General features: G+C 56.3%; 50 protein-coding genes, 2 tRNA genes, 1 riboswitch and 1 other annotated feature (1 of these 54 cut by a window edge). Of the genes, 18 read left to right on the top strand and 34 right to left on the bottom strand.

Annotation, left to right across the window (positions count from 1 at the left end; translation table 11 throughout):
- Positions 1-66 carry the end of a Thivi_2564 family membrane protein gene (locus tag QZ869_RS10160; RefSeq protein WP_003502827.1) on the top strand. It extends 102 nt beyond the left edge of the window, so 66 of the gene's 168 nt are visible here — the last part of the coding sequence; its start codon lies beyond the left edge, outside the window; its stop codon occupies positions 64-66.
- A gap of 186 nt (positions 67-252) precedes the next feature.
- On the opposite strand, the gene QZ869_RS10155 is transcribed toward QZ869_RS10160, so the two are convergent.
- From QZ869_RS10155 to pcsA, 5 genes are all read right to left on the bottom strand, one after another.
- Positions 253-1,326: a BMP family ABC transporter substrate-binding protein gene (locus QZ869_RS10155; RefSeq protein ID WP_296104331.1), complete on the bottom strand. Its 1,074-nt coding sequence runs from the start codon at positions 1,324-1,326 to the stop codon at positions 253-255.
- Between the two features lie 38 nt (positions 1,327-1,364).
- Positions 1,365-2,285 (bottom strand): ABC transporter permease, encoded by a 921-nt coding sequence (locus tag QZ869_RS10150; protein ID WP_296036690.1) that lies wholly within the window; start codon positions 2,283-2,285, stop codon positions 1,365-1,367.
- Entirely contained in the window at positions 2,285-3,373 is a 1,089-nt protein-coding gene (locus QZ869_RS10145) for an ABC transporter permease (RefSeq protein ID WP_296104329.1), read from the bottom strand. Before QZ869_RS10145 ends, QZ869_RS10150 begins: the two co-directional genes overlap by 1 nt.
- A complete protein-coding gene (locus QZ869_RS10140) occupies positions 3,363-4,940 on the bottom strand; it encodes an ABC transporter ATP-binding protein (RefSeq protein WP_296104640.1) in 1,578 nt (525 codons plus the stop codon). Before QZ869_RS10140 ends, QZ869_RS10145 begins: the two co-directional genes overlap by 11 nt.
- A gap of 180 nt (positions 4,941-5,120) precedes the next feature.
- Complete coding sequence (pcsA, locus tag QZ869_RS10135) at positions 5,121-5,852, bottom strand: phosphatidylcholine synthase (RefSeq protein WP_296018372.1); 732 nt, start codon at positions 5,850-5,852, stop codon at positions 5,121-5,123.
- 206 nt (positions 5,853-6,058) lie between these two features.
- Here pcsA and QZ869_RS10130 point away from each other — a divergent pair, with 206 nt between their 5' ends.
- The gene (locus tag QZ869_RS10130) at positions 6,059-7,273 is read left to right on the top strand and encodes a UbiH/UbiF family hydroxylase (protein WP_296104325.1); all 1,215 of its coding nucleotides are present in this window, start codon (positions 6,059-6,061) and stop codon (positions 7,271-7,273) included.
- Here the strand turns inward: QZ869_RS10130 and QZ869_RS10125 are convergent.
- Together QZ869_RS10125 and QZ869_RS10120 are read right to left on the bottom strand one after the other, a co-directional pair.
- Entirely contained in the window at positions 7,251-8,195 is a 945-nt protein-coding gene (locus tag QZ869_RS10125) for an AEC family transporter (RefSeq protein ID WP_296104322.1), read from the bottom strand. The genes QZ869_RS10130 and QZ869_RS10125 overlap by 23 nt on opposite strands.
- 35 nt (positions 8,196-8,230) lie before the next feature.
- Positions 8,231-8,977 (bottom strand): cytochrome c biogenesis CcdA family protein, encoded by a 747-nt coding sequence (locus QZ869_RS10120; protein WP_296036703.1) that lies wholly within the window; start codon positions 8,975-8,977, stop codon positions 8,231-8,233.
- A 182-nt stretch (positions 8,978-9,159) separates the two neighbouring features.
- Here QZ869_RS10120 and QZ869_RS10115 point away from each other — a divergent pair.
- Positions 9,160-9,235, top strand: a tRNA-Lys gene (locus QZ869_RS10115).
- 520 nt (positions 9,236-9,755) lie between these two features.
- Here QZ869_RS10115 and QZ869_RS10110 read toward each other — a convergent pair.
- From QZ869_RS10110 to QZ869_RS10100, 3 genes are all read right to left on the bottom strand, one after another.
- Positions 9,756-11,066 (bottom strand): homoserine dehydrogenase, encoded by a 1,311-nt coding sequence (locus tag QZ869_RS10110; protein WP_296104320.1) that lies wholly within the window; start codon positions 11,064-11,066, stop codon positions 9,756-9,758.
- Positions 11,067-11,131: 65 nt separating this feature from the next.
- Positions 11,132-12,352: an LL-diaminopimelate aminotransferase gene (locus tag QZ869_RS10105; RefSeq protein ID WP_296104319.1), complete on the bottom strand. Its 1,221-nt coding sequence runs from the start codon at positions 12,350-12,352 to the stop codon at positions 11,132-11,134.
- Positions 12,353-12,628: 276 nt separating this feature from the next.
- Positions 12,629-13,588 (bottom strand): nucleoside hydrolase, encoded by a 960-nt coding sequence (locus QZ869_RS10100; protein WP_296077307.1) that lies wholly within the window; start codon positions 13,586-13,588, stop codon positions 12,629-12,631.
- Positions 13,589-13,763: 175 nt separating this feature from the next.
- Between QZ869_RS10100 and QZ869_RS10095 the strand changes: the two genes are divergently transcribed.
- Positions 13,764-14,567 (top strand): TSUP family transporter, encoded by an 804-nt coding sequence (locus QZ869_RS10095; RefSeq protein WP_296104318.1) that lies wholly within the window; start codon positions 13,764-13,766, stop codon positions 14,565-14,567.
- A 20-nt stretch (positions 14,568-14,587) separates the two neighbouring features.
- Here QZ869_RS10095 and QZ869_RS10090 read toward each other — a convergent pair whose 3' ends face one another.
- The 9 genes from QZ869_RS10090 to hemN all read right to left on the bottom strand — a co-directional run bounded on the left by QZ869_RS10090 (position 14,588) and on the right by hemN (position 23,710).
- The gene (locus QZ869_RS10090; RefSeq protein ID WP_296018385.1) at positions 14,588-15,325 is read right to left on the bottom strand and encodes a PAS domain-containing protein; all 738 of its coding nucleotides are present in this window, start codon (positions 15,323-15,325) and stop codon (positions 14,588-14,590) included.
- 175 nt (positions 15,326-15,500) lie between these two features.
- On the bottom strand, positions 15,501-16,193 hold the full coding sequence (locus tag QZ869_RS10085) for a hypothetical protein (protein WP_296104316.1): 693 nt from the start codon (positions 16,191-16,193) through the stop codon (positions 15,501-15,503).
- A 297-nt stretch (positions 16,194-16,490) separates the two neighbouring features.
- The gene (locus QZ869_RS10080) at positions 16,491-17,420 is read right to left on the bottom strand and encodes a lipid A biosynthesis lauroyl acyltransferase (RefSeq protein ID WP_296018391.1); all 930 of its coding nucleotides are present in this window, start codon (positions 17,418-17,420) and stop codon (positions 16,491-16,493) included.
- Positions 17,421-17,423: 3 nt separating this feature from the next.
- Complete coding sequence (locus tag QZ869_RS10075; RefSeq protein ID WP_296018392.1) at positions 17,424-18,452, bottom strand: zinc-binding dehydrogenase; 1,029 nt, start codon at positions 18,450-18,452, stop codon at positions 17,424-17,426.
- 142 nt (positions 18,453-18,594) lie between these two features.
- Complete coding sequence (locus QZ869_RS10070) at positions 18,595-19,881, bottom strand: beta-ketoacyl-ACP synthase (protein ID WP_296036711.1); 1,287 nt, start codon at positions 19,879-19,881, stop codon at positions 18,595-18,597.
- Positions 19,882-19,893: 12 nt separating this feature from the next.
- A complete protein-coding gene (locus tag QZ869_RS10065) occupies positions 19,894-21,090 on the bottom strand; it encodes a beta-ketoacyl-ACP synthase (RefSeq protein ID WP_296104313.1) in 1,197 nt (398 codons plus the stop codon).
- Positions 21,091-21,271: 181 nt separating this feature from the next.
- Positions 21,272-21,751 carry a 3-hydroxyacyl-ACP dehydratase FabZ family protein gene (locus QZ869_RS10060; protein WP_296018399.1) on the bottom strand — a complete coding sequence of 160 codons (480 nt, stop codon included), beginning with the start codon at positions 21,749-21,751 and terminating at the stop codon, positions 21,272-21,274.
- 198 nt (positions 21,752-21,949) lie between these two features.
- A complete protein-coding gene (locus tag QZ869_RS10055; protein ID WP_027675812.1) occupies positions 21,950-22,228 on the bottom strand; it encodes an acyl carrier protein in 279 nt (92 codons plus the stop codon).
- A gap of 132 nt (positions 22,229-22,360) precedes the next feature.
- Positions 22,361-23,710, bottom strand: a complete 1,350-nt coding sequence (gene hemN / locus QZ869_RS10050) for an oxygen-independent coproporphyrinogen III oxidase (protein ID WP_296018403.1) — start codon at positions 23,708-23,710, stop codon at positions 22,361-22,363.
- Positions 23,711-23,905: 195 nt separating this feature from the next.
- Between hemN and fnrN the strand changes: the two genes are divergently transcribed.
- Both fnrN and QZ869_RS10040 read left to right on the top strand, forming a co-directional pair.
- Positions 23,906-24,631 carry a transcriptional regulator FnrN gene (gene fnrN / locus QZ869_RS10045; RefSeq protein WP_296018404.1) on the top strand — a complete coding sequence of 242 codons (726 nt, stop codon included), beginning with the start codon at positions 23,906-23,908 and terminating at the stop codon, positions 24,629-24,631.
- Between the two features lie 351 nt (positions 24,632-24,982).
- Positions 24,983-25,038, top strand: a sequence feature (sul1 is cis-regulatory element that is thought to sense ions involved in sulfur or methionine metabolism; They are found in Alphaproteobacteria).
- A 75-nt stretch (positions 25,039-25,113) separates the two neighbouring features.
- The gene (locus QZ869_RS10040; RefSeq protein ID WP_296018407.1) at positions 25,114-26,601 is read left to right on the top strand and encodes a SulP family inorganic anion transporter; all 1,488 of its coding nucleotides are present in this window, start codon (positions 25,114-25,116) and stop codon (positions 26,599-26,601) included.
- 76 nt (positions 26,602-26,677) lie between these two features.
- Here QZ869_RS10040 and QZ869_RS10035 read toward each other — a convergent pair whose 3' ends face one another.
- Positions 26,678-27,073: a hypothetical protein gene (locus tag QZ869_RS10035; RefSeq protein ID WP_296018409.1), complete on the bottom strand. Its 396-nt coding sequence runs from the start codon at positions 27,071-27,073 to the stop codon at positions 26,678-26,680.
- Positions 27,074-27,200: 127 nt separating this feature from the next.
- Here QZ869_RS10035 and QZ869_RS10030 point away from each other — a divergent pair, with 127 nt between their 5' ends.
- From QZ869_RS10030 to QZ869_RS10005, 6 genes are all read left to right on the top strand, one after another.
- Positions 27,201-29,057 carry a class I poly(R)-hydroxyalkanoic acid synthase gene (locus tag QZ869_RS10030; protein ID WP_296018411.1) on the top strand — a complete coding sequence of 619 codons (1,857 nt, stop codon included), beginning with the start codon at positions 27,201-27,203 and terminating at the stop codon, positions 29,055-29,057.
- 27 nt (positions 29,058-29,084) lie between these two features.
- Positions 29,085-29,804, top strand: coding sequence for a DNA/RNA nuclease SfsA (sfsA, locus tag QZ869_RS10025; protein WP_296104308.1), 720 nt, complete (start codon positions 29,085-29,087; stop codon positions 29,802-29,804).
- 32 nt (positions 29,805-29,836) lie between these two features.
- Positions 29,837-30,667, top strand: coding sequence for a type I methionyl aminopeptidase (map, locus tag QZ869_RS10020; protein ID WP_296018415.1), 831 nt, complete (start codon positions 29,837-29,839; stop codon positions 30,665-30,667).
- Between the two features lie 17 nt (positions 30,668-30,684).
- The gene (gene radC / locus QZ869_RS10015) at positions 30,685-31,509 is read left to right on the top strand and encodes a DNA repair protein RadC (protein ID WP_296104306.1); all 825 of its coding nucleotides are present in this window, start codon (positions 30,685-30,687) and stop codon (positions 31,507-31,509) included.
- A gap of 279 nt (positions 31,510-31,788) precedes the next feature.
- Positions 31,789-32,211 (top strand): TadE/TadG family type IV pilus assembly protein, encoded by a 423-nt coding sequence (locus QZ869_RS10010; RefSeq protein WP_296018420.1) that lies wholly within the window; start codon positions 31,789-31,791, stop codon positions 32,209-32,211.
- Position 32,212: 1 nt separating this feature from the next.
- A complete protein-coding gene (locus QZ869_RS10005) occupies positions 32,213-33,943 on the top strand; it encodes a TadG family pilus assembly protein (protein ID WP_296100534.1) in 1,731 nt (576 codons plus the stop codon).
- Positions 33,944-34,010: 67 nt separating this feature from the next.
- On the opposite strand, the gene QZ869_RS10000 is transcribed toward QZ869_RS10005, so the two are convergent.
- Positions 34,011-35,387, bottom strand: coding sequence for a class II 3-deoxy-7-phosphoheptulonate synthase (locus tag QZ869_RS10000; RefSeq protein ID WP_062425427.1), 1,377 nt, complete (start codon positions 35,385-35,387; stop codon positions 34,011-34,013).
- A 499-nt stretch (positions 35,388-35,886) separates the two neighbouring features.
- Here QZ869_RS10000 and QZ869_RS09995 point away from each other — a divergent pair, with 499 nt between their 5' ends.
- Positions 35,887-36,795, top strand: a complete 909-nt coding sequence (locus QZ869_RS09995; RefSeq protein WP_296076608.1) for a LysR family transcriptional regulator — start codon at positions 35,887-35,889, stop codon at positions 36,793-36,795.
- On the opposite strand, the gene gor is transcribed toward QZ869_RS09995, so the two are convergent.
- From gor to rpiA, 3 genes are all read right to left on the bottom strand, one after another.
- Positions 36,773-38,161 (bottom strand): glutathione-disulfide reductase, encoded by a 1,389-nt coding sequence (gene gor, locus QZ869_RS09990; protein WP_296104303.1) that lies wholly within the window; start codon positions 38,159-38,161, stop codon positions 36,773-36,775. The genes QZ869_RS09995 and gor overlap by 23 nt on opposite strands.
- A 214-nt stretch (positions 38,162-38,375) precedes the next feature.
- The gene (locus QZ869_RS09985) at positions 38,376-38,975 is read right to left on the bottom strand and encodes a DUF2059 domain-containing protein (RefSeq protein WP_296019087.1); all 600 of its coding nucleotides are present in this window, start codon (positions 38,973-38,975) and stop codon (positions 38,376-38,378) included.
- Between the two features lie 17 nt (positions 38,976-38,992).
- On the bottom strand, positions 38,993-39,691 hold the full coding sequence (gene rpiA, locus QZ869_RS09980; protein ID WP_296076606.1) for a ribose-5-phosphate isomerase RpiA: 699 nt from the start codon (positions 39,689-39,691) through the stop codon (positions 38,993-38,995).
- Between the two features lie 338 nt (positions 39,692-40,029).
- Between rpiA and gph the strand changes: the two genes are divergently transcribed.
- Complete coding sequence (gph, locus tag QZ869_RS09975; protein ID WP_296104301.1) at positions 40,030-40,719, top strand: phosphoglycolate phosphatase; 690 nt, start codon at positions 40,030-40,032, stop codon at positions 40,717-40,719.
- A 202-nt stretch (positions 40,720-40,921) separates the two neighbouring features.
- Here gph and rpsD read toward each other — a convergent pair whose 3' ends face one another.
- The gene (gene rpsD / locus QZ869_RS09970) at positions 40,922-41,539 is read right to left on the bottom strand and encodes a 30S ribosomal protein S4 (protein WP_296019094.1); all 618 of its coding nucleotides are present in this window, start codon (positions 41,537-41,539) and stop codon (positions 40,922-40,924) included.
- A gap of 437 nt (positions 41,540-41,976) precedes the next feature.
- On the opposite strand from rpsD, the gene QZ869_RS09965 reads away from it, so the two are divergent.
- The gene (locus QZ869_RS09965) at positions 41,977-42,966 is read left to right on the top strand and encodes a TerC family protein (protein ID WP_296104298.1); all 990 of its coding nucleotides are present in this window, start codon (positions 41,977-41,979) and stop codon (positions 42,964-42,966) included.
- 117 nt (positions 42,967-43,083) lie between these two features.
- Here the strand turns inward: QZ869_RS09965 and QZ869_RS09960 are convergent, their stop codons facing one another.
- The 6 genes from QZ869_RS09960 to QZ869_RS09935 all read right to left on the bottom strand — a co-directional run bounded on the left by QZ869_RS09960 (position 43,084) and on the right by QZ869_RS09935 (position 49,953).
- Positions 43,084-44,601, bottom strand: a complete 1,518-nt coding sequence (locus QZ869_RS09960) for an ATP-binding protein (RefSeq protein ID WP_296019098.1) — start codon at positions 44,599-44,601, stop codon at positions 43,084-43,086.
- Positions 44,602-44,738: 137 nt separating this feature from the next.
- Entirely contained in the window at positions 44,739-45,626 is an 888-nt protein-coding gene (locus tag QZ869_RS09955) for an EamA family transporter (RefSeq protein ID WP_296036748.1), read from the bottom strand.
- A 40-nt stretch (positions 45,627-45,666) separates the two neighbouring features.
- Complete coding sequence (locus QZ869_RS09950) at positions 45,667-46,302, bottom strand: LysE family translocator (RefSeq protein ID WP_296104296.1); 636 nt, start codon at positions 46,300-46,302, stop codon at positions 45,667-45,669.
- 107 nt (positions 46,303-46,409) lie between these two features.
- On the bottom strand, positions 46,410-47,096 hold the full coding sequence (bluB, locus tag QZ869_RS09945) for a 5,6-dimethylbenzimidazole synthase (RefSeq protein WP_296104294.1): 687 nt from the start codon (positions 47,094-47,096) through the stop codon (positions 46,410-46,412).
- 94 nt (positions 47,097-47,190) lie between these two features.
- Positions 47,191-47,372: riboswitch (cobalamin riboswitch) on the bottom strand.
- A 32-nt stretch (positions 47,373-47,404) separates the two neighbouring features.
- Positions 47,405-48,235 carry a TolB family protein gene (locus QZ869_RS09940; protein ID WP_296104292.1) on the bottom strand — a complete coding sequence of 277 codons (831 nt, stop codon included), beginning with the start codon at positions 48,233-48,235 and terminating at the stop codon, positions 47,405-47,407.
- A gap of 38 nt (positions 48,236-48,273) precedes the next feature.
- Positions 48,274-49,953 (bottom strand): NAD+ synthase, encoded by a 1,680-nt coding sequence (locus QZ869_RS09935; protein WP_296084110.1) that lies wholly within the window; start codon positions 49,951-49,953, stop codon positions 48,274-48,276.
- A 284-nt stretch (positions 49,954-50,237) separates the two neighbouring features.
- Between QZ869_RS09935 and QZ869_RS09930 the strand changes: the two genes are divergently transcribed.
- From QZ869_RS09930 to sthA, 3 genes are all read left to right on the top strand, one after another.
- Positions 50,238-52,133 (top strand): LTA synthase family protein, encoded by a 1,896-nt coding sequence (locus QZ869_RS09930; protein ID WP_367115329.1) that lies wholly within the window; start codon positions 50,238-50,240, stop codon positions 52,131-52,133.
- 80 nt (positions 52,134-52,213) lie between these two features.
- The gene (locus QZ869_RS09925; RefSeq protein ID WP_296014757.1) at positions 52,214-52,759 is read left to right on the top strand and encodes a DUF1003 domain-containing protein; all 546 of its coding nucleotides are present in this window, start codon (positions 52,214-52,216) and stop codon (positions 52,757-52,759) included.
- Between the two features lie 235 nt (positions 52,760-52,994).
- On the top strand, positions 52,995-54,413 hold the full coding sequence (sthA, locus tag QZ869_RS09920) for a Si-specific NAD(P)(+) transhydrogenase (RefSeq protein WP_296084118.1): 1,419 nt from the start codon (positions 52,995-52,997) through the stop codon (positions 54,411-54,413).
- A gap of 161 nt (positions 54,414-54,574) precedes the next feature.
- Here sthA and QZ869_RS09915 read toward each other — a convergent pair whose 3' ends face one another.
- The 3 genes from QZ869_RS09915 to QZ869_RS09905 all read right to left on the bottom strand — a co-directional run bounded on the left by QZ869_RS09915 (position 54,575) and on the right by QZ869_RS09905 (position 57,510).
- Positions 54,575-55,228, bottom strand: coding sequence for a hypothetical protein (locus tag QZ869_RS09915; protein WP_296014762.1), 654 nt, complete (start codon positions 55,226-55,228; stop codon positions 54,575-54,577).
- A 532-nt stretch (positions 55,229-55,760) separates the two neighbouring features.
- Positions 55,761-57,236 carry a trigger factor gene (tig, locus tag QZ869_RS09910; protein ID WP_296014767.1) on the bottom strand — a complete coding sequence of 492 codons (1,476 nt, stop codon included), beginning with the start codon at positions 57,234-57,236 and terminating at the stop codon, positions 55,761-55,763.
- Positions 57,237-57,425: 189 nt separating this feature from the next.
- Positions 57,426-57,510 (bottom strand) — tRNA-Leu (locus QZ869_RS09905).
- Positions 57,511-57,671 lie beyond the last annotated feature (161 nt).

Genomic DNA, 57,671 nt, shown 5'->3' with positions numbered 1-57,671 from the left:
ATCGCTCAGGTCATCGTGATCATCATCGGCATTATCTCGCTGCTGAAGTATCTCGCAGTCTTCTGATAACCGCCCTGTCTGACGCAACGCTTCAAGCGTGCGACACGGATCTGGAAAAGCCCGTCGTTCCATAGGCGGGCTTTTGCTTTTTTGGAAGGACGGGACGCTTGCTTTTGAGCGAAGTCGTGACTGCCTCATAGAAAAGGGCGCGCGAGTGAACCGCACGCCCTTTCCCAATCTAAGGCTTTAGACTTACTTCGGCAGCGTGTCGTCCACGCCTTCGACGTAGAAGTTCAGACCGAGCAGAACGCCGTCCTCAGCCTTCTCGCCAGCCTTCAACCACTCCGTACCATCCTGCTTCTTCACCGGACCGGTGAATGGATGCAGCTCGCCGGACTTGATCTTGGCTTCGGTTTCCTCGGCCATCTTCTTCACGTCATCCGGCATGTTTGTGTAAGGCGCCATCGTCAAGATGCCATCCTTCAGACCGTCCCAGACCGACTCGGACTTCCAGGTCCCATCGAGGAGCGCCTGTGTGCGCTTGATGTAGTAAGCGCCCCATGTATCCACGATCGCCGTAAGCTGGGTGTTAGGACCAGCCTTGATCATGTCAGATGCCTGACCGAAAGCCTTGATGCCGCGTTCTGCAGCTACCTGCATCGGTGCCGTGGTGTCCGTGTGCTGCGTCAGGATATCAACGCCCTGGTCGATCAAAGCCTTCGCCGCATCGGCTTCCTTGCCGGGGTCGAACCAGGTGTTTGCCCAGACGACCTTGACCTTGAAGTCGGGATTGACGGAGCGCGCACCCAGCAGGAAGGCGTCGATGCCCATCACAACTTCAGGAATCGGGAAGGAAGCAATGTAGCCCGCGACGCCCTTCTGCGACATCTTTGCAGCGATCTGGCCCTGAATATAACGGCCTTCGTAGAAGCGGGAGTTGTAGGTCGCGAGATTTGCTGCGGTCTTGAAGCCGGTTGCGTGTTCGAACTTCACCTTCGGGAATTTCTGGGCAACCTTGACGGTGGCATCCATGAAACCGAACGACGTGGTGAAGATAACCTCGCAGCCGGAACGAGCCATACGCTCGATTGCGCGCTCTGCATCCGGGCCCTCCGGAACGCTTTCGAGGAACGGCGTTTCGATCTTGTCGCCGAAATGCTTCTGCAGCTCCTGACGGCCGATATCATGCGCCTGCGTCCAGCCACCATCCGTGCGTGTACCGACATAGACGAAGCAGACCTTCTTGGCGTCGGCCGCTCGCGCGGCAGGCACGACGCCGATGATTGCCGCTGCGGACGCGGCCAGTGCGATAATGAGTCTTTTCATTTTTACCCCTGCTTGGTTTGGCATGACATTCGGATTTCTTAGCGATCCGGCACGAACGGTTTACCGAGCGATGCCGGTGTATTGATCAGCGTGGTGCGCCGATTATGGGAGATGATGATGAGCACGACAATAGTTGCTACATAAGGAAGCGCTGAAAGAAGTTGCGACGGTACACCGATACCGAAGGCCTGAGCGTGCAACTGGCCGATCGTGACCGCGCCGAACAGGTAGCCACCTGCCAAGACCCGCCACGGCCGCCACGATGCGAAGACGACAAGCGCCAGCGCAATCCACCCACGTCCGGCGGACATGTTCTCAACCCATTGCGGCGTGTAGACGAGCGAGAGCTGAGCACCAGCAAGACCCGCACACGCACCACCGAACATCACTGCGAGATAGCGCGTGCGGATGACGTTGATGCCGAGCGCATGGGCTGAAGAATGGCTGTCACCAATCGCCCGGATTTTCAGGCCGGTGCGGCTTTTGAACAGAAACCAGCTAATTCCGAAGACGAGTGCAAGCGACAGGTAGAAGATTAAATCCTGCCGGAAGAAAATCGGACCGATGAACGGAATGTCCGAAAGCACCGGAAAAACAATGTTAGGCAATTTGACCCCGGGAACACCAACGAAGCTTTCACCCAGCATGCCGGACACACCGAGCCCAAGAATGGTGAGCGCGAGGCCGGTTGCTACCTGGTTGGTGACAAGGGTCAGCGTCAGGAAGCCGAAGAGTAGCGAGAAAAGCGCTCCGGCGGCGATGCCAGCGAGAATACCGATATAGGGAGAGCCACTCATATGGGCTGCGGCGAAAGCACAGACCGCGCCGATGACAATCATGCCTTCGACGCCGAGGTTGAGGACGCCGGCACGCTCTGTAACGAGCTCGCCAAGCGCTGCGATAACCAAAGGCGTGGCCGCGGTAATAACCGTCAAAAGGATCGCCTGAAACATATCCATCATGCGGCTCCTTCACGGGCAGAGTTGCGCGCCCAGCGAATGCGAACTTTGTAAAGGATCAGCGTATCGCAGGACAGGACAAAGAAGAGCAGTAGCCCCTGGAATACGCGCACCACCTTGTCCGAGATCTGCAGCGACATCTGAACCGCCTCGCCGCCGAGATAGGTCAGCGAAAGAACGATACCGGAGGCGATGATGCCGAGCGGGTTCAAGCGCCCAAGAAAGGCGACGATGATGGCTGTGAAGCCGTAGCCCGGCGAAATGGAGGGTTGGAGGTGACCGATGGAACCGGAGACTTCCGATATGCCGGCAAGGCCTGCGAGTCCGCCGGAGAGAAGCAGCGAGAACCACACCATGCCGCGCGAGGAAAAGCCGGCAAAGCGCCCTGCCCGCGCCGACTGGCCAAGCACGGTAACCTCGAAACCCTTCAGCATGTAGCGCATCATAAACCAGAGCGCGACGGCCGCCACCAGCGCGAAGACGACACCCCAATGAGCGCGGCCGGAGTCCAGCAGTTCAGGTAGGACGGCGCTTTCGTTGAAAGGCTTTGTCTGTGGAAAATTGTAACCCTGTGGATCACGCCACGCACCACGCACCAGCCAGTCGAGAAAGAGCTGCGCGACATAGACCAGCATCAGGCTGGTCAGAATCTCATTGGTATTGAACCATGTCTTCAACAATGCCGGAATGCCAGCATAAAGAGCGCCACCTGCGGCTCCCATGATGAGCATCAGCGGCAGGATCATGGGCGACTGCCATTCAGGGTTCAGCACCGGCAGTATGGAGCCCGTGATCGCGCCGATTGTGAACTGCCCTTCGGCACCGATATTCCAGTTGTTTGAGCGGTAACAGATGGCAAGCCCGACGGCGATCAGGATCAAAGGTGCGGCCTTGACTGCCAGCTCATGCAGTGACCAGACTTCCAGCAAAGGCTCGATGAAGAAGCTGTAGAGCGCTCCGACAGGCTCTTTGCCGAGGGCGGCGAAAATGATGGCACCCACGACAAGCGTCAACACCAGTGCCAGCAGCGGAGACAGGATTGCAAAGACCTTGGAGACCCCTGCGCGTTTTTCAAGTTCAATGCGCATGAACGACCTGCTCCGTATGCCCTGCCTGCTCCATATTGCCTGCATGGACGCCGCCCATCAACAGACCGATTTTTTCGCGCGTCATGTCTTTTGCCGGGTAGGCATCGGATAGATGCCCATCAGAGATGACCGCAATGCTGGAGGCAACCTCGAAAATCTCGTCTAGATCCTGGCTGATGACAATGACCGCCGAGCCAGCTTTCGCCATATCCACCAAGGCCTGGCGAATGCGGCTGGCCGCACCTGCATCTACGCCCCATGTCGGCTGGTTGACGACGAGCACCGATGGCTGTCGATCAAGTTCGCGACCGACGATGAATTTCTGCAAGTTACCGCCAGAGAGCGAGCCAGCTAGAGGATCGTCCCCGCTTTTGCGCACATCCATTTTTTCGGAAATACGCTTGGCGGCGTTTTTGATTACCGAATGACGCACTACACTCAGGAAGCCGCCGCTCAGGAACGCCTTTCTATCGGAGCGACAGCGCGCCAGCAAAAGGTTATCGGACAGGCTCATATTGGGAACGGCAGCATGGCCGTGACGCTCTTCGGGAACGAAGCCAGCGCCAAGAAGACGGCGTCCACTGATGCCCATGCGACCAACCGGTTTGCCACGCAAAAAAATCGTATCGTCTTTAGCGACAGGATATTCGCCGGACAGGGCATCGAACAATTCGCCCTGCCCGTTGCCTGCGATCCCGGCAATTGCCAGGACCTCGCCCGCGCGGACCTTCATGGCGATGTTCTTCAGGGAGACGGCAAAGGGCGTACGGGCAGGAACGGACAGACCAATGATCTCAACCGCGACGTCACCGATGGTGCATTCATCGTCACGCTGAATGCCGGCGACATCGGAGCCCACCATCATCCGCGCCAGGGAGGCCGGAGTTTCCTGACGCGGGTCGCAAGCGCCTGTCACCTTGCCATGACGCAGAACCGTTGCGCGGTCGCAAATGCGCTGCACCTCTTCCAGACGATGGCTGATGTACAGCACCGAGCGTCCTTCGGCTTTCAGCTTCTCCAGCGTCTCAAACAGGCGGTCTGCCTCCTGCGGTGTCAAAACCGAGGTCGGCTCATCGAGAATGATGAGACGTGGGTTCTGCAACAAAGCGCGGACGATCTCGATACGCTGGCGCTCACCCACGGAAAGATCGGCCACATGCGCGTAAGGATCGAGCGGCAGGCCATAGGCCTTGGAAAGCGCTTCAGCTTCCCGGGCAATTTCCTTCAGCGAAATCTTAGGGTCGAGCGACAGCGCGATATTTTCGGCAACGGTCAGGGCTTCAAACAGCGAGAAGTGCTGGAACACCATGCCGATGCCAAGCTTGCGTGCGTCACCCGGCGATCCGATTCTAACGGAATTTCCATTCCAGACAATGTCGCCACTCGTCGGCTCCAGTACACCAAAGAGCATCTTGACCAGCGTTGATTTTCCGGCGCCATTTTCGCCGAGAAGAGCGTGTATTTCACCCGGCGCAATGTCTAGATCGATCGCATTGCATGCGGCAAATGTTCCAAACAGCTTGGTCAGCTGGCGCACGGACAAAAGAGGCATAGCCCCGGACGTCACCGATACCGTCACCTGTTCCCCTTTTCACCGGCCGCCGCACTTCTTCGAGCGCTTAACGACGAGATCGATACCTTTGCACTAAAATTGGGCACTGCCCTTTATTGGTACTAAATACCTTTTTTGGATCGCTATACAACTGAAAAAGACAGTCCGGTCCATGCTTTTAAACGACTGATTTTATCAGCGCGTCTTTGCGCCGAGCGAGGGTAGAAATTGCATGATCCCACCGATGCAGTAGAGGTAGATACCCGTCAGCACAACGCCAGCAATGAGCCAATCCGGCGACTGGAAATGCAGGAGCAGCGAGTATCCGCTCAGCACGCACCAGAGTAGGAAAACTGCCATGTTGAGCCATCGAAGGCGCTTCACTCTGACCGGGTGAAGGAAGTTGATCGGCAGGAAGGTGAGGACGACCGAAATGGTAACGATGATCATTGCGGTGGTGGCACTGGCATCGATGACAAAGAGCGTGAACACCACCATGTTCCAAACCACTGGGAAGCCCGAGAAGAAGTATTCATCGGTCTTCATCCCCATGTCGGCATAATAGATCGCGCTAGAAACCACGATCATGCCAGCAGCGACGAAGGACCAGGGCTCGCCGATCATGCCGCTCTGATAAAGAGCAAAGGCAGGAAGCAGCACGTAGGTAACGTAATCGATGATGTTATCCAGCGTGTCGCCGGACCAGTTGGGCAAAACTTCCTTGACCTGCACCTTTCGGGCAATCGGACCATCGATCCCATCCACGAGAAGTGCCAGACCAAGCCACCAAAACATGTCCACAAAGCGATGTTCGGCGGCAGCAACGACGCCCAGAAAAGCAAGGAACGAACCCGAGGCTGTCAGAATGTGAACGGAGAAGGCCCGAATTTCGGCATAAGGCACGCGTCTGTAGTTGAAAATCTTCATGACAGCGCAATGGCCCCGCTCTTATTCGTTCTTCCATCCGATATGCGACCATTCACCGCTCTTTGCAACCGTGCGAGAATGCTTATCCTCGAACTTAACGAGCGTGTTGCCGCATGGCCATGCCGAACTGACGGCAGATGGCTTCTGGATTTGGCGAAACAAAGACACTATGTTTTGAGCCCCGACTGCAGGAGTGGAATAGGACGATGAAGAACTTCGAGGTTGCCGTTGTCGGTGCTGGACTTGCAGGACAAATCGCCGCTCTTGCCATTGCGCGCGCTGGCCGAAACGTTGCGCTTGTAGCGCCGCAATCCGACCGGACCGATCGTCGCACGACGGCCCTCATGGATCAGTCCATCCGCTTTCTCGACCGGCTCGGTGTTTGGACAAAAATCGAACCGTCCGCTGCACGACTCGCGACGATGCAGATCATCGATGGGACAGATCGATTGCTGCGCGCGCCCACTGTGGCATTCCGTTCGTCCGAAATCGGACTGGCAGCCTTTGGCTGGAACATGCCGAATGCCGCACTGCTTAGCGTGCTTTCAGATGCAGTCGCGCAGGAGAACAACATCACGCTTATCGATGCCTCTGTCGATACGGTGGAGGTCGGCCCTCACGACGTCTCACTGATGCTGTCCAATGGCGCTGCAATCTCGAGCAGCTTTGTTATCGGCGCAGACGGTAGAAACTCCAAGGTTCGCGAAGCGGCAGGAATTGGCGTGCGAAGCTGGTTCTACCCGCAGACCGCTGTGGTACTCAATTTCTCGCACACCAGGCCGCACGGCAATATCTCAACCGAGTTCCACACCTCCACCGGTCCATTCACCCAGGTTCCGCTGCCCGGCGATCGGTCCAGCCTTGTCTGGGTCGTCAAACCAGAGCAGGCAGCGGAGCTCGCAGCACTGCCGTTGGAGGCGTTAAGTGCGCGGGTCGAAGAGCGTATGCAATCGATGCTGGGTACGGTCTCGGTTGAAGAAGGCACGCAAACATGGCCGCTTTCCAGCATGACCGCCCGCTCTTTCGGCAAGGGACGCGTCGCGCTCGTCGGTGAGGCTGGTCACGGCTTCCCGCCAATTGGCGCACAGGGCCTTAATCTAAGCCTTCGCGACATCATCGTCTTGACCGACATGCTGGGCACATTGACGGGTGGTGTGATACCCGCGGATGCGGGCACCACATTCGATCGCCGCCGCCGTGCGGATGTGTTCAGCCGCACACTCAGTGTCGATCTCCTCAATCGGTCGCTCCTTTCCGGCATGTTGCCCATGCAGATGGCCCGTGCGGCAGGTCTGCATGTTCTCGGAAATGTCGGGCCACTGCGTGGTCTGGTGATGCGCGAGGGCATCGAACCTGGCCGTGGTATCAAGGCGTTGCCCTCCCTGATCGTCGGTAGCCTTAGACGCTCGTTGCGCGAATAAGATAAAGCACGAGCGTAACCGTGAACACTGAAAGCACTGTGGAGATGAGGATCGTCGCAGATGCCCGCTCCTGCCAGACCTGGTAGTGCTGGCCGATGACGAAGACATTTGTTGCTGTCGGCAGGGCCGCCAGGAGAACGGCTGTCGATACCCATACTGGATCGAAGTTTCCGAAGGACGACATCAGGACATAAGCCAGCAGCGGATGAATCAGCAGCTTTGCCGGGACAATGTAGCTGATCTCCATCGGAACACGCTTCAAGGGTCGCAGGGCCAGCGTCACCCCCATTGCAAACAGCGCACAGGGTGCCGCCGACTGCGCCAGATAATCCACCAGTTGCTGCACGTGTGGAGGCGGCTGCCAGGCAAGAACGGCAGCCAGGAAGCCGACGATGACGGACAGAATGAAGGGATGCGTCAACACTTTGCGGGCTACGTCGCCGGCGAGTTTCAAGCCTGATCGCCTGTCACCGCCGGCGATCGCCATAAGTGCTGGTGCCGCAATGAAATGTGCTGCATTTTCCAGACAGACGATCAGAGCGACGGGAACAGCCGCGCGCTCACCGAGCGCCAGGAGCGCCAGCCCTGGGCCCATATAGCCGATATTGCCATAGGCCCCTGCAAAGCTCTGGATGGTGCAGTCGGCAAAACTGTTGCGGCGTACAAAGTAGCCGATGAGAAAAAGGCCAAGGAAGATCGTATAGGTCGCAGCCAGGCTCAGCGCGACGAAATCCATCCGCGCAAGTTGATCAACCGGAGTTCTGGCGACGAGCTTGAAAAAGAGCGCGGGCAGTGCCGCATAAATGATGAATGTGTTCAGCCAGCCGAGCGCTTCGGCAGGCTGTCGCGTTATGCGTGCCGCCACGTAGCCGATGAGAATCAGCCCGAAAAACGGAAACAACAATCCGGCGATTTCAGCCATGGCCCCCTCGCCGCGATTTTTTGTGTTGGTTGAACCTAGCCGATTTTCATCAGTATTGGGAAGCTCTCCTGAAACCAGATCGCGACACTGGTAATGAAACCGGACATGAAGGCGATGCCAGTGAGCACAAGCAGCACGCCCATGATTCTTTCGACCAGGCCCAGATGGCGGCGGAAGCGGGCAAGAAAACGCATGAAACTGCCCGAAAAAGCAGCCGCGATCCAGAACGGTATCGCAAGACCTGCCGAATAAATCGCAAGCAGCATAGCACCCTCGCCCACGGTCTGTTTTGCAGCGGCGACCCCCAGAATGGCTCCGAGCACGGGGCCGATGCAGGGTGTCCACCCAAAGGCAAAGGCAAGTCCCATAAGATAGGCGCCGGAAAGCGTGGCAGGCTTACCACCGCTCTGGAAACGCGCTTCACGTGAGAACACGCCGATGCGGAAAACGCCGAGGAAATTCAGACCCATCAGGATGATGATGAGACCGCCTATCTTGGCAAGGATATCGAGATTTTGACGCAGTACCATCCCGATCGTGGAGGCGCCGGCGCCAAGTGCTACAAAAACGGTTGAGAATCCCAGCGTGAAGAACAGCGCTGCTAGCAGCACTGCTTTGCGCACCTGCGGCTTCGCCTCAAAGCGCTCGTCCTTGAACTGCTCCACCGAGATACCCGCCATGTAGCAAAGGTACGGCGGAACCAAAGGCAGTACACAAGGAGACAGAAACGAAAGGGCTCCAGCAAAAAGCGCGGTGAGAAGGGATATATCGGCAATGGACAATGCGGCACTCCGGACGGTTCACGACGCCTTGTAGCGCCACCAAACCTTTGCCACCAATCACCTTTTTGCGGTTGCGGCAAAAAAACGCGGAAAGATGAGATAATCCTGTTTTTATGGGTTGACCGCAAACGTGCCTCTACATATGTTCCGCCCACTTCCGAAGGGCGGTTCGCCCCACAAGGGAGAGCGTAGCTCAGCCGGTAGAGCAACTGACTTTTAATCAGTAGGTCCAGGGTTCGAATCCCTGCGCTCTCACCACCACAATCAAGCATTTACTGGCGTACACTCTAGTTAGCATTCTAAGCACTGCTATAGTTGCGGTTGCAATTCGGAGCATACTGTCGGGATGGACATATGGTGCGTCTGCACATTCATTACCGAGTAAGTCAGATATCTTACTTCCAGTGAAATACACCTATTGCGTGTTTATGACGGTATTTTTACAATCCAGGTTTTTGGGCCTTACATCGAATTCTGTCTACGTGTTGGGGATTCGCGATCAAAGTCCGACTTCCCTCCGAGCGCTTCTTCTTTTCCCGTCTCTTCCGCATGGCAGACTGCCCAACACCTGCCGAAAATAGTTTTGCGGCTGCGGCGGAGGAAAAATCCGCCTATGCCCGCCCCGTGCCGATCGATGTCGCCTCGCACACGAGGCAGCTTCGACAAAAAAGCCCAGTTGCTTTCGCAACAGGGCCATCTTGTCTTTTGAAATTGCATTCCGCCAATAGACATCGTGAAAGCGCGCGGTGATCTGCGGGAATGGCCGCATGTGGGACGATCAGGTGCGTTCGATGCGAATAACCTGCGGCTCGCTGACCAGATATTTCTCGCTCTTGATCGCTTTCACAGCCTTGCGGATCGCGTCTTCCATCGTCGCATGTGTCACGAGGATGATCGTCTGTGCTTTTTCTTCCGTTGGCACTTGAGAGCGTTGAACAATCGATTCCAGCGAGATGTTGTTCTCGGCCATCCGCGTGGCGATAGAAGCGAAGACACCCGCCTTATCCTTCACCGTCAAGCGAATGAAGTAGCCGCCCTCGTGGCTCTTCATCTTGGCGCGACGATAATCCGTCAGTGACTTGGCCGGACGGCCAAGGACCGGAACTTGCTGGGCGCCGGGACGACTCTTGGCGATATCCGCGACATCACCGAGCACGGCCGATGCAGTGGCGTTGCCGCCGGCGCCTGGGCCGACCATAAGCAACTCACCCAAGATATCGGATTCCACCGCCACAGCATTGGTCACGCCATCGACCTGCGCGATGACGGAATCGAGTGGCACCATGGTCGGATGCACGCGCTGTTCGATGCCCGACTCAGTGAGTTGTGCAACGCCGAGAAGCTTGATGCGATAACCGAGATCCGCGGCAGCTTGGATATCCTCAATCGAGATATTGGTGATGCCTTCGAGATAGATATCGTCGGCTGCAATCTTGGAGCCGAAAGCAAGCGTCGTCAAAATCGCAAGCTTATGCGCGGTGTCGTTGCCCTCGATATCGAAAGCAGGATCGGCCTCCGCATAGCCTAGACGCTGTGCTTCCTTGAGGCAGGCCTCGAAGGACAGGCCCTCCTTCTCCATCTTCGTCAAGATGTAATTGCATGTGCCATTCATGATGCCGTAGATGCGCGACACGTGGTTGCCGGTCAGCGATTCACGCAGCGCCTTGATGATCGGAATGCCCCCAGCAACAGCTGCTTCGAAGTTGAGCAAAGCGCCCTTTTCTTCTGCAAGCTTTGCGAGCTCCACACCGTGCTTTGCCAGCAGAGCCTTATTGGCTGTCACCACGTGGAGACCACGAGACAGAGCTGCACGTACGGCATCTTCCGCAGCACCGGACGCGCCGCCAACGAGTTCGACGAAAACGTCGATATCAGCCTTCTCTGCTAGTTCTTCCGGCGTGTCGAACCAGGTAATAGCCGACAGATCAATACCGCGATCGCGCGAACGGTCACGTGCGGAAACGGCAATAATCTCAATTGCGCGTCCGCAGGTAATCGCAAGTTCGTTGCTTCTCTGCTGGAGGATGCGCACGAGCGAAGAGCCGACAGTGCCGAGTCCCGCTATGCCGATTCTCAATGAATCTGCCATGGGTATGTTCCTGATTTGCTTTAATGAAAGAGGCGGCCGGAACCGGCCACCTTGGCGGGTTGCCCTTATCTATGGGCGTTAAGCGAGACGACGTTGTGCAACGTATCGTCCGCGGTCGACAGAAAACGCTTCAGATTGCGCGCGGCCTGACGAATTCTGTGCTCGTTCTCTACAAGCGCGAGGCGAACGTAGTCGTCGCCCATTTCACCAAAGCCAACACCCGGAGCAACCGCAATGTCAGCCTTCTCGATCAGGAGCTTGGAAAAATCAAGCGAGCCGAGGTGGCGGAATTTCTCCGGGATTTTCGCCCAGGCGAACATGGTGGCAGCCGGTGGCGGAACTTCGAAACCGGCCTTGCCAAACGTATCGACCATCACGTCGCGACGGCGGCGATAGACGTTACGCACTTCCGCGATATCGGAGCCATCCCCGTTCAGAGCGTGCGTGGCCGCAACCTGGATTGGCGTGAATGCGCCGTAATCAAGATAGGACTTCACGCGCGTCAGTGCAGCGATCAGCCGTTCGTTGCCGACGGCAAAGCCCATGCGCCAGCCAGGCATCGAGAAAGTCTTCGACATGGAGGTGAACTCCACCGACACATCCATGGCGCCTGGAACTTCCAGGACTGATGGCGGCGGGTTCTTTTCGTCGAAATAGATTTCCGAATAGGCCAGGTCGGACAACACGATCAGATCATGCTTCTTTGCAAAAGCGATGACGTCCTTATAGAAATCCAGAGAGGCCACATGTGCCGTCGGGTTGGACGGGTAGTTGATGATGAGTGCCAGCGGCTTCGGGATCGAATGGCGCACAGCGCGCTCAAGTGGGCCGAAAAAAGTTTCATCCGGCTCGACGTTCATCGAACGAATGACGCCACCTGCCATCAGGAAACCGAAAGCGTGGATTGGATATGTCGGGTTCGGACACAGGATCACGTCACCCGGCGCGGTGATGGCCTGCGCCATGTTGGCAAAGCCTTCCTTTGAACCGAGCGTTGCGACAACTTGCGTATCCGGGTTCAGCTTCACACCGAAGCGGCGAGCATAGTAAGCGGCCTGGGCGCGGCGAAGACCCGGAATACCCTTGGAGGACGAGTAACGATGGGTGCGTGGATCCTGGACGACTTCACAGAGCTTGTCGACGATCGCCTTTGGGGTCGGCAGATCCGGGTTGCCCATGCCAAGGTCGATAATATCGGCGCCACCCGCTCGTGCGCTCGCTTTCAAACGGTTGACCTGTTCGAAAACGTATTGCGGCAGACGCTTGACCTTGTGAAACTCTTCCATCTCTTTCCTCATGGAAATGGACCGGATTGTCCGGTCCACACTAGCGTTCGTTTTTTGGTTTTAAACATAAGCCGACACGAACAAATCGGACCCATGCTGTTCATTGTAGCGCAAGCGGTGGAAAACACGAATTGGTTTTCCCGATACGCCACGCCTGTACTGGCGTTGCGCCGGAACGAGTGTGGTGACACCTGCTTGTGCCGGTCGTGCCTGCATAACGCCAGATTCTCGTAAAATGCAAGGCAAAGCCACCGCACGAACGGCGGCTCAACTCAATCAGCCGCGTTCACCACGCACAATTGCGGAGCGGATGACAGAAAGCACACGATCTGCCTCGATCTTGGTGCAGATCTTCTGGCTTGGATGGCCATCCCAATTTCCCGGTGGGAAGGTAACACCGTCCGGCTTCTGAATTGTCTGGCCGTCGGCAAGACCGCCGCAAACGACCCGGATCGCACCGCTGCGCGTTTCGAAAAGTTCAGGGTTCGTCAGATAAACGCAGGCGCAAGAATCATGGACGACCATGCCGTCGCCCGTGCGCATATTGTAAAAGCTGATGTAAAACTGCGAGAGATCAGACAGAAGCTGAACGGCCGCCCCATTTTCCTTGACCATGTCCGCCAGAAAACCGGACGTCATGACCGTTTTCGTGGTGACATCCAGGCCGATGACGGTAACCGGCCACGGTGCGGTGAAAACGAGATCGGCCGCTTCGGGATCGCCGTGGATATTCGCCTCCGCTGCAGGGCTGACATTGCCGTTGATATCGAAGGCCCCACCCATGATGATGACCTCCTTCACCAGAGCCGCGAAATCGGGATCGGTTTTCAGAGCGAGCGCCAAATTGGTCATGCGACCAACGGCAATCAACGTCACTTCGCCGGGATTGGCCTTAACGGTATCGATGATGAAATGGTGGGCTGCACGCGGATCGAGCGGCACATCAACCGTTTCCGGGACGCCAATGTTCCCCAGCCCGTCATCGCCATGAATGAAGGTGGGGAAATGGCCCTCGGCACGCGATGGATCGAATGTCTTGCCAGCGCCTTTCGCAACCGGCGCATCGATCATCCATTGCTGCTTGAGGAACTGCGCATTGCGGGTGGTAATCTCGATCGGCGCGTTTCCAAAAACGGTCGTGACCCCGATGAGATCGATGTCAGGGTGGCGGTGCAGAAAAAGCAGCGCCATTGCATCATCAATACCCGGATCCGTGTCGAAAATTACTTTCTGCATATGTCCCTCATTTAAATTCGGCGGTCTGCTTTGCAGTTGCGTTCGGCGCACAATAACCTCCTGTGCGCACTGCGCAATCTTTTCCGTCCGTCCATTAACGTGACCTGCAAAAGCGGTTGCGGGACAGGGCATTCGGTGCCACAAGCGGCCAGCAAAACATACCGGATGCCTCCCCGTGCAAGACGTCGCCCTCCAGCTTTTCATTATTTTGTTCTTTGTCGCCGTCTTCGCTGGCTTCGTCGATTCGATTGCCGGAGGCGGAGGATTGATCGTGCTGCCGGCGATGCTGATCATGGGTATACCGCCGCTGGAGGCGCTTGGAACCAACAAGTTACAGGCTCAATTCGGATCGGCATCTGCGACCATCGCCTACGCCCGGAAAGGCCATGTCGATCTCAAGACGCAATTCCCGATGGCGCTGATGGCCTTGGTCGGCGGCATGGCGGGTGCCTTTACGGCATCATTCGTTCCGGCGGATGTTCTTAGAGCGATCATGCCGTTCCTGCTCGTGGCCATTGCGGTCTACTTCGCATTCAAACCGAACCTGAGCGATATTGACAGCCAACGCCGTATCACGCCGTTTCTCTTCGGTTTGACGGTGGTCCCTCTGATCGGATTCTACGATGGTGTTTTCGGTCCGGGAGCCGGTTCATTTTATATGCTGGCATTTGTCGGGCTTGCTGGCTTCGGCATGCTGAAGGCGACAGCTCATACGAAACTCTTGAACTTCGGCTCGAATTTCGGCGGTTTCCTGGTGTTCACCTTGAATGGCGCGATCCTGTGGAAGCTCGGCCTGGTCATGGGCTTCGGGCAGTTTCTAGGTGCTCAGATCGGCTCCAGACTGGCCATGAAGAATGGCGCGAAGATCATCCGCCCGCTTCTCGTAATCTCATGTCTCGCCATGGCTGCGCGTCTTATCCTGGATACGAACGCACCCTATTCTGTTGGATGGATCATCGGCAAATTCAGCGGATCGTAATCTTTCGCTCAATTAAGGTTTTAGGAGACTGAACCACTCTCCAGCTCCGCCATCTCATCCACATTCTTCAACACAGCGACAGCTGCCATGATACGGCCGTCGGAGGCGCGTAAAGGCGTTATACGGCAACGCGTCGCAAACCGCCCATCGCTTCGGATCGTATGGTGAATGTAATCAATCTTCTCACCTGCGAAGCATCTATCCAATGCGGGCTTAGCCTGATCATGAAATCCGTCGTCACCAATGAGATCCGCGAGATGACAACCGATGATCGATAGGCGGCTGGTCTTAAAGAAATTTGCATTTGCCTGATTGGAATACAGATAGCGATAGTCAGTCGTAAGGACGACAACACGATCGTCCAGGCTATCCAGAACCACCTCGCTGAAAAGCGGTTGATCGTATGAGGCCGGCTTAGCGGGCTTGCCGCGCCCCGCTAATAGCTCCGCAAAATCTACTTGGGAAAACGTCGGTCGATCCAGAAAATACTGATCTATCAGCGCAGACATCATCATGCTTTTACGCACAACCGAAAGCCTGTCATCGGATCCATCTCTAATCAGGGTACACAGGAACTGGAATTGCTGATGCAACTCCTCCCGCGTCAGAGCGGTAAAGGAGAGAATGTCGGCGATGATGACCTGCAGCTCACGATCAAACATTGTGACAAGATCGTCTTCACCTTGACTGACTGCCTGCCTCAACTGAAGATTTTTGATTGCGAAAGCCTGGAAAAATTCCTTAAGCTGTACGTCCATCAAATTTTTTTCCCCGCAGCCCGAAGACCCGTCAAACTGCATTCCTTGTTGACGATAGTTTTTTCGAGCACAGCACTACTGCACCGATCACGACAGTCAATATATCATTTCTAATAGTCTACTGATTGGGGAGTATCTTCAAATAGAAGCTGCCCATTTCACTTGCGTCGACAGATCAAGCAACATCCCTGCTGCGGCGATCTTCTAATTCCTTGACCACAACGATGGCCCCCACAAGCTTGTAAGACGGCGAATAGCAAGGAGACATCTCGAAAGACTTGACCACGGTGTGACCAAGTTCGTCTTCCGCATAGGTATATTTCTCGGCCTCACCTTTGAAACAGGCGTCCAGTTTGTGACGGAAGATCTGCTGAAAACGGTGGATACCGACGAGCTCTGCAATATGCTTGCCGATGATATCGCTGCGATCTGAATGTAGCGAGGCGGCATTGGCCGAGTTGGTGTAGTTGATCCGGTAACCCGGCGACACAACAACGACGCGATCGTCCAAATCATCCAACCGGTCTTCATCCAGAATGACGTAGGGGCTCCAGGGCGCATCCTCTTCAGTGCCGGTGCCGCCGTCACGCGGCAGGCCAGCGCCGATATAGCGATCCACCAGCCGTCGTAGAACCTCCGAGTTGCGCTGAACGCAGCCGATGTCTTCGGCTTCTTCATTGAGAAGGTCGATCGCGAAGCGGAACTGTTCGAGAATTTCAGACGACGAAGCGTTCTTGCGGCCGATAATGCTATCGAGCAGCTTTTCGAGCTCCTTGTCGAGCGCGGCAACTTTCGGCGCATCATTGCGGATGACTGCGCTTTTCAATTCCTTGTAACGCTGCCAGAACGATTCTATCAATCTTTTCAACTCAACACTCCCGAGACGAAGGCACTTCCTGTCCCCAATCTTCTCCGGGCTTATCGTGATGAAACTTCATCACGTGCCCGGAAAACAGGGCGTTTGTGGGTACAAGATCGTCACGCCAATATATTCATAATTATCACAATCCGAGCTGTTTCTACAAATGCCAGAAATAGTAAGGAAGAATAAGCATATCACTTCGAGCAGCAGCTAATGCCTCACTATTTTGTGCCTACCACGTTACCCCATTTTTATTGAAGAAGTAGTTTACTGCGAATAGCAACGACGTGCGATCGGCTCCACTTAAACATGGTCCTTGATGTGCCAACGGTCATGGTACCACAACCACTGACCCGGATATTCACGAACCCAGCTTTCAACTTTGTCATTCAGCAATTGTGCCGTCTTTTGAATGTCGACGCTGCCCTTATCATTCAATGGTATCTCGACTTTCGGCTCGATCTCGAGACGATACCGATTGTCCGGAAGGCGGATGCAACGCGCAGGATAGACATCGCAGCCGAACTGCCGCACCAGCTTGGCAAGCAGCGGATTGGTCTGCACGTTGTGTCCAAAGAACTGAGTCACAAGGCCTTTGCGGAACTTCTGATCCACCAAGACGCCGACACCTGCGCCCCTTTCCAGCTGGCGCGCCAGTGCGAAAGACGAGCCCGCATGCGACGGCACGAGCTTGCCCATCCGTTCTTTCCGGAAATTATAAATCTTCTCCGCCACGTAGGGATTGTTCGGCGGGCGAAAAAGAACGGTCACATCAAGCCCGAAGGCCGATCCCGCGACCGGCAGCAACTCAAAATTTCCGGTATGGGCGGTGAAGACGATAAAAGGACGCGGATTATCACGCAGCTCAAGGAAGGTATCGATGCCGACGACTTCGATGCGACCGGGTTTTGTTTGCTGCGGATCAAAATCGAAGAGGCGGTCGAGGAAAACATATTCGGCGGCAAGACGCCCCATGTTTCCCCAACTGTCCAATGCGATCTCCAGGCGCTCCGCTTCAGACTTTTCAGGATAGGCGCGAGCCAGATTGAAGAGCATCAACTTGTGACGCGGCGTCTTCGGGCCGATCTTGCGTGCAAGTCTATCCGCAAAGCGGATGGCCGGATCTGCAGGCAGCAGTTTCAGCAAGCTCAGAAAACCGAACGCAATCGTCGCGTTGAACCACTGGCGGAAATTTTCAAGCGCGAGAACAATGCGCGTCACGAGAAGCTTCACTGATCAATCCATCCGCAGAACGATCTTACCGAAAACCTGACGGGTCTCCATACGCTCCAGCGCTTTGTCGATATCGTCAAAGGTAACTTCTGTATCGATGACCGGATGGACAAGGCCACGCGCCATTTTCTGCATGGCGTCGGCCATGTTCTGCATACGGCAACCGAAAGAGCCGAGCAGCTTCAACTGCTGCTGGAAGAGCATCATCAGATTGATTTCGGTGGAAACGCCCGAGGTGGAGCCACAGGTGACGAGACGGCCGCCGCGCTTCAACGAGAACATCGACCCTGCCCAGGTATCCTTGCCGACATGTTCGAAGACGACATCGACACCCTTCTTCTTGGTCAGTTTGCGGACGACACCCTCGAAGCGATCAACGCGGTAGTTGATGACGTGATCTGCACCGAGTGCCTTGGCGCGCTCGATCTTGTCATCCGAACCGACCGTGGTGATGACGGTACAACCCATCTTTTTCGCCAGCTGAATGGCGGCAGTGCCGATACCGGAACCTCCCGCATGAACAAGGATCGTCTCGCCGGGCTGAAGCTTGGCGTTGTCGAACAACATGTGCTCCACCGTGCCGAAAGTCACGGGAGCAAGTGCTGCCGCAACAGCATCGACGCCGGGTGGTGCAAGCACCAGCTGGCGCGCCGGAATGTTGATTTTCTCCTGTGCAAAGCCATCAAGGTGAAAACCATGAACGCCGCCGACATTTTCGCAAAGATTGTCACGGCCGGCGACGCAGTGATGGCAGCGACCACAGATGCGTGCGCCGTAGATGGACACTAGCTGCCCAGGAAGAACATTGGATACACCCGGGCCGATTGCTTCCACCACGCCGGAAGCTTCTGCTCCGATGGTCAGCGGCATCTTACGCTTCGCAAAGGCCATGCCGCGCCAGCCCCAAACATCGATATGGTTCAGCGCAACCGCCTTGACGCGAAGCGTGACTTCCCCCGGTGCCGGCGCTTCTGGCTCTGGCAGATCCACCTTCTCAAGCTTACGGTCGTCGACGAGTTGAAGAGCGCGCATTATAAAAGTCCTCCGCCCGAGGGCGTTACATCGTTTGTCGATTGAGAGTGCCGTGCCTTACCGGATGAACACGCACAGGCCACTCCCATCCATTTCGCACAGACATTGTCCAAAGTCGGACACATACAGAGGGGGGAACCGATTAGGCCGGTTCCCGCGTCATGACAAGGCTTGCATTCTGGCCACCGAAGCCGAACGAGTTAGACAGAACGGCACCCACCTGAGCATCACGCTTCACATTCGGCACCACATCCAGCGCGATCGTCGGATCGGGATTGGTATAGTTGATCGTCGGCGGAAGTGTGCCAGTCAGCATGGTCTGCAACGAGAACACAGCTTCAACTGCACCTGCTGCCGTCAGGGTGTGGCCGATCATAGACTTGTTGGAGGAAACGGGGATCGACTTCAAACCCTCACCGAAGACCGCGAGCATGGAGCCATATTCCATCTTGTCGTTTTCCGGCGTCGAGGTGCCATGCGCATTGACATAGCCGATATCGGCTTCAGATACACCTGCATCGGCAAGTGCGGCATGGATCGTGGCAATTGCCGGGCCGCCATCTGGCGAGGAGCGTGTGCGGTGAAAGCTATCGGCTTTCTCCCCTGCACCCTTGATAATGCCCAGGACCTTTGCACCGCGGGCAACAGCTGCTTCCAGCGATTCCAAAACCAGTGTCGCAGCACCTTCGGCAATGACGAATCCATCGCGGTCCTTGCTGAAAGGCTTCGATGCCTTTTCCGGCGGATCGTTCTGCGTGGACAGTGCGGAGAGGAGCGAGAAGCGGATCAAGGCCTCTGCACTGACTGAACCGTCGGTGGCGACCGTCAGCGCACGGTCCGTGCGGCCCTGGCGAATGGCTTCCACGCCAAGCTGAATTGCCGTTGCGCCGGAAGCGCAAGCCGTCGAAAGCGTTACCGGAAGGCCACGTGTGCCGAACCGATCAGAAAGACGTTCGGAGATCGCACCGAAGAGAGCAGCCTCCTGGAAGGCCGGATCGGGACGCTGGCGCAATGCCGCCATGAACCGGTCATAGGCATCGCCTGGCTTTGCCGCTGGTGGCGAACGGTCGGCAAGCTCGAAACGGGCGCTCCATTCCGGCTCGATGGGCGGAGCCGCCAGAAATAGTGGGCCGTTGAAATCGCCGGACAGACCTGCCTGCGCCAGCGCTTCGATTGTGGTTTCACGGGCGAAAGCGAAAGAGCGCTCGACGGAATTCGGCACAGGAATATCGATGAAATCCACCGTGCCGCAAATCTTGGTCGACAGATTATCGGTGGGAAAACGTGTGATCTTGTGGATCCCGGATTTGCCTGAGGTCAAAGCCGCCCAGTTATCGGTCAATCCCTGCCCGAGGGAGGTGATGATACCCATGCCGGTGACGGCGACGATAGGACGGCCAAGATGATCCCGGAAATTGCTGGATGCCATGGTCTGAACTCCTCAAGCGTCTCTAGAAAGAACGGCGACGCCTTCGCCGCGCACGTGACCGATAGTGGTGACGACCGCTTCCGTTACGGCAGATGCCATAGGCTTTTCCGCAACAGCGTCGAATGGCGGCACTTTTGCGCCGCTCTGGAGAGTGAGCGCAGCGAGCGCCAGGCCAAGGGGGAACTGCGCTTCAAGACCGTGGCCGGTGACGCCGCCGAATCCACGGATAGCAGCATGCGGCAAAGCCTTTTCAAGGATGTTCTTTTCGCGGGCGGTCAATCCGTCAAGTCCACTCGCACCGGAGAAAACGATGGTTTGCGCGGCATCATTTGCAGGCGCAAGCAGACGCTCTAAACGCTTCTCAAGCTTTCCATCGTCGCGGCTGCCACGATCGCCCTCGATTGCGTCGATGCGCGCGTAGATGTGCGCACCACGAGCCTCGGCGCGCTTGCGCGATTCCAGAACAAGAAACGCGCCGACCGACCCGGTGATCATGCCACCACCCTCCCCGTCCGCGCGGGACCAAAGAGGTTGCCAGTCGCCTTGAGCGTGCGCGCCGATCGCTTCGAACAGAAGTGTCATATCCGGACGTTCCGCCGCGAATGCACCGCCAACAAGCGCATGGCTCGATTCGCCGGAACGGATGCGATAGAAGGCGGTCTCGACAGCCGAAATACCAGCGCCCTCCTCACCCATGAAGGTCCGCGACGAACCGGTGACCTTGTGAACGATGGAGATGTTGCCAGCCATCAGGTTGGAAAGTTGGGCGAGAAACAGCGTCGGACGAAGCTCGGTCGTCAGCTTCTCGTTGAGCATGACTTCGCGGTCGTTGCGCTTCAAGCCTTCGTCGACGATCAGCGTATCGACATTGATGTCTCGCTCCCCACCTCCGGCTGCGACGATCATGTCCATCGTGCCACAAGCTTCTGCGTCTTCTTTCAGACCGGCATCGTCGAGCGCAAGACCGGCGGCGAACACACCAAGGCGCTGCCAGTTTTCCATCTGGCGCTGATCCTTGCGACCGATTTGCGCCGACCAGTCGATCTCCGGCAGAGGATGGATCGGATAAGGCGCGAACTTTTCCGTCTCGACAATCGGCTCAGGCGTCGCTGTACTTGAAAGAAGAGCGATATGGGCATCTTTGCCAACACCATGACAGGTCACGATACCAACCCCGGTAATCACCACATCATTGTCAGACTTCATCATCCGTGATCCTTCGTCGCCTTTCCGGAACACTTCGCCGGGCCAGCTCTTAAAAACGGCTAAGACGCCGCACGTGCCATGCGGAATAATGCGCGCGGTGCGGCTTTGCAATGGCGAAGGCTACCGGACCTTACGCATTGCGTGATTTTTCAGCATTTTGGAGGCGCATATAGCGCTTTTTCAATCAGCGAGAAGTATCGGCCGCGATGGCCGCCATCAGGCCCACTTCCTCTGCGCGCTTCTTGACGATCGGCGCGAGTGGAATCTCTGAAAATGGCATGGTGCGGAGCTTCAACTGCGCATCACAGACCTTTTTGCCGGCTGACATTATCTTGGCCTTGGTCACAGCGAAACCCGATCCGTCGTGCTCAAGGTAGGCTTCGATATCCAGTTCGGCATTAGGCTCGACGAATGTGCGCATCTTGGCGTTGTCGACGGACATCAGGAACGGCATGGCGGCAAAGTCCGTCATGGCAAGGACCAGCATGCCGGAGGTCTGAGCCATCGTTTCGATCAAGAGTACACCTGGAACGAGTGGCATGCCTGGAAAGTGCCCTTCGAAGACCGGGCTTTTATCGGGCACGATGGATCGAGCCTTCAAGATGCGGGCGGATCTGTCGATAGACTCGATTCGGTCCACCATCTGAAAATATTCGAGAAGCATGTCTTGTCCGTAAAATAGAGAGCAGAGCCATGAACTGCCGTTGCGCCGCCCTCCGGGCTTGGAATGCAATCAGCTGCGATCGGATCTGATCGGATCTGCAGCCCCAGAAATGGCATAGCGCCGCAAATGCGGCGCTCCAGTTCAGGCTTGCGAGTGGACTGACGCAGAGGATGCCCGCAGAACGGGCACCGGCGTCAATCAGCCCTTTGCGGCTTTCAACTCATCGATCTTGGCGCAAAGGTTCTTCAGAACGAAGTATTCTTCGGTCGAAACCTTGCCCTCGTTGACTTCCTGCGTCCACTGTTCGAGCGGAATCTTGATGCCGAATTCCTTGTCGATAGCGAAAACGATATCGAGGAAGTCCAGGCTGTCAATGCCGAGATCGTCGATGGTGTGGCTTTCCGGCGTAATGGTTTCGCGATCGATTTCGCTAGTATCAGCGATGATGTCGGCAACCTTATCGAATGTAGCTGTCACGCCCGTATCCTTTGTGTTCTTACTTATAAAGGTCTCTTCAGAGGCACCACATAGGGAAGTTACATCAAAAAGCCAATGGTTTCGTGATAGAGCGCGATATTTTGGATGATATGTGTTGCGCACTCCCTACAGTCAAACCGCCAGAGAGTGGCGCCCTCGCCCATTCGAGAGGTAGGTATCAAACGTCGCGGCAATGCTGCGCGCAAACGGCTTGCCGGTTTCCGTCAAGGCGAAATGATCTGCCTCCAGATGGACGAGCCCATCGCGATCGCCCGCAGCAAACAGCTTGGCTTCCTCGATGGCCGGCAAAGCCAGCTCTCCATAAAGCGCAGTCAAAGCGGAAAGATCGAGTGCAAAGTCGCACATGATCCTTTCTATAACGAACGCGCGGACCCTGTCTTCTGCCGAAAGCGCGATGCCGCGCACGACACATAGGCCTTCGGCATCGGCCATTCGCTCATACTCCCCTGTCGCCACCATATTCTGCACGTAGCCTTGTGGCAGCTTGCCTATGGCCGATGCACCAAGCCCGATCAGCGCATCCGCACTGTCATCTGTATAACCCTGGAAGTTGCGCCGAAGTTCTCCCTCCTTCACCGCCAGCGCCAGAGTGTCTCCGGGCCTGGCGAAATGATCGATTCCGATTGCCTCGTAACCTGCCTCTACCAGCATTTCGGCTGCGGTCTTCATCTGCCGGTATCGAGCGAGCACATCCGGCAGCGCCTGCTGCGGAATCATCGTCTGATGCTTTTTCATCCATGGCACATGCGCATAGCCGAACAGCGCAACGCGGTCGGGGCTGAGAGACACGATCTTCTCGATAGTGGCGCGCAGAGTGTCGAGTGTTTGGTGCGGAAGGCCGTAGAGTACGTCGCAGTTGACCGAGTGAGCACCCCTCGCCCGTACCGCATCGACTACGGATTGCGTTTGCTCGAAGCTCTGCATTCGGTTGATGGTGGTCTGTACCTTCAGATCGAAATCCTGCACGCCAATGCTCGCCCGGGTCATGCCGATCTCGGCAAGCGCATCATAGCGTCCCTCATCGACATCGTTGGGGTCGATCTCCACACTGATTTCAGCATCGTGGGCAAATGAGAACACCGAACGAAGATGCCCCATTAGCTCAATCAGGTCTTCGGGCTTTAACATCGTCGGGGAGCCGCCACCGAAATGCACTGCGGTGACCTGAACACTTGGTGCTACCAGACCAGCCACGGCCTCGATTTCGCTGCGAAGCGCTTTGAGATAAGAGGCGATCGGCTCGTAGCGGAGCGTATGCTTCGTGTGACAGGCGCAGAACCAGCAAAGCCGGTCGCAATAAGGTATATGAATGTAGAGAGACAGCCGGTTTTGCGAATCAAGCGCCTGAAGCCAGGCCGCATATTCACCCGTTCCGATGCCTTCATGAAAGTGCGGTGCTGTCGGGTAGCTCGTGTAGCGGGGCACGGCCGAGGAATATTTCTTCAATAGATGCTCGGCCATCGCGCGCCCTTTTTTAGCATGTATCAATTCTGCGACTAAGAGATACATGCTGCGACAGTTTGCAACTTTGACTTCGATCAAATCAGCTAATAAACATTCTGCTCAGAAGCGGTGTGGGGACACGCGCTTGAGGGGATCGATGTGACGGGCTTTGGGATGACCTGACAACAGGCCCGTTCGACTTGGACGTGATAAATGGACACTCTGCAGAAGACCATCCATAACTCGGATATGCCTGTCGTTTGCCGCGCATGCGAAGCGCGCCATGGCGGGCTATGTGGTGTGCTCACGCCGACCCAGCTTGTGGAGCTGAACCGTCAGTCCAGCCGTAGGAAATTCGAGACGGGCAGTGAGCTGCTCGGCCAAGGCGAACTGGTGCCCTACTACGCCAACATTTTGAGCGGGGTCGTCAAGCTTTCGAAAATGATGTCGGATGGCCGTCAGCAGATTGTCGGGCTGCAATTTGCGCCCGATTTTCTGGGCCGTCCCTTCAATGCAGAAAGCAGCATGACGGCGGAAGCCGCGACGGACGTGGAAATCTGCCTTTTCCCGCGCCGCGTGGTAGACCGGATGATCGTCGATGTGCCGAATATGGAGCGTAAGCTGCACGGCCAGTCGCTCAAGGAACTCGACGAAGCGCGAGACTGGATGCTGACGCTGGGGCGTAAATCGGCGCAGGAAAAAGTCGCAAGCTTCCTTTATCTGATCGCAAAGCATATCGATCCCGAAAAAGGCGACGCCTCGTGTTTCGATCTGCCGCTGTCGCGCGCCGATATTGCAGATTTTCTCGGTCTGACCATCGAAACCGTCAGCCGTCAAATGACCAGGCTCAAGAAAGAAGGCATCATTCGGATCGAGAACAACCGGCATATCACAGTGCCTGATCTCGACGCGCTCAATGACGCTGCAGGAAACGACTGACGGTCTTCATCTGTCCCAATGCAGGTTCTTGAGCGATACGCCGAACATATAGGGCGCTTTCGCTTCCGCCGGTGTAAAAATCGTTCCCGTCAGGATCAACATCACAAAAAAGCACTTCATCGTCACGCTCCCCAGCGCCTGCCATCGAATGGCCTCCCTGAGAGCACGTTATATCCGATAAGACACTCTTTTCATTTAAGGAATTCGGTTATCGGTAGGTGCGATAGATGTATCGAAAACGCTGCGTCGCAGTCATAATTCGTTAAGATATGTGCAGAGTACAGCGAAGGTCGTCACTCGACATTCACTGATTGCGCCAGAAGCGCATGTCCGTTATAAGGCATCCATCCACAAGGACCCGGTGAAAATCCGGGTGGCTCTTCTGGCCGCCGATCCGCCAGACAACACAGCAACGCAACCTGTTTCATCTTTTAAGGACCGAGTCCCGCTCGGCCCGTTGCAACAACTGTGGTAACTCATTCATGCAAACTTTCACACACTACCGTCAGGAGTGGTTCTCCAATATTCGTGGAGACGTGCTCTCCGGCATCGTCGTCGCGCTTGCTCTGATTCCAGAGGCGATCGGCTTTTCAGTCATCGCCGGTGTCGATCCCAAAGTCGGACTTTACGCCTCGTTTGCCATTGCCTGTGTCGCGGCTTTCGTCGGCGGTCGTCCCGGAATGATCTCGGCTGCGACGGCCGCAACCGCCGTGGTTATGGTCTCTCTCGTCAAAGAACACGGGCTTCAATATCTCTTCGCTGCCACGATCCTGATGGGTGTCATACAGATCGTTGCTGGCTGGTTGAAACTCGGCCGCGTGATGCGCTTCGTGTCCCGCTCGGTCATTACGGGTTTTGTCAACGCTTTGGCCATTCTGATCTTTATGGCGCAGTTGCCTGAACTGATCGGTGTTCCCAGCCTGACCTATGTCATGATCGCAGGTGGCCTCGCGATTATCTATCTCTTTCCGTATGTGACGAAGGCAATACCCTCGCCTCTGGTTGCGATTGCCGTCCTGACGGTGATCGCATGGTGGACCGGAATTGAACTGCGCACAGTGGGCGACCTTGGCGAACTCCCGTCCAGCTTTCCAATCCTGACATTTCCGCAGGTGCCGATGACTTGGGAGACGCTTCGGATCATCCTCCCCTATTCCGTCACACTCGCAGCCGTGGGCCTCCTTGAGTCGCTTCTCACTGCGCAAATCGTCGACGACATGACCGATACGCCGAGCAACAAGAGCCAGGAATGCGTGGGCCAGGGCGCTGGCAATATTGCCTCAGCGCTGATCGGTGGAATGGGGGGCTGCGCGATGATAGGGCAGTCCGTGATCAATGTGACGTCCGGTGGCCGGGGAAGGCTTTCGACATTTGTCGCAGGCGCCTTTCTGCTGTTTCTGATTGTCGTGCTTGATGACCTTGTCCGTATCATACCTATGGCAGCGCTCGTTGCCGTCATGATCATGGTGTCGATCGGAACATTTTCCTGGCGCTCCATTCTCGACCTGCGCAAGAATCCGCTGCCGTCATCGGTTGTGATGCTCGCAACGGTCGTCACTGTCGTGGCAACGCACGATCTTGCAAAGGGCGTTATCGTCGGCGTTCTACTGTCCGGCATCTTCTTTGCCGGCAAGGTTTCCAAGCTCTTTCGAGTCACTCGAAGCGAAGAGGCCGTGGCGAAAACCGTGACTTATGTCGTGGAAGGCCAAATCTTCTTTGCCTCGGCAGAGAACTTTATCCGCGCCTTCGATTTCAACGAACAGGCAGACCAGATCAACATTGATGTTTCCGCTGCCCATCTCTGGGACATCACCGCAGTGGGCGCGCTGGACAAGGTGGTATTGAAATATCGACGAGCCGGAATTCAGGTCGACGTGGTAGGCTTTAACCAGGCCAGCGCTGAGATGGTCGACAAGTTCGCGCTTCACGACAAAAGCGAACGGCTGGCCGCCAGTGCAACCCTACACTAGCAAAGGTTTGGGCCATTCTCTTGAATGGCCCTTTGCTTTTGCACTGGCGATACGAGTTCTATAATTTCGTCTTGCGTCACTGTGAGGCAGCAGGCGTCGCCACAGGCTTTTGTTGCTCTGACAGAGCACGAAGTTCTGCAACGCGACGCTTATACTCGGCCTCTGTGATCTGGCCGCGACGGCGTGCCGCACCAAGAGCGGTCAGGTTCTGCTCCATGGTCGAAGCTTCGTTTTCTTCCATTTGTGGCATTGCCGCCGTCATGGGCTTGGCAAAGGTCGGGAAAGTCCCCGTGTCACGCTTCTGCAACGGCCCGCCGCTCACAGGCTGAGCGCCAACGATTTGCGCCTTGGGTCTTTCCATATGGGCAGGATCGACGATTGGAGCCGGTGTGGTACAGGCGGCTAACGGCAGAATCAGGCCGCAAACCGACAGCATCGACGCCGTTTTTATGCTTCCCGAATGCTTGCCCATTATCCTGCCCCACCTATAAGGTATCCATGGTTTTGCGAACGCGCTGAAACGGCGCCCGTGTCGGTGGAACTTGTATTCGTTTTCGTACAGAATGTGCAAATACAAAAATCGCCACGAAGGAGAACGTATGGCGGGCAATAGAGGCGGACCGAACGATCCTGACGACAGGGGATCCAGTTACGATCCCAAATCCGCCGATGCCTATATTCTGCGTGATCCTCAAGCCTTCGCCATGAATATCGCCAGAGCTGTGGAAAATCTCGGAAAGGCAGCGTCCGAATGGCTCGCGCCGCGAGAACGCGGCGAGATTCCACAAACCGATGCCAGCCCTATGAGCGATGTATTTCAGACATTGTCCGACGTGGCTGAATACTGGATGGCAGAGCCGAAGCGCTCCGTGGAGGCACAGACTCATCTTCTTTCGAGCTATTTCGAAATCTGGCAAGCGTCTTTGATCCGACTTTCAGAGGATCAGGGCAACTCCGGGACAGATAGAACCGCTTCCGAAAAACCACGCAGCCACAAGCGCTTCAGCGATGAGGACTGGAACGTAAATCCGTTCTTCGATTTCCTGCAGAAGGTCTATTTCGCAACTGCCGACTGGGCAGAGAAAATGGTGGCAGAGGCCGAAGGCATCGACGAGCGTACCCGCGAAAAGGCGCGCTTCTACATGCGTCAGATGACGGAGGCGATTTCACCGGCTAACTTCGCCTTCACCAATCCACAGGTCTTTCGCGAGACGGTCGCCACCAGCGGGGCAAACCTCGTCAAGGGTATGGCGCAACTGGCCGAGGACATGGCCGCGGGTAAAGGTCACCTGAAGCTTCGCCAGACGGATTACAGCAAGTTCGTCATCGGTCAGAACATTGCCGTCTCATCGGGCAAGGTCATTGCGCGTAGCGAACTTTGCGAAATCATCCACTACGCGCCTTCGACCGAGACGGTGTTCAAACGCCCTCTCCTGATCATTCCCCCATGGATCAACAAATTCTATATTCTCGACCTCAATGCGCGGAAATCCTTTGTTAAGTGGTCAGTCGATCAGGGTCACAGCGTCTTTATGATCTCCTGGGTCAATCCAGATGCGAGACACGCTGAAAAAGGTTGGGAAGATTACATCCGTGAAGGTATAGATTTCGCGCTTGCGGCGATCGAACAGGCAACGGGCGAGCGCGAGGTCAACGCGGCAGGATACTGCATCGGTGGCACGCTTCTTTCGGCCACGCTCGCACTTCACGCCCAGGAAAATAACGATCGGATCCGTACGGCGACATTGCTGGCAGCACAGACGGATTTCACCCATGCGGGCGAGCTGAAAATCTTCGTAGACGAGCCTCAGCTTGCAGCACTCGACGCTCATATGAAAGCGGTTGGCTATCTGGACGGCGCAATCATGGCAGGCGTGTTCAACCTGCTGCGCGCCTCCGATCTGATCTGGCCCTACATGGTCGACAACTATCTGCGGGGCACGCAACCGCCACCGTTCGACCTGCTCTACTGGAACTCCGATTCCACCCGTGTGACAGCGGCCAATCACTCGTTCTATTTGCGTAACTGCTATTTGGAGAACAATCTGGCGGAAGGCCGGATGCACGTCCGTGGCAAAGTGCTGAACCTCAAGGATGTGACAGTGCCCGTCTACGATCTAGCCACGCGCGATGACCATATCGCTCCGGCAAAATCAGTGTTCGAAGGCGCAAAGCTTTTCGGTGGGCCGGTCGAGTTCGTGCTCGGCGGCTCAGGTCACATAGCAGGTGTTGTCAATCCGCCGGATGCCGGAAAATATCAATACTGGACAGGGCCATCACCAACAGGTGACATTGAGGAATGGCAGCAAGGGAGCCACGCCCATACGGGGTCCTGGTGGCCGCATTGGCAGCGCTGGATCGAGGCACAGAGCGCGCAAAAGGTTGCGGCTCGCGTTCCGGGCGATGGTCAACTGACCCCGCTTGGTGACGCGCCTGGAACCTATGTTCTTGAATGATGTACACGTTAAAACGACACTCTCGCCATGCGCTTTGATTCTCCGCTTGTGCCCGCCACGCTCATATCCCGTTATAAGCGTTTTCTCTTCGATGCCGTTCTGGCCGACGGCACAACAATTACCGGGTCATGTCCCAATACAGGATCCATGCGCGGCTTGACCACGCCGGGCTCACGCATCTGGCTCTCCGAGCATGACAGCCCGACCCGAAAATATCGCCATATGCTGGAAATGGTGGAAGCGGACGGCACGATCGTCGGCATCAACACGGGAATGCCAAACAAGCTGGCGGAGGAGGCGCTTCTTGCCAATCGAATCCCTTCGCTTCGCGGCTATGACACGCTGAAGCGAGAGCAGCGATATGGTATCAATTCCCGGATCGATTTTCTCCTGTCATCAGCGGGACGACCGGAAGCCTATGTCGAGGCGAAGAACGTGCATTTCATGCGCGAACCGGGACTGGCGGAGTTCCCGGATACCGCCACCAAGCGCGGAGCAAAACATCTGGATGAACTGGGTGACGCTGCGCAAGCCGGCCACCGCGCCGTGATGCTCTACCTGATCCAGCGCTCAGACTGTCACCGGATGCGCATCTGCTCGGACCTCGATCCTATTTATGCAGCAGCGTTCCATCGCGCAACAGGGCGCGGTGTCGAGGCTTACGCCATCAATTGTGATATCTCACCGCTGGAAATCGTCGCAAGCCGCATGGTTGCAATAGACGACTGGCCCACTGCTGCTTTATGAACGCAGGTGAACGTAAGACAGAAAGCAATAGAATGGTCACCTATATCGACGCGGCATCGGCTCCTTTGAAGAATACAGGCGTTATACGCCTTTATAACTCGGAAGATTTCGAGGGCATGCGCAAGGCAAGTCAGTTGACTGCGCGATGCCTGGATGCACTTGCAGATATTGTAAAGCCGGGCGTGACGACCAATGCCATCGATCGCTTCGTCTTCGAGTTCGGCGCAGATCACGGCGCTCTTCCTGCAACGCTCAATTATCGCGGCTATACCAAATCCGTCTGCACATCCATCAACCATGTCGTCTGTCATGGCATTCCAGACGATAAGCCGCTGCGCGAAGGCGATATCGTCAATATCGATGTGACCTACGTCCTTGATGGCTGGTATGGTGATTCGAGCCGCATGTATCCCGTCGGCCAGATAAAACGATCAGCAGAGCGTCTGCTTGAAGTGACCTATGAGTGCCTCCTGCGGGGCATCGCTGCGGTAAAGCCGGGTGTGCGAACCGGCGCTATCGGCGCAGCCATCCAGGCCTATGCAGAGGGAGAGCGCTGCTCTGTCGTGACGGATTTTTGCGGCCATGGTGTTGGCCGCCTCTTCCATGACACGCCGAACATTCTGCATTACGGCAAGGAGAGCGACGGTCCGGAAATCCGCGAAGGCATGATCTTCACCATCGAGCCGATGATCAATCTCGGCAAGCCGCATGTTAAAGTTCTTTCTGACGGCTGGACGGCGGTTACACGAGACCGATCCCTGTCGGCACAATACGAGCATGCGGTCGGTGTCACCGCTACGGGATGCGAGGTCTTCACCCTTTCTCCGGGCGGTTTCGACAGACCTGGCTTACCTCCGCTCTAACAGCAAGCGACCGTCAGATGGCAAAAGCCCCCTCTCCTCCGCCGCAAAAGGCATCGCCACGTCAGGAAGAGAACGAGGGCAAAGACCTGTTCGATCCCGTCAACGAGCGCGGTCTATTTTCAGACCAACGCCCGGCCTCCAAGCAGCCAAAGGCGTCTCCCGAGCAAGAGCCAGCGCATTATCATGGCCACAGGGAGCGGCTGCGCGGCAAGTATCGAGACCAAGGTGATGCGGCGCTGGCAGATTATGAACTTCTCGAATTGTTGCTGTTCCGGCTCATTCCCCGCCGGGATACGAAACCGATCGCAAAAGCGTTGATTGCGCGTTTCGGCACACTGGCTGGCGTACTGGGTGCACCACTGCCGCTGTTGCAGGAAGTGAAAGGCATCGGGGATACGGTGGCTCTCGACCTGAAGCTGATTGCTTCCGTTTCGCAGCGCATGCTGAAAAGCGAAATCCGCAACAAGCAGGTGCTTAGCTCATGGTCCTCTGTCATCGATTACTGTCATGCAGTGATGGCGCATGAAACGCGTGAGCAATTCCGCATCTTGTTTCTTGACAAGCGCAATGTGCTGATCGCCGATGAGATACAGGGGCAAGGTACAGTCGACCACACACCGGTCTATCCGCGGGAAGTCGTGCGACGTGCGCTGGAGCTGTCATCGACTGCGATTATTCTCGTCCACAATCACCCAAGCGGCGACCCCACTCCATCCCGAGCAGACATAGATATGACAAAGACGATCATCGACACGGCGAAACCGCTTGGTATCACTATCCATGATCATATCATCATCGGCAAGGATGGTCATGTCAGCTTCAAGGGTCTGCGTCTGATTTAGAAATTTGCAGCAGAACCGTCAGCGCTTCGCCGCCGGACCACGCGCCGAAACAAGATATCGAGCATTGGAGGCGATCCCGTGATCGCTTGAAAATGCCCCCGATTGACGCGGCAAATTTGTCCCGCGTTGCGAACAACGATTGTTCCCGCATCCAGTAACGCACAGGTGTTAAACTTCCGGCCCAATACGATACACAACCTCAAGATTTACATTAATATAAAATCAACCTGCAAACATTAGCATCTAAGAATTAACGCATGAAGCGTATCGGAGGATGCCATGGCCATTTTGGCAAGAATGCTTCGTCATCGTGGCGGCTCGTCAGCTGTCGAGTTCGCAATCATAGCTCCCATTTTTCTTTTGGTCCTTTTGACCATGATCGCCTACGGCATCTACCTGATGACGGCGCACTCCGTTCAACAGGTGGCTGCCGATGCGGCGAGAACCGCCGTCGCAGGTCTTAATAACAATGAAAGACAGGCACTGGCGAAGGACTTCGTCACCAGAACATCGCTTGGCTATGTTTTCATGGACAAGCGCTACTTCAATGTGACCGTAGGCCAGGATTTGAACAACAGCAATCAGTTCACCGTCACGGTAGAATATGATGCGACCGAGTTACCAATCTGGAACCTTTATTCTTACGCCCTTCCCGAGAAAACCATCAAGCGCTTCTCGACAATCAGGATCGGAGGGGTTTGATATGCACGACAAGCGGCCTTCAAATTTTCAGATCTGGAAGAACAAGTCCGGCAATATAGCAATCACGGCAGGGCTGACGGCGCCCCTCTTTGTCGGCATCCTGGCGCTCGGGGTCGATTACGGAGCGCTTACCCTTCAGAAAAGAGAGTTGCAGCAAACGGCAGACCTCGCTGCCATCTCGGCGGCCGCCGCGGTCAACCCGGATCAAGCGGTTTTGCAGTACTTCAAACTCAACGGCAAAAAGATCGGTATCAAAACGGAAAACGGCCTGCTGACCGATACCGGCTTTGTTTCAGCTGATATCGAGGGAGAATTGGCCGGTGTCGATGGTTATGCGACCGTCACCAAAGGCCGCTATGTGCCAGATTCCACTGTCGACGTGGGGCAACGCTTCGTCGCGGACGCCAGCCCTACGAACGCAGTGAAAGTCGAAATCGTCGAAAAGGGCCAAATCTATTTCGCATCCAGCTTCACCACTGCGCCGAAGATTTCGGCAGTGGGCACGGCGGCGGCGTCGCGGGTCGCAGCTTTTTCCGTCGGCTCCCGGCTGCTCTCGCTCAATGAGGGCCTGTTGAACGCAGTTCTGAGTGGACTTCTGGGTTCTTCAGTCAACCTTAAACTCATGGATTATCAGGCCCTTGTCAGTGCCGACATCAATCTCTTGAAGACGATTGACATCCTGGCGATTGACCTTGGATTACAGGCGGGCACGTATCGTGATCTGCTTACCAAAGATATCACTCTCAGTCAGTTCCTTAACGCGCTTGGGCGAACGGGAGGGTTGCAGCCCTCGCTCGTGGCGACCATCAAGAGTTTGGAGCGCGCTGCCAACAAAACCAGTATCAGCCTCCCGCTGGAAAAGATCGTCAATCTGGGTCCGTTTCTAGGCAATATGGTCGGAAGCAGCGAAAATCTTAAGGTCACCGCAAAGCTGTTCGATCTGGTCTCAGCCGCGGCGATCGCCGCCAATGGCAATCAGCAGATTGCCATCAATGCGGGCGCGTCGGTACCCGGACTGGCCGCTACGAAATTGACCATCGCCATCGGTGAACCTCCCGTCAGCGCGCCGCCTCTGGCTGTCGGGTCAACGGGAACCGTCGTTCGCACGGCGCAGACGCGTCTGGCCATAGAGACCTCTGTCACCGGGTTGAAAGCATTGCTCGGCCTGCAGATCAACCTCCCTCTCTATGTGGAGGTGGCCAATGCCGAAGCAAAGCTTGCGGATATCAGATGCATGACCCCGGGCGACGGTGCCGTCGATATCGACGTCGTTCCGGGGCTGGCGGAAATCGCACTCGGAAATGTCGACACCAGCGCCTTCAATAATTTCGGACGAACTCCACGCGTGACCAAGGCTTCGATCCTCGATTCCGCAGTCGTCAGGATCAATGGCATGGCACAGATTAATAGTGGCAATCTGACGAAGAGCAGATTAACCTTCTATCAAGCCGACATCCAGCAGGCCAGGATCAAGCAGGTTTCCACCAAAGACGTTACGACCTCTCTTGTTGCTTCGCTTTTGAAGAAACTCGATGTCGATATCAACGTGCTTTTTTTAACGATCGGCTCGCCCGCGATCATTCAATCAGCGCTGGCCGATACGTTGAGCGCCGCCACCAAACCGATCGACGAGTTGTTATATAACACATTGCTCGTGATGGGCGTGAAGATCGGTGAAGCGGATGTGCGGGTGACCGATCTTCGCTGCATGCAGCCCGTGTTGGTTCAATAATTCTGCTTAAAACAAGAAAGCCGCCGGATCGCTCCGGCGGCTTCTGTATGTCTGCCTGTCAACGAGATCAGGCGTTGGCGACGGCCAGGCGCTTTTCGTCGCGACCGCTCTTCATCCGCTCGGACAGGAGGAACGCCAGTTCCAAAGCCTGATCGGCGTTGAGGCGCGGGTCGCAGTGCGTGTGGTAGCGATCGGACAGTGAGTCTGCCGTTACGGCGCGCGCACCACCGGTGCATTCCGTCACGTCCTTGCCGGTCATCTCGATGTGGATGCCGCCTGGATGCGTGCCTTCCGCACGGTGGATCTGGAAGAAGCTTTCCACTTCCGACAAGATACGCTCGAATGGACGCGTCTTGTAGTGGTTGAGCGTGATGGTGTTGCCGTGCATCGGGTCGCAGGACCAGATGACCTTACGACCTTCCTTCTCGACAGCGCGGATCAGCTTCGGCAGATGGTCGGCGACCTTGTCATGACCAAAGCGGCAGATGAGCGTTAGGCGTCCTGCTTCGTTGGCAGGGTTCAGCGCATCGATCAGCTGGATCAGATTGTCCGGCTGAAGCGACGGGCCGCACTTCAGACCGATCGGGTTCTTGATGCCGCGGAAGTATTCCACATGCGCGTGATCGAGCTGGCGCGTACGGTCACCGATCCACAGCATGTGGCCGGAGGTCGCGTACCAATCGCCCGAGGTGGAGTCGATACGGGTCAATGCTTCTTCATAGCCGAGAAGCAGCGCTTCGTGGCTGGTGAAGAAGTCCGTTTCGCGAAGGCTCGGATTATTTTCGGCGCTGATGCCGATCGCCTTCATGAAGTCCATGGTTTCGGAGATACGACCGGCAAGCTTGCGATAACGATCCGCCTGCGGGGAATCCTTGACGAAGCCGAGCATCCACTGATGCACGTTTTCCAGGTTGGCGTAACCACCCATGGCGAAGGCGCGAAGAAGGTTCAGCGTTGCAGCCGACTGACGATAAGCATCCAGCTGGCGCTCCGGGTTGGGAATGCGCGAGGCTTCGTTGAACTCGATACCGTTGATGATGTCACCACGGTAGGACGGCAGCTCGACGCCATTCTGCGCCTCGATATTGGACGAACGCGGCTTGGCGAACTGACCGGCGATACGGCCAACCTTGACCACGGGCAGTTGCGCGCCATAGGTCAGAACCACGGCCATCTGGAGGAAGGCGCGGAAGAAGTCACGAATATTGTCGGCGCCATGCTCCAGGAAGCTTTCGGCGCAATCGCCACCCTGCAGCAGGAAGGCCTCGCCTTCGGCGACGCTGGCGAGCTGCTTCTTCAGACGGCGCGCCTCACCGGCAAAAACCAGCGGAGGATAGCTCGCAAGCTGGGCTTCCGTTGCTGCAAGCGCAGCAGCGTCCGGATATTGTGGAACCTGCTGGATGGGCTTCTGTCTCCAGCTACCGGGCGTCCAATTCTGTGCCATTCTACTCACCTGTCTCCCCGCCCGAAAAATTGCGCGGGCGTCCGCACCTTTAAAAATTGAGCGGCTTATAAACCTTTGCAGGGAGCTTGCCTAGTCAATTACCGACGCTTTTGGACCTGCGGAAACCCTCTGCGATTCTAGATTATCCTTGAATTGAAGCCTGTGTGCTTCACGTCGTTGTTTTCGCAGCCCATTGCGATTGTGCAACCGCTGCGCTACGCGCCAAAGAAACAAGCCGAAATGGTCGAGACCGGTCGATGGCCATGTCTCCCATCGGTGATCATCGCCACTCTTCCTCTCCTTGATTTGATTACGCGTCATCCTCTCCATTGCAAACATCGTTTCCGGCAACATGATCTTTCTCCTGTGTTCCCGACAGGAGGTAAGGCAGAGGCTGCGACGGGCGTAGATGCAGGAATGAAAGGCGCGTTTCACCGGCAAACGATGCAAAGCCAGATGGATCCGGCTATAAATGACTCTATCAGCCGGAGAGCCTTCCATGACAGATGTAAACTGGGACGATCTGAAACTCTTCCATATCGTTGCGTCCGAGGGTGGCCTTGCAGGCGCGGCAAGCCTGACCGGCATCAGCGCGCCGACGATCGGCCGAAAGATGCTCTTTCTCGAACGGACGATGGGACGCACACTCTTTATCCGCAGCCAGCAGGGCTACAAGCTGGCGCCCGACGGGGTGATCCTGTTTGAACGCGTTCAACATATGAGGCGGACGGCAGCAGATATCAGCCAGTGGCACGGCGACGCCTTCTCACTGCCCATCGTTTCGATTTCCTCCAACATCTGGCTGATGGGTTTCATTGCTGAAAACACGAGCGCCATTCGCGGACCGGACGATGCCTTTCGACTTTGCTGCAAGCACTTCGGTCCCGAAGACGATCTGACCTACCGACGCGGAATGATCGGGGTCTTTGACGCATCCCCACAGCATGGCAATTTCGCAGTGCGCAAATCCGTTACGGTCAATTACTGCGCCTACCGGTCTGAGGGACTGACAACGACCGCATCCGCCCCCTGGATTTCAATCGGCACGGAAGTCGCGGCGTCGGATGCGGAAAAGTGGGTGTTTTGCAATCGGGAGCAGATGATCCACACATGGACAAATGCGCCAGCGCTCTTGCCGCGCCTGATCCAGAGCGGGGCCGGCAGGGGCGTTTTGCCCGCCTATATCGGCGACACTCTGCCAGGCGTGGTGCGAGACGGTGAGATCATCGAGGAGCTCGCTCACAACCTGTGGATCACCGTCAACGACGATGATCGACACACAGCGGAAATGCGGGTTGCCATCGATCGGCTCGCTGCGCTGTTGAAGCGCAACGAGCAACTATTCGAAGGCATGCGAGCCGAGCCTGTCGACCGCCAGAGCCCCGTTATACTCTTTCCCCGTTCTTGATGCGGTAGCTTGGCGAATACATCGTCACCAGCTCCTCGGCAGCAGTCGGGTGGACGGCCATGGTGGCGTCGAAGTCGTCCTTGGTGCAACCGGCCTTCAGCGTGATGCCGAGAAGCTGCGCCATCTCACCGGCCTCATGACCCAGTATATGCGCGCCGACGACCTTTCTGTCCGCCGCATTGACGAGCAGCTTCATGATCGTCTTTTCAGACCGGCCCGAGAGCGTTGCCTTCATCGGGCGGAACTGCGCTAGGTAGATCTCGACCTCTTCGAACTTCGAAGCCGCCTGCTCCTCCGAAAGCCCGACCGTGCCGATTTCGGGCTGGGAGAAGACTGCAGTCGCAATCAGATGATGATCGGGCTTTGTCGGGTTGTTCTTGAACTCCGTCTCGATGAAGCACATCGCCTCATGAATGGCGACAGGTGTCAGCTGTACCCGATCGGTGACGTCGCCAAGCGCATAGATATGCGGGACAGTGGTGCGCGAATAGTCATCGACAACGATCGCGCCCTTCTCATTCGTATGGACTCCGGCTTTCTCCAATCCAAGCCCCTTAGTACTGGGTTCGCGTCCAAGCGCCAGCATCACCAGGCCAACATGAAGCGATGCGCCCTGCTTGGTGCGGGCGACGAAGCCACCTGCCCCGTCCTTGCTGACCTCCTGGATAAGGTCTTCGAGAACGATCCGGATGCCCTTGGCCTCCATCGCTTCATGAAGACCCTTGCGCAGATCGCCATCGAAGCCGTTCAGAATTTCCTTGCCACGGTAGATCAATGTCGTTTCAACACCGATACCGTGAAAGATATTGGCAAATTCGACTGCGATGTAACCGCCGCCGGCAATCAATATCGATTTCGGCAGTTCCTCCAAATGGAAGGCCTCATTAGAGGAAATCGTCAATTCGTGACCGGGCAAGGCAGGATGTGCATTCGGCGTGCCCCCGACAGCAATGACGATGCGCTCGGCTGTCACCGTCTTTCCAGTATTGACGAGTTTAACCGTGTGGGCATCGACAAGCTCTGCACGCGTGTCGAAAATATCAGCCTTGGCGTTTTCCAGCCCCTTGCGATAAAGCCCCTCAAGCCGCTCGATCTCTTTGTCCTTGGCGGCAATAAGCTTTTTCCAGTCGAAGGCGCTCTCTCCGACAGTCCAGCCAAAACCCGCGGCATCCTCGAAATGCTCCGGATATTGGGAGGCGTAGACAAAAAGCTTCTTCGGAACGCAGCCTCTGATGACACAGGTGCCGCCGTACCGATATTCTTCAGCGATGCCGACCCGTTTCCCGAGCGATGCAGCGACCCGGGCACTACGCACGCCACCCGATCCGCCGCCGATAACAAAAAGATCATAGTCGTAGGATGTCATCATAAACCTCTGTCATCAGCCGGAGCGCGCAACGGCGGGGTGAAGAACATACCAGCCGCAGTCGAGCAAAATCAGTGCGTTAAGCGAAAGTACGCATCCAGAGATACGCAGTGCCAAGGCATCATATGGATGATCATATAGGTGTTAGACGCGGAAAAAGAAAAGCCCGGAATCGCTTCCAGGCTTTGAAAAATACTGAATGATCAACGACCGCTCATGGCTTCGGCGCAGGAGCCGCAGCGGGAGCCGGAGCTGTGGCGCCTGGTGCGCCGCCGACATTGGCTTCGTTAGCAGGAAGCGGCTGAAGGTCTGCACCGGCGACCTTTTGAAGTTCGGACATGCTGGCCGAGTTCAGGTCGCGGTTGATGCCGGCCGCCCAGATGTCGGCAGCCTTCATCAGTTCACGCGTGGCGATCGGGCCGTCCTTCAGAAGCTTCTTACCGGCTTCGCTACCATAGAAGGCAGAGATGGCCTTCAACTCGTCGATCGAGAAGGCGCGTGCGTAGGTGAGTGCTGCTTCTTTTTCCAGGTCGGCACGACGAGGAGCCAGTTCAAGCGCCTTCGCGTCAACGGTTGCGGTGATCTGATCCTGGACATTCGGGGACGCCTGGATGAGCTCGGACTTCAGGCGCTCGGCTAGACCCGGCAGAATGTTATCAAAGCGATCCGTCACGCCGAGTGCGGTGATAGCCTGCTTTGCAGCGGCGATATGCTCTGCAGAAATTTCCTGCGCGCGCACGGCAGTGCCGAACACAAGCCCAGAAATAAGGATCGAAGCAGCGGCAGCTTTGCCCAGTCCCGCTAGTTTACCCATCAACTCTCTCGCTCCTGTTATACTGTCGCATGCATCACGCGGGCGCCGTCCGGTCCTGCGATAATGGCAAGCGATGCCAAATTAATGAAAAGTCCGTGCTCGACGACGCCTGGAATCGCATGCAGCTGACGTGCCAGCGCTTCTGCATCAGGAATACGGCCAAATGATGCGTCGAAAATAAGATGACCGCCATCGGTCTTGAACGGTCCGTCTTCGGAAGAACGTAGTTTCAGCTCACCGGCAAGCCCCACCCTGGCCGCCAGTTTTTCGATAGCGATGCGGGTTGCAGCCATACCGAAAGCATTCACCTCGATGGGCAGCGGAAATGCGCCGAGCGTTTCCACGACCTTCGTCTGATCCGCAATCACGATCATGCGTGCCGACGCCGCCGCGACGATCTTTTCTCGCAACAGAGCTCCGCCGCCGCCCTTGACCAACCGAAGCGCATGATCGACTTCGTCGGCGCCATCGATCGTGAGATCGAGCTCTGGCAGTTCATCCAGGGACTTCAGTGGAACGCCAAGTTCGACGCACAGGCGCGCGGTGCGCTCTGAGGTGGGAACACCTTGAACCTTAAGACCGTTCGCCACCTTCTCGGCAAGCAGGCGAACGAATTCTTCCGCGGTAGAGCCCGTACCAATGCCCAGACGCATTCCGTCCTCGACATAGGTCAATGCTGCCTCTGCGGCCTTGATCTTCATTTGGCGGGCATCCATGCGCCTGCAACTCCGCTTTATATCATGGGCCATGCGCCTGTTGATCGCGCTTGTGCCCGTATGGTTTTGTGCAGCGGCGGGCCCGTTAGCAAGGTGCCGGACCGCTGCGACTGCGTGTGTTTACACGGCTCGAAACTCAAACGAAAGCCCCTTCTGCTGCTTCAAAATGAACCATTCAGTGGTTTCGTTCGAAATGAGATGGTGTGAGCGGGCAGGCAATCGAGGGCGAAACCTAAAGCTTTTGCGCACAAGTCCTCAATCCTGCCGAATTGGATTTCGATTTCCGCCCCGATGCGCTAGGTTCGCGCGATATTTGCCCCACAGACGAGGTTTCCTCTTTGACTTCACCCCTTGTTATATTCGATCTCGACGGCACGCTCGTCGATACGGCTCCGGACCTGATCGACAGCCTGAACCACACCATTGCTGCTGCGGGCCTTGCACCCGTCACCTTCAACGATCTGACACATCTGGTTGGCCAAGGTGTTCGTGTGATGGTCCAACGCGCCTTCGCGCTCAGGAACAAAGAGTTGCCGGAGGAGGACGTCGAGCCGCTGCACGAGCGCTTCATCGCCCATTACAGAGAGGAGATGCCTGGACAAAGCAAGCCTTATCCCGGCGTTCCAGACGCACTGGATCGCCTCGCCGCGGAAGGTTTCAGCCTCGCCGTCTGCACCAACAAGACATCCGTTCTAGCCATCCCGCTGCTGGAAAAACTGGGACTGAAGGATCGCTTTTCCACCATTACCTGCGGCGATACGTTTGAATGGCGCAAACCGGATGCCCGCCATATTCTTGGTACGATCGAGAAGGCTGGCTGCGATCCGGCTCGCAGCGTAATGGTGGGTGACAGCGTCAACGACATTCTGGCGGCCAAGAACGCCAAGATTCCCGCTATCGGCGTGACCTTCGGCTACACCGACGTTCCCATGGCAGAGCTTGGGCCGGATGTGACGATAGACAGCTTCGATTCGCTGGATGCAGCGCTTGTGGAGAGGCTTCTGAAATCGCGGGCAAATGCGGCGTGACGTAATCGCCTGGAGCATGTCGCGCAAAGTGCAACAGTTTTGCATCCAAGACAGGCGATGAAACAGTCTCTAAGCGAATCTGAAAGATCGAGGCACACGTAAAATGCCACCATCCCCGGCCTTCTGCCGGGGATTTTTTGTATCACACGCAAAAAAGCCGGCCACAGGGACCGGCTTTTTTTTTGCAAAACTTGAACGCGAATTAACGCGAGTAGAATTCGACGACCAGATGCGGTTCCATGATGACGGCGTAAGGCACGTCAGCAAGAGCCGGTACGCGAGCGAAGGTCGCGGTCATCTTGTTATGATCGACTTCGATGTAGTCCGGAACGTCGCGTTCTGCGAGCTGAACAGCTTCGAGAACGATTGCGAGCTGCTTGGACTTCTGGCGAACTTCGATAACGTCGCCGACCTTGCAACGGTACGAACCGATGTTGACGCGAACGCCGTTAACCGTGACGTGGCCATGGTTTACGAACTGGCGAGCCGCGAAAACGGTCGGTACGAACTTGGCGCGGTAGACGATGGCGTCCAGACGCGACTCGAGCAGGCCGATCAGGTTCTCGGAGGTGTCGCCCTTGCGGCGGTTGGCTTCGTCGTAGGTCGCACGGAACTGCTTTTCGCGCAGTTCGCCATAGTAACCCTTCAGCTTCTGCTTGGCGCGCAGCTGCGTACCGAAGTCAGACATCTTGCCCTTACGGCGCTGGCCGTGCTGGCCTGGGCCGTATTCGCGACGGTTAACCGGGGACTTCGGACGGCCCCAGATGTTTTCGCCCATACGGCGGTCAATTTTATACTTGGACGATTCGCGCTTGCTCATCGCATTTCCTTTTCAACAGTTTGCACCGGTCTGTCGCCAAACCGGGTGAAGGAAACACGCCCTCCTCTGAGATCCGATTAGGAACCTCTGACAGGCTTCTCACATGCGAGATGGAGAAACCACGGGACATGTCGGTGATATTGACCGCCGAACGTCAGTGACTTACTGCAAGGCAGTCAACGAAACACACCGGACACTTCTGCCCGGCGTTGATGGGGCTTCTAGGGTCGCTTCATAAAAATGTCAACGACAAAAAATGAAGACGCCCCTTGAAACCGTAGCCGATCCTCCCATTTCATCCGAGTGATCAGGACTCGGGCCCCTCTGGCGTATTACCGGACAATACGCGATGTCGAGTCTCCAAGGTTGGGGCGCGTCTTTTTTTCCATCTCGTTTCCCGACCGTTGAGCCAACCTCGTCCGGACAAAGGTTGACTGATGGACTTTCTGTTTACGGATTTTCTCGGTACCCCCACATGGATGTGGGGCATTTTCATCACGCTCGTTCTAGGCCTTCTGGCGCTCGATCTTGGTGTTCTGCATAAGAACTCCAAGGAAATCGGCATCAAGGAAAGCCTGTTGATGTCGGGCTTCTACATTGCAATCGGCCTAGCCTTCGGTGGATGGATCTGGTTCCAGTCCGGCCAGCAGCCGGCCATGGAATATGTGACGGGCTTCGTTGTGGAAAAAAGCCTGGCGATGGACAACATCTTCATCATCGCCATGATTTTCTCCTACTTCTCAATCCCGCGCCAGTACCAGCACCGCGTCCTGCTCTGGGGCATTCTCGGCGTCATCGTCCTTCGCGGTATCATGATTGCCGCTGGCGCTGCAATTGTCGAAAACTTCCACTGGGTTCTCTATCTCTTCGCGGCCTTCCTGGTGTTTACCGGCATCAAGATGCTGTTTTCCAGCGGCCACGACGAACAGGATATCGGCAAAAATCCGATCCTGAACTTCTTGCGCACACGACTGCCTGTTACCGACAGGCTTCACGAGGAGCGTTTCTTCGTCAAGCAGCCTGACGCAAAGACCGGCAAGCTCAAGACGTTCGTGACGCCGCTGTTCCTCGCGCTTGTGATGGTAGAAATTGCCGACCTGATCTTCGCGGTCGACTCGATCCCGGCGATCTTCGCGATCACCACCGACCCTTTCATTGTCTACACGTCGAACATCTTCGCGATCCTTGGACTGCGCGCACTCTACTTTGCGCTCGCTGCCCTGATCCACCGCTTCGCTTATCTGAAGTACGCTTTGGCTGCGGTGCTGGTCTTCGTCGGTTCCAAGATCTTCGTGGCAGACATGCTGGGTATTGCAAAGATCCCGCCTGCCGTATCTCTGGGCGTGACCGTGGCTATCCTTCTCACCGGTATTGTCGGTTCTCTGCTTGCGACGAAGGACGACAAGAAGGTTATCGAAGAACGATAAGAGCTTCGCTTTTGATGCTAGAGCGCCGTGCGTCCTCCCGGACGTACGGCGCTTGTTTCAATCCAGACATGTCTCTGCGAAATTCTGATTCCTCGGTGCGCAAGCCAATTCGCGGCGTCACTCCGCTGCCAGACTCACATCTCCATCCGGAGCATCCGCATCGCCCGGCGCGGTCTTGGCGTCTAGGTCCGGAAAGGCGACGATGCGCTTGCCGGTGAAGTCGGCATGAACCACCACCAGTTCCTTCTCCTCGAAGTAACCGAGCAGCCGTCTTGCGCGGCGTGCCGAATGTGTGCCGTAGGCGCGTGCGATTCTTGCATCCGAAGGGCACGGCTCTTGCGCAAGCGCGGCCTTGACCAGAAGCAGAAAGACGCCTTGCAGGTCGTCCGACACGCTTCTCGAAAGCTCCAACGCCTTTTGCCAATTCTCACTAGCAGCCATCTCCACATCCACGCCCGAGCGGGTGATGGCGATCTGGCGGCGAAACTCCGAAAGCGCCATCGGCGTGCCAGGTATGCGGCGCATCCGAGCGCGAACGAGGAAGTCCTGATAGAGGACCGCATCGGTGCGATAGGCCGATTGCGGATCGTCGAGAATTTCTGTCAAAACGGCGGTGATCTTTTCCTCGCGCTCTTCCGGTGTCAGTTCCGGCTGGCTCGAACGCGAAGGTTGCTCGGAAGCAGGCGCGATGGCGGCAGGCGTCGAGCGTGAGAGCTCCGCGAGAATATCGGTTGTAGGGCGAGGAGCCGGCGGTGTACGACGGACGACAGGACGGTTGAACTCTTCCGGGTCCGGCGTGAAGATCAAGTCTTCCACATCCTGGGGCGCATCCGGCAGCGGCATGAGCTTTGGCGATGACGAACGTGCCGATGTTTCCACCGGACCGATGACGATCGGCAGCGGGCGTCTCGACAGGGCCGGGCCGAGGGCCACGAAATTGCCGCGCTGAAGATCGCGAAACATTTCCGCTTGGCGACGGTCCATACCGAGGAGATCTGCGGCGCGCGCCATATCGATATCGAGGAAGGTACGGCCCATCAGGAAGTTGGAGGCTTCAGCCGCGACATTCTTGGCGAGCTTGGCCAATCTCTGTGTGGCGATCACGCCGGCGAGGCCGCGTTTGCGCCCGCGGCACATCAGGTTTGTCATCGCACCCAATGAGGCTTTGCGCGCGTCTTCCGTCACCTCGCCGCCGACGGAGGGCGCAAACATCTGTGCTTCGTCGACCACCACCAGCACCGGATACCAATATTCACGATCGGCGTCGAACATGCCATTGAGGAAAGCGGCGGCAGCACGCATCTGTTGTTCGATGTCCAGTCCCTCAAGCGTCAGGACACATGACACGCGATGCTGACGAATGCGATTAGCAATGCCTGCAAGCTCCGCTTCAGTACGCTCACCATCCACCACGACATGACCGAACTTGTCGGACAAAGTGACGAAATCGCCCTCGGGATCGATGATCACCTGCTGCACCCAGGGTGCGGATTGCTCCAGCAGGCGACGCAGAAGATGCGACTTTCCGGAACCGGAATTGCCCTGCACCAGTAGACGCGTGGCAAGCAATTCCTCGATATCGAGCTTGGCACTCTGCCCGCCCGAAAGCGTTCCCATGTCGATACCGACCTGCACTTGTACACTTCCCTGCACTGCTATGAACGAAGGTGCCGATTCATTGAACGGCGAACACTCTCTTTACCAAAGTTTTACTCAAAAGCCCGGACGCATCGCAACAATGCACAGGGAATTGAGAAACTCATCGCTGTTCATCACGCGGTACCAGAGCGCGTGCGACCGAAGGAGAGGCGGCGGCCAAAAACGTTCAGCGCCAAACCTGCGACAACGAGAGCGCTACCAACGATTTCCAGAACCGTGATGTGTTCGGAGAAGGCGAAGTATGCACCCATAAATCCGACGATCGGCACCAGCAGTGAAAACGGAGCCACGGTTCCCGCCGGATAGCGCAGCAACAAAAAGCTCCAGATCCCTGCGCCAATGATCGTTGCACCATAGGCCATGTAGGCAACGACGCCTACCGTCATCATGTTGGCGTTGGCCAGACCGTCGCGGATCGCTTGTGGGCCTTCGAGCAGCAACGAAAGCGCAATCAATGGCAGCACGGGCGCAAGGCTCGTCCATGCCACGAAGGAGATGGCGTTCACCCGACCAACCTTGCGATTGACGATATTGCCGATCGCCCAGCTGAAGGCCGCGCCGACACACATTAGCAGGGGAACGAGGGCCGTTAGCTCCAGACGTTCCAGAGCGATCACCGCAAGGCCTGAAAAAGCGACAGCTGCGCCAGCAATATGGGACTTCAGCGGGATTTCACCCAGCAACGTGACGGCGAGCGCCATGGTGAAGAACGCCTGCGACTGCATAACGAGTGAAGCAAGCCCTGCAGGCAGCCCCCACTTGATGGCCGTATAAAGCAGTCCGAACTGCGCGCAACCCATGACCATGCCGTAAACGACCATGTGCTTCCACGGCACTTTCGGGCGCGGCAGGAGGAAGATCAACGGGACGGCAGCGAAAAGGTAACGCAGAGCGGTCAGGAAAAGGGGCGGCATATCCATGACGCCGATTTTTATGACCACGAAGTTGAAGCCCCAGAGGAAGACCGTGACCAGAGCAAGAAGGATGTGCGGCGCTGACATTGTTCAATCCAAACTCGCGCCGCGCAGACTGGCGACGCTTTTATGCAGCAGCTTTCTTCCAGCCTGCCGCGAGCAGTCCGGCACCGATCAAAAGTCCGCCGCCGGTGCGATTGACGACACGCTGGACGGAGGGCTTGCGAATGGTGTTGCGCGCTGCACTCGCCAGCAACCCATAAAGAGCCGCGTTGCAAGTCGCAAGCACAAGAAAAGTAACTTCGAAAATAAGCACCTGCGGCCAGAACGGCAGGTTTGGCAAGAGGAACTGCGGCAGGAAGGCGACGAAGAAGATGATGCTCTTCGGGTTCAGCGCCGTCACGATATAGGTATGGAGAAATATTTTTATCGGACGCTCGCGCCCTGTCACATTTCCCTCCCCGTCAGACGAAGCTGCGACGGGCGCGCGCCAGAGTTTGATACCGAGATAGATAAGATAGGCAGCACCCACCCACTTCAAGATCGTGAAGAGCGCGGCAGACGTTGCCAGCAGCGCACCGAGGCCCAGCATTGAGGCCGTCATGGCGGTGAAGTCGCCAAGGGCTACGCCAGCAACCGTGGCACTGCTTGCCTTTCGGCCGTGTCCGAGCGCATAGGAGATGACCAGGAGGATCGTGGGCCCTGGAATGGCGAGCATGACGGCGGATGCGGCCACGAAGGCCAGCCAGTTTTCAATCGGCATCGTTAAATCCCCTCTCGAAACAAAGAGAAAGTAAGCCATCGGCCAGCAGGACAGGCAAGGACCTTTTTTCAACTATTGAGAAGCAGCCCACGCGGCAGAGTTGCTACCTATTTTTCGCCCCACCGGTTCTTGAATACCAATTGGTCTAACGGCAGGCGTTGGCGCCATCCCTTCACCGCAAGCTCTGGCTCCGCGTAGAGTTCAGAAACATATCCCAGGCAAAGCCACGCCACGATTTGAATGTGATGCGGGATATCCAGTATCTCTCGGATATCATCGTCATGAAAGATGCTGACCCAGCCAACGCCGACGCCCTCGGCACGTGCTGCCAGCCAGAGGTTCTGGACTGCGCAGACCGTGGAATAAACATCCATATGAGGATTGTGGGTGCGCCCCAGCACCACATCGCCACCTCTTGTTGGATCGCAGGTGACGCAGACGGAGAGCGGCGCCTTCCTGATTCCTTCCAGCTTCAGACTGCGATAAAGCGACTGTTTTTCATCTGCAAACATCTGTGCCGCTTCCTCATTGGCACGGCTGAAGGCCTGCCACACGGCCTGTCTGATCTCACCATTCGTGACGAGGGTAAAATTCCACGGCTGCATGAAGCCGACCGAAGGCGCGGCGTGGGCTGCAGCAAGCAGCTTTCCGATCAGTTCATCCGGTAGCGGATCGGATAAAAACTCATTGCGGACATCGCGGCGAGTCTCGATAGCGCGGTAGACCGCAGCCTTGTCGTCTTCGGCAAATTCAAAAGCTGGCCTCAGGCCGCGCCGGGTGGCATCAGGTCGCATCGTCAATCCCCAACAATGCAGGAAGGACCGCGTGAGCACGCAGATTGCACTGCGTCACAGACCTCCTTCCTCACAACCTGCCGCTGTCCGCGCGGACTGGTCAATCGTGTCAGGCCGGTCTTCTGACTTGGCTTCTTCTGACCGTTGCCGCCTTCCCGAGATTGCTCAGTGGCATATGGCGACGGTCATCCGCCTCACAGCGTTGGGCACGTTGCGGTCTTGCACCGCATTCCCGATTCTCCCGCTCAAGCAGGCACCTGACGAAAACCGTATGTCCAATTGTTGGCGCCAAGGCAAGCGCCGCAGATTTATTCGGCTGGGAAATATCGCACATAGGCAAACTCATCACCAGCTGGTGACCAGTTGGGAGAGTTCATCGTCCCCTGCCCGCCAAAAAGATCAAAGAGCGTTTCGACATTGCCACCATCGGGATCCATCAGTCGCACGCGAACATCGAGATCACGCGGATGGTCGAAGACGTCGCCGTCATAGGAAATGAAGACGACCTTGTCTCCCTTTGGAGACGGATGGGGGAACCAGTCGCCATATGGGCTGTTCGTGATCCGCTCGACGGCTGATCCATCTGCTCTTACGCGCCAGATCTGCATTTGTCCCGTGCGGCTGGAGTTGAAGTATATCCAATGACCGTCCGGCGAATAATCCGGCCCGTCGTTTCGCCCCTCTCCATGGGTCAGGCGCGTCTCGTTGCGGGTTTCTATGTCCATGGAATAAATATCGAAAATCTGATCTCTGATCCCGCAGTAAGCGAAGCTTTTGCCATCCGGCGCCCAGCCATGCCAGTAGGAGGGCAGGTTCGGCGTCATCAATGTCGGCGCGCCACCTGATGACGGAAGAAGATAGATCGCGCTCTTCCCGAACTCGACCTTGTCCGAAATCGCGTAAAGCGACCCATTCGGCGAAATGCCATGATCGTTGTTGCACTGTACGGCAAAGCCGGTGTCGACCTTCTCTACCGCGACATCTCCACCCAGAGACAAGCGATAAAGCAGGCCCTCACTGTTCAACAGGAGATAGCGACCGTCTGGGGACCAGTTGGGTGCTTCGAACAGTTTGTCCGTCTGCCAGACCACCCGATTTGCCCGAGTACGAATATTGAATATCTCGACTGAACTGCGCATCGTTACTCCCCTCACCACGTCCAGACTGGCAGGCCAGCCTACCGGTCGCGGAAGCGATTGGTGATAGGATAGCGCCGGTCACGTCCGAAATTCTTCTTGGTGATTTTCACACCCGGTGCGGACTGGCGACGCTTGTACTCGGCAAGATAGAGCAGATGCTCGATCCGGTGGACAGTTGTCACATCGTGACCGCGTGCGACGATCTCGTCGACGGACATTTCCTGTTCAACCAGGCACTCAAGAATATCGTCAAGAACCGGATATGGCGGCAGCGAGTCCTGGTCTGTCTGGTTGGGCCGCAACTCAGCCGACGGAGCCTTTGAGATGATGTTGGCCGGTATCACTTCACCGGAAGGCCCGAGGGCACCCGGCGGGACATGGGCATTGCGCCAACTGGAGATGGCGTAGACCTGCATCTTATAGAGGTCCTTGATAGGATTGAACCCGCCATTCATATCACCGTAGAGCGTGGCGTATCCGACCGACATTTCCGACTTGTTGCCCGTCGTGACCACCATCGAGCCGAATTTGTTGGACACGCCCATGAGGATCGTCCCGCGTGCGCGGCTTTGCAGGTTTTCCTCTGTTATGCCTTCTTCCGTGCCTTCGAACAATTCCGAAAGGGCTGACATGAAGCCGTCTACGGGCTCGGCGATCGGCACGATATCATAGCGACAACCAAGCGCCCTGGCGCAATCGGCAGCGTCTTTCAGCGATTCTTCCGAGGTATAGCGGTAAGGCAGCATGATGCAGCGCACCCTCTCCTCACCCAACGCATCGACTGCAATTGCCGCACAGATGGCAGAATCGATACCGCCAGAGAGGCCGAGTACGACGCTCTTGAAGCCGTTCTTGTTGACGTAGTCGCGGAAGCCCAGCATGCAGGCGCGATAATCTGCCTCCTCGCCTTCGGGAATATGCGACACCGGTCCTTGGCTGCAATGCCAGCCATTCTCGGTACGCTTCCAGTCGGTAACGGCAAGCGTCGCTTCGAACTGGCTCATCTGAAATGCCAGCGTCTTATCGGCGTTGAAGCCGAAGCTTGCCCCGTCAAAAACCAGTTCATCCTGACCGCCAAGCTGATTGGCGAACACGAGAGGCAGCCCGCTTTCGATAACCTGCCGCAGCGCCACCTGATGACGCACATCGACCTTGCCGCGATAATAGGGCGAGCCATTCGGAACCAACAATATTTCAGCGCCGGCCTCGGCTAGTGTCTCGCAGATACCGAGATCGTTCCAGATTTCTTCGCAAATCGGGATGCCGATGCGGACGCCCCGGAAATTGTAAGGGCCGGAGATGGAGCCTTCGCTGAAGACACGCTTCTCGTCAAACTCGCCGTAGTTTGGCAGGTCGACCTTGTCACGCAGAGCGACAATCGCTCCACCATCCAGCAAGGCGACCGAGTTATGCCTGCCCTTCTCGCCCTGACGGGGGAAGCCGATGATAACGCCCGGGCCGCCATCCGCCGTTTCTGCGGCCAGATCCTCTACCGCCTTGAGGCAGGCTTTCAAGAATGCCGGCTTCAGGACCAGATCTTCCGGGGGATAGCCGGAGATGAAAAGCTCCGTCAGCAGAAGTAGATCGGCGCCTTGGGCTGCGGCATCCGCTCTCGCCTCTCGCGCTTTTGCTAGGTTGCCAGCGACATCGCCGACGGTCGGATTGAACTGGCCGATGGCGATCCGGAACGTGTGGGGAATGGTCTGTTCTGTGCTCATGCCTTCCTCATTATCGCGCCGGCTCTCACTGTGCAACGCGCAGGATAAAACTGTTATAAAACAACGGCCCTTCAAGAAGGTTTCGGCATGGGAATGCCGGACATCCACGGCTCACGCAATGGTTACGCGCCAGACCTGTGAATTGCGCATAGTTCATGTCGCGTTCATTGCCTGTATGTGACAGTTAGATGACACTTATATGACGGGTGATTCATGCCTGTCCCCATGACTGCCGGAGTATAATCGTGACGAAATCGGTGCCCAAAACAACGGTTGCCGAAAGGATGAAACACGTCCTTTCAAACCCATGGACACGGTTCCCTGCCCGTGAAGCCGGTAACATCCAGTCCGTGGTCAATCTCGTTCTTGCAGCCGTTCTCCTTGTGGTATGCATGGAGTGGATTGCGCGAGGCACATTGCACGACGTCGCTACCTTTCTGCTTTCGTCTTCGCGACCCGGACTGACAACGGTCTGCGCAGTGGTCATCGGTCTCATGGCGCTGGACGCTGTCTTCGGGCGTCACTACCGATCGCTGATCGTTGCAGTTCCGCTGCTCGTCTTGCCCGCTTTTTTCTCCAGTCAGAAACAGCTCTATCTCTCCGATCCGCTTTACCCCTCGGACCTGCTTTTCGGACGCCAGATTATCCAGCTATTGCCAGCCATGCTGAAGGCGCAGCCTCTGACTGCCTTGTTTCTTGCGGTCGGAGTTGCCGCTGCCGTATTCGCGGCTGTCCTTCTGTGGCGCCTTTCTTCCAAACATGCGCCTGTCATTCCTCTCAAAGCCAGGATGTGGAGGCTGGCGCTTGCCGTTCCGGTGTTTGTCAGCTTCGGATCAATGATGGAATATTCAAGCTATTCCTGGATCAGGGACAGATTGAACATCATTCCGATGATGTGGGATCAGAAGGAAAATTACCGGCACAACGGCTTCATCATGGCGTTTGCCTTCAATATTCCCATGGCGAAAGTGACTGCGCCCTATGGCTACGGCGCGGAGACCATCGCAGACATCGCCTCCGATAGCTCGGCCTTCGCCGTCAACCATAGCAAGCGGCCAGACGTGATCATGATCATGAGCGAATCGCTATGGGATCCGACGCGGCTGGAAAATGTCCGTTTTTCGGAAGATCCGATGCCGCAAATCCGCGCCATGCAATCCGGCCATGTCTTTTCCCCGGAGTTTGGCGGCATGACGGCCAATGTCGAGTTCGAAGCGCTGACAGGATTCAGCAATGCGTTTCTGCCTTATGGCAGCATCCCCTATCAGCAATATGTGCGACGTCCGATGCCATCGCTCGCCACTTTCTTCCGCTCGGAGGGCTACTCCGCCATTGCTGTCCATCCCTTCCAGGAGTGGTTCTGGAACCGGCGTGAGGTCTACAAGCACTTCGGCTTCGAAGAATTCCGCTCGGAAGAAACCCTGCCGCCCATGGAGAAGCGTGGAGCTTTTGCCTCTGACGACGCTTTGACAAACGAGATTATCCAGACAGTCGATGCGGCCGAGAAGCCACAGTTCCTCTTCGCCGTCACGCTACAGGGTCATGGCCCCTATGAGCCAAACAGATATGCTAAGAACACCATCTCGGTCAGCAGCGACCTGTCCGAGAGCGCAGGCACGGCACTGTCAACTTATGTCCAGGGTGTTTCGGAAGCCGACGAGAGTTTCGCAAAGCTGGTTGCCTGGGCAAAAGGCCGGGAACGCGAAACCGTGATTGTCCTGTTTGGCGATCATCTGCCGCCGCTCGGGCAGACATTTGTGGAAAGCGGCTACATGCCGGACATGGTAGCGACACGCCGCGCGCCGCTTGCCACCATGAAGACCGAGCACGAAACGCCTCTCGTGGTCTGGTCATCCAGAACGGGTCTGCAGAACCGCATCGGTACGGTCAGCCCGGCGCTGTTGCCTTATCACGTTCTGAAAACTGCCGGCTTTGACGATCCGTTCTATACCGGCGTACTCGGCAAGGTGCATGCGTCCCACTCGGTGATCGACCGGCACATGCTAATGGAGCGCAATGGTTCAGCGGTACCGGACTGGTCGATTGCGCCTGCAATTATACCGCCAGCTCTGAGCGCGTATCGTCAGTTGCAGTTCGATATGATGTTCGGCGAACAATTTGGCAAAGACAGGTTTTTCCCAGGTTTCAGCTGGCTTCACGAGACAGCGCCATCGAGTTGATGCGGTCCGACTCGCGATTTAATTTGAATTTGTGGGTTCCTTGCGTTTATTTCCGGACAACGCCCTGCTGGAGAACGATCATGTCTGCCATTCCAGATTACGTGCTGTCCCACTTCAAACGATCGTCTCGCCATATCGGTGACGTCGAAAAGCGGATTCTGGAGGTGGCGCATCAGAAACAACTTATCTCCACGGACACGAATGCGGAGTTCTCCAAGGAGTCCAGTTTTGGAGCGCGGCTGGCAGACAGCATCGCGCGCATCGGTGGCTCATGGGCCTTCATCATCAGCTTCCTGGTGTTCCTTTTTCTTTGGGCGGTCGTCAACACGGTGGTTTTAACGACAAAGGCTTTTGACCCATACCCCTTTGTCTTCCTCAATCTTATTCTTTCCATGCTGGCGGCTATTCAGGCGCCGATCATCATGATGTCGCAGAACAGACAAGCCGAGCGTGATCGTTTCGAAGCCGCCAAAGATTACGAGGTCAACCTGAAGGCCGAACTCGAGGTTCTCTCCCTCCATGAAAAGATCGATCTCAAGGTTTTGGCCGAACTCGCGGCCTTGCGGGAAGACATCGCAAAACTGCATCAACGGCTGGCACCGGCTGAAGACAGCACCCGATCCTGATCGACCGACATTCGGGTTTACCGCTTTTGCGGCGCCGGTTACGAATCCGTCAGATTTCTAAGCTACAGATTGACGCAGGCATTTGTTGCATTGCACTCCGTCATTCTTCGGCATTCGGATGTGCAAGCGCGGGAACAATGTCCGCACGTCGGGAGCATCAGGCTTTCGATCGTAAATATCATCTGTCAGATTCACATTCGGGCATTGAACCCGGTTCACGTCCAGAGGCTTTTTCATGAACCAGTACGATCTCATTGTTGTCGGTAGCGGCCCTGCGGGAAGACGCGCTGCCATCCAGGCAGCAAAGCTAGACAAGAAGGTTCTGGTCATCGAAAAGGGTAGCCGTGTCGGCGGTGTATCGGTTCATACTGGCACCATTCCGTCCAAAACGATGCGTGAAACGGCGCTCAATCTGTCCGGATGGCGCGAGCGCGGCTTTTACGGTCAGTCCTACCGCGTCAAACAGGAGATCAGCGCGGAGGATCTGCGTCAGCGCCTGTTGATTACACTTAATCACGAAGTGGAAGTGCTGGAGCATCAATTCGCTCGCAACCGCGTACAACACATTCGCGGCAAGGCCAGTTTCATCACGCCCGATACGCTTCAGATCGTCAAGGACGATGGGGAAGTGCTGCATGTGTTGGGCAAGAGCATTCTGCTTGCTGTCGGCACAAGGCCTTTCCGACCAGACTACATGCCCTTTGATGGAAAGAGCGTGATCGACAGTGATGAACTGCTACAGATCGAGAAGCTACCCCGCTCCATGGTCGTGATCGGGGCCGGCGTCATCGGCATCGAGTATGCAACGATTTTCAGCGCGCTGGATACGGCTGTGACACTGATCGATCCTAAGTCGACGATGCTCGATTTCATCGACAAGGAAATCGTCGAAGACTTCACTTACCAGCTCCGCGACCGAAATATGAAGCTTCTCCTCGGCCAGAAGGCAGAAAAGGTCAAGCATACACCCGAAGGCAAGGTTTCGATCACGCTCGACAATGGGCGCACGATCGTAACGGAAATGGTGCTTTTCGCCGCTGGCAGAATGGGCGCCACCGATACGCTGAATCTTGCCGCAGCGGGACTTGAGGCGGATAGCCGCGGTCGGCTTGCCGTCAATCCGGAAACATTCGAAACATCCGTGAAAGGCATCTTTGCCGCAGGCGATGTGGTCGGCTTTCCAAGTCTTGCTTCCACCTCGATGGAACAGGGACGAATCGCTGCGCGCGTCGCGGTCGGCGCCATTGCAATGGAACCGCAGAAATACTTCCCCTATGGAATTTACGCTGTACCGGAAATTTCCACCTGCGGCCTGACCGAAGAAGAGATGAAAGAGCGCGGCATTCCTTACGAATGCGGAATTGCACGCTTCCGGGAAACCTCCCGCGGTCACATCATGGGCCTGGACACCGGCCTTTTGAAATTGATCTTCTCTTTGAAGACCCGTCGGCTTCTCGGCGTGCATATCGTTGGCGAAGGCGCAACGGAACTTGTTCACATCGGCCAGGCGGTGCTCAACCTCAAGGGCACGGTTGAATATTTCGTGGAAAACACCTTCAACTACCCGACGCTTGCAGAGGCTTACAAAATCGCCGGACTCGATGCGTGGAACCGCATGGGCGACATCAAAAACTTGACCGAGACGGCAAGCTAACGCTTTTGCCGCATCGGTCTCTTGGTCGCCTGCAGTACGCATGCACAGTGATATCTAAAGCGCCGAGCGTCCTATTGAACGCACGGCGCTTTACTTTTTAAATCTACGCATCGTGCTTTTCCGAAAATCGAGTGCCACTTTCGGGCTGATGCTGTATCGCCTCACCATCTGACCTTGTAGTTCGCACGAACCGCTGGCCGAAAGCGATCTTCATATTGACGATCAAAGCTGCCGGTGACGGTGAAGTGATCGCTGAGCCTCTGTTCGAGCGAAACACTGGAACTGAATTCCTGAAAGCTTTCACGACTCGCACCGGTCAAAATAAAAGCGGTGCCGGTGGCGGATCGCGTCAGTCGCAGGGACTGCGACACGTCAAGCCCGTTCCACTGCTGGCTCGGGCCGTCATAGCGCAGCGTCACGTTGCGGTTCGACTCCACATCAAAATCGGCCGTCGCCACGCGCTTTTGTGTCATCGTCATGGTCAAGGCGCTGGATCCGGTCAAGGCGTTCATCAGAACGCCGATGTCTCTAGCGATCTTAACCCCCGGCAGATTGGTGGACATAAGAGTGACATCGCCCCAGAACTTTACGGGCGTATCCACCACTGCACCGCCTTCCGACGCACTCATACCCATCTCAAGCCCCGCGCGCAGCGGAGTCTCGGTGGGCAATCTCGCGCCTAACCTCGCTGAGTAGGAGCGGTCGGAGTTCTTGGCAGGCGCCCAGATCAATCCGCGTTCCTGCGCCTTTACCTGTACTGGCGACAAAAGAACGAGCGAGGCCGCAGCGAGTGTGCCTAATATTTTGACAAACATGTCATTTCCTCAAGCTTTAAAAAGACCTGCTGCTCTTGGGAGGGGAACAGCAGTTCTCGTTTCGGCTTGGGCGACCCAGAGAACGAGATCACCCGGACTGAATTTTGCGGCGCTAATCGCCAGCCTGATGCGTGTTTAACTTCGGCAAACATGGATCAACAGGCCCGGCATTTTTGCCGCGCCCGAAAGAGAGATGGAACTGAAGGCTTAAAGCCGAGCCGCGTATAGCGACTGGATTGCCTTTAACGCCACCAGGCGTTTAGCAAATCACCCCCAAAACGTGCCAGATGAACGGGAGATGAACAAGAGCAGGTGCAGTAAAAATTTATTGTGCATCGCAATGTGATCGTCAGAGCACAGAACCAGCCTCGACTCAGCTGTTGTAAGGGCTGCACTGGCTCAAGCGCGAGGCTGCGGTAGGTTAAAGACTGTTCTCTGTCATACCCAACCGCTCAGACTTTGCCGTCACCGTAAATGAAAAGGCCGCAGCTTTCGCCGCGGCCCTTTCATATAGAATGATGAGAGCAGCAGATTACTCTGCGTCGCCTTCAGCTGCCTTCTTCTTGGCAGGAGCCTTCTTCTTCGGAGCGGCTTCTTCGCCTTCAGCGGCGTCAGCCTTGGCTGCAGCCTTTTTCTTAGCTGGAGCCTTCTTCTTGGTTTCTGCGCCTTCTTCGGCGTCGTCAGCAAGAAGCTCTTCCTTGGAAACCGTCTTATCGGTGACGGAAACTTCGGTCAGCAGCTTGTCGATGACCTTTTCTTCAAAGATAGGAGCGCGCAGCGAAGCGGATGCACCAGGCGTATTGCGGAAGTAATCGAGGATTTCCTTCTGCTGACCCGGGAACTGCTGCAGCTGCTGGAAGAGAGCGCGCTGCATTTCTTCTTCGGTGACTTCAACGCCTGCCTTCTCACCGATTTCGGAGAGAACGAGGCCGAGGCGAACGCGACGCTCAGCAAGCTTGCGATATTCTTCGCGGGCTTCTTCTTCGGTGGTGTCTTCGTCAGCAAAGGTCTTGCCGGACTGTGCAAGATCGGTGTTGATCTGGCGCCAGATGTTGTCGAACTCTGCGTCGACGAGACCGGCAGGCGTATCGAACTTGTAGAGCTCGTCCAGCTGGTCGAGGATCTGACGCTTGACCTTCTGGCGTGTCACGTTGCCATACTGGCTTTCGATCTGGCCGCGAACGATTTCCTTCAGCTTTTCAGCCGATTCGAGACCAAGCTTGGTTGCCAGTTCGTCGTTGATTTCAACGTCGGCAGCAGCAGCAACCTCCTTGACGGTGATGTCGAAGGTGGCTTCCTTGCCAGCCAGCTCAGCGGCAGGGTATTCGGTCGGGAACGTAACCGTGATGGTCTTTTCGTCGCCAGCCTTTACGCCAACGAGCTGGTCTTCGAAGCCTGGGATAAAGCGGCCGGAGCCGATAACCAGTTCGGCATCTTCAGCAGCGCCGCCATCAAAGGCTACACCATCTACCTTGCCAAGGTAGTTCATGGTGACGCGGTCGCCTTCAGCGGCCTTGCCCTTCTTGGTCTCGTAGCTGCGAGCGCTTTCGGCAATCTTGATGATCTGCTCGGTGACTTCGTCTTCGGTTACTTCGACGACTTCGCGCGTAACCTTGATGCCGTCATTGGACTTCAGTTCGATAGCCGGAATGACTTCGTAAGCGACGTTGAATTCGAAATCTGCTTCAGCGGACAGGATCTTTTCAGCTTCATCCTGGTCTTCCGTCATCGATACGGAAGGCTGCGTCGCCGACTTCTCGCCGCGGCTGGAAATGATTTCAGAAGGCTTTTCGCGAACCAGCTCGTTGACGAGGTCTGCCATGATGGACTTGCCATACATCTTCTTCAGATGAGCAACCGGCACCTTGCCAGGACGGAAGCCGTTGATCCGAACCTTATCCTTGGCGTCAGCGAGGCGCTCGTCGAGGCGAGCCTTCATGTCAGCGGCCGGGATAACGACCTTGATTTCGCGCTTCAGCCCTTCAGCGAGCGTTTCGATAACCTGCATTTTCATACCTTCACATCATGGCGGCAGTGCTCAGAGACAGCCGTCGGTTAATTTCGAGCACAGCGCCGGAACCTGAATTCACCGGCCGTGACTATAAAACTTGCATGCACAGGCGCGTTGCGGAGCAATTATGCCTGAGCCTGGGAAAGGGCAAAACGAAACGCTTCACCTTGTTTTCCCGGCGATTTGTGGTGCGGGTAGAGGGACTCGAACCCCCACAACTCTCGTCGCCAGAACCTAAATCTGGTGCGTCTACCAATTCCGCCATACCCGCGCTCTTTAAATCCTGCATAAACAACATCTGGCACATGAGGCCTTCCGGAGCGCGGCGTCTCTATATCATCCGTTTTCAGGAGCGCAAAGGAAAAATGACGCTGTACAAGGCCTATTTCCATGGGTTTCGAGGCTTATATGACAATGTCGAACAGAGCATCG

Origin of the sequence: uncultured Agrobacterium sp. (assembly GCF_913777885.1) — a bacterium.
Taxonomy (GTDB): domain Bacteria; phylum Pseudomonadota; class Alphaproteobacteria; order Rhizobiales; family Rhizobiaceae; genus Agrobacterium.
The sequence above is the reverse complement of the archived record's forward strand: the minus strand, read 5'-3'. Positions and strand labels throughout refer to the sequence as shown.

Bases quoted from the DNA above. Each gene is read 5' to 3' on its own strand.
- QZ869_RS10155 (WP_296104331.1), bottom strand. From the start codon at position 1,326: ATGAAAAGACTCATTATCGCACTGGCCGCGTCCGCAGCGGCAATCATC.
- QZ869_RS10150 (WP_296036690.1), bottom strand. From the start codon at position 2,285: ATGGATATGTTTCAGGCGATCCTTTTGACGGTTATTACCGCGGCCACG.
- QZ869_RS10145 (WP_296104329.1), bottom strand. From the start codon at position 3,373: ATGCGCATTGAACTTGAAAAACGCGCAGGGGTCTCCAAGGTCTTTGCA.
- pcsA (WP_296018372.1), bottom strand. From the start codon at position 5,852: ATGAAGATTTTCAACTACAGACGCGTGCCTTATGCCGAAATTCGGGCC.
- QZ869_RS10130 (WP_296104325.1), top strand. From the start codon at position 6,059: ATGAAGAACTTCGAGGTTGCCGTTGTCGGTGCTGGACTTGCAGGACAA.
- QZ869_RS10125 (WP_296104322.1), bottom strand. From the start codon at position 8,195: ATGGCTGAAATCGCCGGATTGTTGTTTCCGTTTTTCGGGCTGATTCTC.
- QZ869_RS10110 (WP_296104320.1), bottom strand. From the start codon at position 11,066: ATGGCAGATTCATTGAGAATCGGCATAGCGGGACTCGGCACTGTCGGC.
- QZ869_RS10105 (WP_296104319.1), bottom strand. From the start codon at position 12,352: ATGGAAGAGTTTCACAAGGTCAAGCGTCTGCCGCAATACGTTTTCGAA.
- QZ869_RS10100 (WP_296077307.1), bottom strand. From the start codon at position 13,588: ATGCAGAAAGTAATTTTCGACACGGATCCGGGTATTGATGATGCAATG.
- QZ869_RS10090 (WP_296018385.1), bottom strand. From the start codon at position 15,325: ATGGACGTACAGCTTAAGGAATTTTTCCAGGCTTTCGCAATCAAAAAT.
- QZ869_RS10075 (WP_296018392.1), bottom strand. From the start codon at position 18,452: ATGCGCGCTCTTCAACTCGTCGACGACCGTAAGCTTGAGAAGGTGGAT.
- QZ869_RS10070 (WP_296036711.1), bottom strand. From the start codon at position 19,881: ATGGCATCCAGCAATTTCCGGGATCATCTTGGCCGTCCTATCGTCGCC.
- QZ869_RS10065 (WP_296104313.1), bottom strand. From the start codon at position 21,090: ATGATGAAGTCTGACAATGATGTGGTGATTACCGGGGTTGGTATCGTG.
- QZ869_RS10060 (WP_296018399.1), bottom strand. From the start codon at position 21,751: ATGCTTCTCGAATATTTTCAGATGGTGGACCGAATCGAGTCTATCGAC.
- hemN (WP_296018403.1), bottom strand. From the start codon at position 23,710: ATGGCCGAGCATCTATTGAAGAAATATTCCTCGGCCGTGCCCCGCTAC.
- fnrN (WP_296018404.1), top strand. From the start codon at position 23,906: ATGGACACTCTGCAGAAGACCATCCATAACTCGGATATGCCTGTCGTT.
- QZ869_RS10040 (WP_296018407.1), top strand. From the start codon at position 25,114: ATGCAAACTTTCACACACTACCGTCAGGAGTGGTTCTCCAATATTCGT.
- QZ869_RS10035 (WP_296018409.1), bottom strand. From the start codon at position 27,073: ATGGGCAAGCATTCGGGAAGCATAAAAACGGCGTCGATGCTGTCGGTT.
- QZ869_RS10030 (WP_296018411.1), top strand. From the start codon at position 27,201: ATGGCGGGCAATAGAGGCGGACCGAACGATCCTGACGACAGGGGATCC.
- sfsA (WP_296104308.1), top strand. From the start codon at position 29,085: ATGCGCTTTGATTCTCCGCTTGTGCCCGCCACGCTCATATCCCGTTAT.
- map (WP_296018415.1), top strand. From the start codon at position 29,837: ATGGTCACCTATATCGACGCGGCATCGGCTCCTTTGAAGAATACAGGC.
- radC (WP_296104306.1), top strand. From the start codon at position 30,685: ATGGCAAAAGCCCCCTCTCCTCCGCCGCAAAAGGCATCGCCACGTCAG.
- QZ869_RS10010 (WP_296018420.1), top strand. From the start codon at position 31,789: ATGGCCATTTTGGCAAGAATGCTTCGTCATCGTGGCGGCTCGTCAGCT.
- QZ869_RS10005 (WP_296100534.1), top strand. From the start codon at position 32,213: ATGCACGACAAGCGGCCTTCAAATTTTCAGATCTGGAAGAACAAGTCC.
- QZ869_RS10000 (WP_062425427.1), bottom strand. From the start codon at position 35,387: ATGGCACAGAATTGGACGCCCGGTAGCTGGAGACAGAAGCCCATCCAG.
- QZ869_RS09995 (WP_296076608.1), top strand. From the start codon at position 35,887: ATGACAGATGTAAACTGGGACGATCTGAAACTCTTCCATATCGTTGCG.
- gor (WP_296104303.1), bottom strand. From the start codon at position 38,161: ATGACATCCTACGACTATGATCTTTTTGTTATCGGCGGCGGATCGGGT.
- QZ869_RS09985 (WP_296019087.1), bottom strand. From the start codon at position 38,975: ATGGGTAAACTAGCGGGACTGGGCAAAGCTGCCGCTGCTTCGATCCTT.
- rpiA (WP_296076606.1), bottom strand. From the start codon at position 39,691: ATGGATGCCCGCCAAATGAAGATCAAGGCCGCAGAGGCAGCATTGACC.
- rpsD (WP_296019094.1), bottom strand. From the start codon at position 41,539: ATGAGCAAGCGCGAATCGTCCAAGTATAAAATTGACCGCCGTATGGGC.
- QZ869_RS09965 (WP_296104298.1), top strand. From the start codon at position 41,977: ATGGACTTTCTGTTTACGGATTTTCTCGGTACCCCCACATGGATGTGG.
- QZ869_RS09955 (WP_296036748.1), bottom strand. From the start codon at position 45,626: ATGTCAGCGCCGCACATCCTTCTTGCTCTGGTCACGGTCTTCCTCTGG.
- QZ869_RS09950 (WP_296104296.1), bottom strand. From the start codon at position 46,302: ATGCCGATTGAAAACTGGCTGGCCTTCGTGGCCGCATCCGCCGTCATG.
- bluB (WP_296104294.1), bottom strand. From the start codon at position 47,096: ATGCGACCTGATGCCACCCGGCGCGGCCTGAGGCCAGCTTTTGAATTT.
- QZ869_RS09940 (WP_296104292.1), bottom strand. From the start codon at position 48,235: ATGCGCAGTTCAGTCGAGATATTCAATATTCGTACTCGGGCAAATCGG.
- QZ869_RS09935 (WP_296084110.1), bottom strand. From the start codon at position 49,953: ATGAGCACAGAACAGACCATTCCCCACACGTTCCGGATCGCCATCGGC.
- QZ869_RS09930 (WP_367115329.1), top strand. From the start codon at position 50,238: ATGAAACACGTCCTTTCAAACCCATGGACACGGTTCCCTGCCCGTGAA.
- QZ869_RS09925 (WP_296014757.1), top strand. From the start codon at position 52,214: ATGTCTGCCATTCCAGATTACGTGCTGTCCCACTTCAAACGATCGTCT.
- sthA (WP_296084118.1), top strand. From the start codon at position 52,995: ATGAACCAGTACGATCTCATTGTTGTCGGTAGCGGCCCTGCGGGAAGA.
- QZ869_RS09915 (WP_296014762.1), bottom strand. From the start codon at position 55,228: ATGTTTGTCAAAATATTAGGCACACTCGCTGCGGCCTCGCTCGTTCTT.
- tig (WP_296014767.1), bottom strand. From the start codon at position 57,236: ATGCAGGTTATCGAAACGCTCGCTGAAGGGCTGAAGCGCGAAATCAAG.